This window comes from Metabacillus bambusae (genome assembly GCF_017497975.1).
In the GTDB taxonomy this organism is placed as follows: domain Bacteria; phylum Bacillota; class Bacilli; order Bacillales; family Bacillaceae; genus Metabacillus; species Metabacillus bambusae.
In genome coordinates, this window is the sequence record NZ_JAGDEL010000005.1 from 1 (window position 1) to 57,671 (window position 57,671).

The window sequence follows — 57,671 nt, forward strand, 5'->3', positions numbered from 1 at the left end:
CCCAGTGTGGCCGATCACCCTCTCAGGTCGGCTACGCATCGTTGCCTTGGTGAGCCGTTACCTCACCAACTAGCTAATGCGCCGCGGGTCCATCCGTAAGTGATAGCTAGACGCCATCTTTCAATTTCGAACCATGCGGTTCAAAATATTATCCGGTATTAGCTCCGGTTTCCCGGAGTTATCCCAATCTTACAGGCAGGTTACCCACGTGTTACTCACCCGTCCGCCGCTAATCTCTGGGAGCAAGCTCCCATTGATTCGCTCGACTTGCATGTATTAGGCACGCCGCCAGCGTTCGTCCTGAGCCAGGATCAAACTCTCCAATAAAGTGTTTGATATAGCTCATAAAAATTTGTACTTATATAGTACGTTTTTGTTAATTAGATTAACGTTGACGTTTCTGTTTTGTTTAGTTTTCAAAGAACTATTTTTTGAAGACAGAATAACAATATATCATTTTGTTCTTTTTCTGTCAATAACTTTTCTGAAATACTTAAATTTGAATTAGTAACGAAGAATTACTTTTTCAACAGTGTTTAAAATGTCCACCAATGCGAGACTTTTCAATTCCCTCAGTGGGGAATTACTATATTACTATCCTTTTTAAAAGAAGTCAATAACTATTGATAAATAATTTAAGAACACCATAATCAACGTTAAAAACCCTCATACTATCAATTTATTACTAGTTCTTATTCTTATACTCTTCCACCTAACATTCCTGATATAGAATGATAGCTACGACCTATTTCAGTACGCTTCTATATAATAACAAAATCGCTAATGCGACTAAATCACGTCCCAAGTGTTGATTAATCACTTTGGATATTTCTCGCTAACTGCATAGTGCCCTCACAAAAAGGACATACAATCTCTACTTCTTCACTCTCTTTCAGATCAAAACTGAATTCTTCAACTACAAAGTCAGGTATCTCATCTTCTTTTCCACAATCTATACACTTAATAGTTAGAGTTTTGATTTAGAACAAACGGATCCTCTTCTTCTAGCCATTTCAATAAATCTTTACTCATTTCATCTGCTCATTACCTATCTTCCTCTAACCCTTAATGCATTTCGTATCCTCCATATAATGATACAGGAACCCGTAATCCGCATGCCAGATTTCTACCAATTCCATCTGACGAAGGCAATGAGGACACAAAAATGGATCTTTATCAAATGCTTCAATTATACTTTGTCGATATGTTTTCTTCTTCTTTTTTGTTTCTAATAACCAAGAAATTTGTTTGTTCTCTTAAAGGCATGAAGAGACAAAACATCCTTAGCTCTTCGGTAAGATCTTCTACTATACAAACCAAAGCGACCAACCACCCGAAAATGCTTGGGGGAAATGTGTTGTATGAAGTTAAAGAGAAATTTGTATACAAAGAGGACTTCATCCACCCTCTTTCCTGTTTGATGATCTTTATACCAGAGTCGTACGATTTTGCCGTCATATTCTTCTATACGATATTCAGCTACCGCAGGTCTAGCAAGATATCTACCAATATATTTTGCAGCACCTTTAGATCCTTCATTTTCTGTTCGGCATTCACATAGAAGCCTTTAGGCTAACGATAATACAAATCATTTATTCAGTTTAAAACAGCTTGATTATTTGAAAACTACTTTTTTTGTTAGATCGAGTAACACTTTTTGCCAAGACTTTCATAGAAATTCATAAGGAATAAATACACTTGGTACCCATTCATTCTTATTACCTATTGCACCTTTTAATTTAAACTCTTTAAATATCGAATTAATTTTCTAACTACAAAATGTGCGTCAGGTCCTACGCCCCTCAATGTGGCAGAAGCAAATGAACGCTGACCTTCCAATCCGACATAGTAAATACCAGGAATAGTGGTGCTTATTCCTGCAACCTGTAAAGGCTTCCCTTCAGAGTCTAGTGCTCCAATCTTTTTTAGGTAGGAAAGGTTTGGGCGATAACCGGTTGCAAAGATAACTGTATCCACTGGTTCATTCGTTCCGTCCGGCCAAATAACACCATCAGAGTAAAAAGATGTAAACATCTTTTGTTGATCAGGTTTTCCAGCTTCCAATCTCGCTTTGTAATCACCTAAGTCTGCAACGGCACTCGGAATGGGAACCTCTTTCCCGAATCGCCAGAATGGAAAGGTGTCTAAACAGATAACCCTAAACCAATAATGTAAATCAATACCCAAAACTTTTTGATTTACAAATTGAACAGGCTGAAGCACAGCTAATGAAGTATGACTAATCTCTGCAAGCTCAATCGCAATTTGAACAGCAGAATTACCACGTCCTACAACCACTACTCTTTTACCCATGTAACGATCAGGGTTTTGATATGCTGATGAATGAAGTACTTCCCCCTGAAAAAGGTCATTCTCCTTAATTTCTGGCATATAAGGATTGTGAAAGTGACCCGTAGCATTGATGATCGTTCGTGTTTGATAAGTGTCACCCGTCTGAGTATGAATCGTAAAACCCATATCATGTTTCATAACATCTGTAACTCGTTGATTTGTCTGGATAGGAAATTGAAACTTTTTAGCGTAATTCTTTAAATAACGAATCACTTCATTTTTCAAAGGGTAGTGATTTTTCTTTCCAGTCATCTTCATGCCTGGAAGCGAAGATAAACCGGCTGGGGAAAAGAGCTTTAAACTATCGTAATAAGAAGGCCAGGAACCGGTTGCTTGATTATTGGCTTCCAAGATCAAAAATTTTAATCCTTTCTTCTTCAAATGATAACCTGAAGCAAGACCAGCCTGCCCTCCACCAATTACAATAGTATCCCAAACTATCGTCATATTAACACTCCTTTTTATTTGCATTTTGCAAGTATTTAATAGGGAGAAGATTATCCCATCGGAGCCGTGCAACATTTGCTGGATTTAGCCATAGCATCATTTAATAAATTGATGGAACGAATAACCGTCTCTTTTTCGAAGTCGTTCATATGTGAGAAGACTTCGTTTAAATAAGAATTCATTTGTTGATCAATCATAGTCGCTACAAATTTCCCTTCTGTAGTAAGCGAAAGAATATAAACCCGTCGATCATCAGGATCTGGTGTTTTTTTCACCATGTTCATTTTAATAAGCGATTGAATCTGACGACTAAAGGTTGTAATATCAGTTCCTAACGTTTCAGCAATTTGCTGTATCGATGGTTTATGTTGACGATCTATTTCATAAAGGATATGACTTTGAATAAGGGAAATATCGTACCCTCCTGAAGTACAGCAGCTTTTATTCAAAAAACCAAATCTTCTGGTCATAGTCTGAAATAGTTCGCGAAGATTTTCATCTTTCATATACGTTCACCTCTTAATTTAGTTTTACAACAATTATTTGCAAAATGCAAATATTATATTCTATAAATTCCAAAATGATTTACATACACAAATCTATGAGATGTTAGAAATCTTACGAATAGGGACCACTTTGATGTAGTCCCTTTTTCTTCAAAATTTTATAAACTAGTAATTAAGAATATATGTATTTATTAAAGTTTATTCTATCCACTTCTTCATATCCCTTCCCCTGTCCTTTTGGTTTTATTATAACCCCAACCATATATTCTATATTGCCGAGACCTATTCCCTTTGGAAAACTGTGTCCAAAAACAACTCTATTTTCACCTAAAGATGTCGGAATTTCTAATACCCTTTTTAGGTCATTTAATATTTGGTTTTTTTCATTATCCGTTATTGTAGGGTATTCGCTTAAATTCACTACTCTTGCCAATGAACGTTCTATACGTACCGGTTTATTACTAAAGGCTAATTTTGCTGTATTCAAGGCCCTACAATAGGGACTGGAGATAATAAAGGGTTCCAAAGGAATACTTTCCTTCCTGAAAACCTCTCCAATAAGTATAGCTTGCCTTCTACCAGTTTCATTTAAATTTCTTTGCGTCTCACACCTATCAAAGTCGACAAAGGGTTGATCTCGCCCCACTGTTGCTTCTCCGTGTCTAAAATATACAATATAACCACCATTTTTTAGTGATTGAATTGACATAGTTTTTATTACCTCCTTAACCAATAAGGGAGTCCTCACTTGCCAATTTATTGAATTAAGATTACATTGGTAGTGGCTATGCAGGTAAATTCTCTCTCCATTGTTACCTTATATTTACTTATGATTCAAATGCTAGTTCCTGCTTTTGCTTTCTATGGTATACGACCCTCGACAATAACACACTACATTCATATAAAAACAGCAGTGGTATGACGACGATCACATCTGAAACAAAATCAGGTGGTGTTATTAAAACAGCTGTAACGATTAGTCCAAAATAAGAATATCTGCGCATTTTCTGCAAGCGGTATGGATCTAATATCCCCAGACTAGTTAAAAACATAATAATAACTGGTAATTCGAATAAAAATCCGAATGGCAATATTATATGCATCATAAATCGGAAATATTTTTCCGCAGTAAAAAAGGACATAAACATATCACCAGCTAATGATAGCAAAAAGTCAAAAACGATTGGAAAAATAATAAAGTATCCAAAGCTAATTCCAACAATGAATAGAATAAATAAAGCTGGAATATAAGCTAGTGTTACCTTTCTTTCACGCTTTGATAATGCAGGCTTTACAAAAAGCCATATCTGGTGGGCAGCTATCGGGATTGTCCCTGCAATAGCAATAACGGCTGCCAGCATTAAATAAACCCAGATGATGTCACTTGGACCTAATATAGCAAGCTTAATTGTTGAATCTTGAATAACCCAATCGTAAATCTCTTTAACATAAATAAAGGAAATGACTAAAAGAAGGGTGAAGCTGCCCAGAATAATGATTAGACGTTTTCTCAGCTCACCTAAATGGTCAATAAGATTCATATCCCTGTTCTCCATTAGGAAACACCTCCATGAAAAAAAGATGCAAGTAAGATTTTCTACCTACATCTCATAAATCATTTTTATTAAACTGCTTTTGGTTTGTTCTCTTTTGTACTAGATTGGTCTTCTTCCAGCTTATTTTTTTTCTCTTCAGTTTCCTCATCTGCAACTAATTCACGTGTTGATTTCTTAAATTCCTTTAATGTTGTACCAAAAGCTCGACCAATTTCCGGAAGTTTTTTAGGCCCAAAAATAATTAATGCGATTACGAGAATAAGAATTAATCCAGGAATTCCAATATTTTGTAACAAATTATTTCCTCCTTTTATATTGCTTCTTGAGTTACGTGCTTTCTTTTGGATTCAAAATTATATAATTTAAAATCAGCATTTTGAGTACAGACATGACATTTAAAGTGTCCAGATAGCACGTTTTCCTTAGAGATCGGTTGTATATGCGGAAGAAATATCATTTTCAAAGCTTTGTTAACATGTTGTTTACACACAACGATCATGAAAACTCTCCTCCTGAGTTATAAAACAGGACTGTCTAAAAAAAGGAATCTCTCCCACTAAAATCGGTTGAGAGTCCTTTTTTTGAGACAGTTTCCTTTTTTCGTAACGGAATTAAATGTTTCTATTAAAATTTGACTATATTACTTAAATGGCCCACCTTGAACTGCTACTAAACAAGAACGTCCGAAGCTTTGCCCAGGGTAAGGGTTCCAAGTATCTGGATGTTGAACATCTAGGAATAATGTACGTTCATCTGGTGTTAACCAAGGACCTGTAACTTCACAACCTTTAGGGCCTGATGCAAATTGGAATGGTTCTCCATAATTTTTACCATCTGTAGGGATCATGAACACACCACAGTTTTTATATTCTGCATATACGTTATCTTCAGTAGCACCAAAGTCTTCCACTACCCATAGATTTCCTTTGCTATCAAAGTGTAGATTATCTGGACAAGTGATACCACTTTGCTGACCACCGGCAACAAATACTTCAAATGTGAATTTTTCGCTAGCATGGTCATCCTCAGCAGGCATAAAACGAATAATTTGACCATGGAAATTTCCGTGATTAGAGTTATTTGTTAATGCTAAGAATACACTTCCGTCATGCGGATGAATTTCAACATCTTCAGGACGGTCTAATGGTGTCGCACCTACAACGCGACCTGCTTGACGAGCATTAGTTAACACCTCTGCTTGGCTTCCAAATTCATTTTGAAGTTTTTCATTTTTTGCATAATCTAGCGCAATCCATGTTTGATTAGAAAGATTTGCAACATATAATGTTCCCTTTTCTAAAATATCAAAATTTGCTTCACGGTTACTTGGATTAAATTTCTTTTCACTTACAAACTTATAGAAAAATTCTCCTCGTGAATCATCACCCATATACACAACAACTCGTCCGTCTTTTGTTTGTCCCATTGCTGTATTTTCATGGGCAAAACGTCCAAGAGCAGTATGCTTGCGTACAGGTGCATCCGGATTAAATGGGTCTACTTCCATTACCCAGCCATAGTGCTCGTCTGTAAAGTTTGGCCACCCATAATCATCACCATATTCCGTATTTTCTTCACAAGAAAGGGCAGTATTCCAAAGCGTACGTCCTCCACTGCAGTTTCCAAGTGATCCTTCAACTGTTTTAGCTCCCTTAACCGCACTGCTTCCAGCTGCAGGACCAGTTAATTGAATAGGGGTTGTCCCATCGACACGGCGATTATATTGATCAGATTTCACTAATTTCCATACATCTTTTTCTTTCTTTACATGAATCACAGATCCACCAACTGCTTCTTTTTGTAATTTTAGTAGCTCAGGGTACTGTGCAAGATTTTCTTTTTTATATGTAGTCTTATTTATACCTAACATATCCATATAGTTTCCTGGTTCAGGGAATTCATGGTTAACCCAAATTAACCCTTCTTCTGAATTATTTCCACCTTCTAAACTATCAATTGGAAAATATACTGTTAAGTCAGCAGCATCCCCAAATATTTCCCCTTTAGAGTTGATAACATCTCCATAAGAAGCGATAATGTTATAGTTATAACCATTTGGAAGGACTAATTCATTTTCCCATGTACGTCCAATTGGTTTAAAAGGTGCAGTAAAAGGTTTTCCCTTGCCGTTAGGTTGTCCATCCATTAAATGATTTGCTGTTGCAGCACTAGCCTTAGGTGCTAAAACTCCTATACCTGAAGATGCCGCAACCAATGCAGCTGTTCCACTACCCATATACGTTAAAAATTTACGACGATCCATCTTCAAAACCGCTCCTTTTTATTCATCATTTTGTTTAGTGACTCTAAAGATTATTTTATTTTTAAAATATTAAGCTAGTATTGAAAAAATTTATTGACTTTGTAAACCGAGAAAATTAGGAAAATTGACATACAAATTACGACAGTAAACTACAATTCCTTCATTTCCTAGAGAAAAAAGTCGAATAGGAATCAAAATTTGTCATAAAATTTGAAAAGTCAATAAACCTCAAATAGGTAAATGCCACTAATTGTCGAAAAATAAATTCTTTTAATTCTTTACAGTGAATTAATATTCCTTAATCGTTTTTACACTTTATTAATCTACGCTTTACAATCTGACACTGCCAAAAAAATAAGAGACCAAAATTTGATCTGCACCCCAAATGTTAGACACAACTAACATTTGGAGGTGTAGTTTTTTTATGACAAAGTATTCACTTGAAACAAAAATTTCATCAGTAGAGCACTACATGAAGGGTATGGAACATTTTAAACAAGAATTAGAGGATTATATTTACTATTACAATCACAAACGAATTAAGGAAAAATTAAAAGGCATGAGTCCGGTTCAATACCGAACTCATGCCCAGGAAGCTGCTTAATATTCATGTCTAACTTTTTGGGTTCAGATCAAATTTAGGTCTCTTTAGAATCTAACTCTGTGGATTGAATTCTTCCATAATATATTAGAAACTCATTGTAGATGTTCTTTAGCAATCTCATATCATCTATGTATAATGAAAGTCTCTCCAAATAAGTTGTATCGAACTTTTTAATAATTCCTCCACTTTCAAAGTATTTTAATAATTGATCATATGAGTTTGAACTATTTAAAATAGGTACTATAGGAATAATTAAATCAAAAAACTTTGATCTATCTTTAGAATTAAACAAATCATCTCTTAAAAGGTAAAAAATAATGCTTTAATTACATCTAGAATTCTTAACCTCAAAAAAACTATTAATTTATCAAATTAAAAAAAGGTACCTAAAGATAATATAAATATCTTTTTGGTACCTCAACATTATATATTAAACTGAACCCTTTCTATCCATTATACCGCTTCTATCTCCCACTTCTTCTCATCCAATACAAAAAGAATCCCTAACTCATGATGCTCACCATCATACAATGCACGCTGAACAAAGCGAATTTCACCATTAAAGCCGATGACTTCCAGTTTACAAAATGCACGATTTATCTGAAGAAATTGGTAAAACTCCTCAACTGTTTTCACAGCTTGGCCATTCACCTTGGTCACCATTTCTCCAACCTGCAAATTCATTTTCTCAGCTGGTGATTGTGGAAGAATTCCTAATACCATTAAGCCTTGATCTCTTTTTGAAAAGTAAAATGCTGCTGATTTGTCGTTTACTCTTTGACGAATCGTAATAAATTCACGACCAGCCATTGCAATAAATAAGGCGATAAAGGCAGCAACTGTAAACCAAATACTTACGACAGAAATTAATAAAGTCAGTACACCTAGCCAAATCACGCGGAGTCCCGTAACCTTAATGCTTTCTTGTGGAAGTGACCCTTGGACACGTTGATTAAAGCCAATGAAGAATGGAATGAACATAAGTAAAAATGGCTCTCCGTTAATCGTTAAGATAGGCCACCACGGTAGTGTTGAGGTCAGCGTGCCACCTGGTACAAGAAATAACAAGGGCAGCATCCATGTGCGGTTTGCGACATGTGTACCAATTGGTAAGCCCCTTGTACTCGTTTTCAAGAAGGGTGACGTGTTTTTATGTGCAGTACGGTAAATTAATACACCTTCCGCGATAACCATTAAGCCTGCAACTATACTTAGTGACGCATAGCTTGTGTCAGATAATCCTACAAAAAATTGTTCAAAACCACCAGCATCTACATTAGTTATAATCGCAGTTGCAAAGAGCGTAATCCCAATTGAAAAAGCAGCTGAAAGCCAACGTAACTGAAATGTAAACCCTAATAGAGCTGTGACAATCGTTAGTAACACAATTGTTCCAAATGGTAAGCTTAACCCGATCCCAAAGAGGACGAGTGATGCGATACAGCCAACGAGTAATCCCTTTGTATAAGTAAATTTCATTTCATTGTAAATGTCCTCGACACGTACATGAAAGGATTTCCTTTCGCGTTTTATACGAAAGTAGCCGTATGTTAGTGTCAACAGGAGGAACAAATAGAAGAGTGGATGAATAAAGAAACGTCCAACTGCCCAAAGTAACTCAAGTAACCAATTTTCTATCAAAACAGAATCCCACCTTACTGTTTCTACCCGTACGTATCTAGTAGGTTACTCATATTTTACCATCTAAGGAGAGGATTGAGTATGCTTATTTTAAGTTATTCCACAGACTAGTATTAGACAGTGAAAAATCATTCAACGAATTACCTACTTCAATATGTAAAATCTCCTCTATCATTTGCATTGACTTCTTTATATCTGTCAAACTAAGAGACAAGCGCTTATGATTATCCAATAAATACGTAAAATATTTCTGTACACTTGCTTTGTCCACCTGGTCAATCTCTTTAATAGCCGTATAATTTGCTAAATACATACAAAACAAACGAATCCATTTACTAGAACTAGCATATGAATGCGCTGCCGAATTCTTTTCACTTAACTCCGATATTAATTGTTGATAAACCTGTTCCTTCAGGTAACTGGACTTTTTCATATTGAACCCCCCGGTTTTCTCTCTTATATTAATTAATTTACTTGGAGTTACTTATAGCCGATCTATACCTAAGATCTTATCTTTATTTATACTACTTCGGAACTGCTGGTATTTTTACGTCCTTATGTGATGAATTAAAATGGGGACAGTCCCTCATCGCTTTAAAGCGACGGGGGACTGTCCCCAAACATTCATTCAAACAACGCCTTGATTCCTGTTTTCAACTGGAGGTCATTTGCTTCTCTTCCTTTTAGTTCAACTATTTTTTGATTTAGTGTATCTGCAGTTTGGAGATCAATTTTTCCGTTTATTGGTAGTTCATTCGCTTCTTGAAAGGCTTTTACTGCTGTTTCTGTTTCCTTGCTATAGTAGCCGTCTTCTCTTCCCGGTTTTATGCCTAATCCTTTTAAAATGAGTTGTGCTGTTTTTACCTGGTCATTATTCATATCTGGTTCTAAGCTTTTTTCTAGCTGGATCGGGCTTAGTTGGAATATATCTGGTTGCTCTACCTTAATGGTCGGCTCAACACCTTTTTTGTGGATCCAGTTCCCTTCTGGTGTTAACCATTTATAGAGGGTTAGTTTTATGTTACTGCCATCACCCATTGGTACTGCCTGTTGTACAGTTCCTTTACCAAATGAGGTGACACCGACTATCTCATAGCCTGACGCTTCTTTTAAAGCCCCAGCAAGGATTTCAGAGGCTGATGCGCTTCCTTTATCGATTAACACGCTGACAGGGTATTCCTTTTTCTTAGTAAGAGATGAAAAGTAACGCTTTTTATCTCCGTTGCGCTCTTCAATTTGGATATAAGGCTTATCCTTTGTTACAAATTGTTTTAGAACTTCTTCCACGCTTTGCAGGTAACCACCAGGATTTCCACGTACATCTAATACAAGCCCTTCAATATTATTTTTTTCTAGCTTTGATAGCGTCTTTTGAAAGTCTTCTGCTGTATTTTCAGAAAAAGAGGTAATTTGGATGTATCCTACCTTTTTCCCTTTATATTCCTTTGTTGAACCAATGACGGTTTCAAGTGGAATTTCATCACGAACGACATCAAATGTAATCTTTTCCCTTGAATTTGGTCGTATAACTTCAATCGCTACCTTTGTTCCTTTTTCACCACGGATTTTTAGCACCGTTTCATGAAGATCTAATCCTTCAACATCTTCTCCATCTATGCTAACAATCTGGTCATTTGGTTGAAGTCCAGCCTTTTCGGCAGGAGATCCTTTGAAAGGAGCAACAATCGTCACTTTACCACTTTTCATACCAACCTCTGCACCAATTCCTTCAAAGGAAGAATCAAGTGACTGCGAGAATTGCTTTGCCGTTTCCTTATCCATGTACACCGAGTATGGATCATCTAATGTGGAGAGCATGCCTTGGATAGCCCCTTCTAACAGCTCCTCCTCATCTACTTCCTCCACATAACGAGTAGAAATCAACTCAAGTGCTTGCTTAAATTTATCAAACCCCTCAATTTCTGAGGCCTCTTCCTCTGCATTAAACACATTACCAATTGTCGGGACTGCCTCAACTTCTTTTGGAGCTTCATGAGCTGATAACTCCATTCCTATATACATGCCACCTGCCCCTACTACTAATGCTAATGCGATCAACAATGCTGTTATTCTCTGATTCATCCTATACCTCCTATTTCCAATGTAGCCAGGTTTATGTAAAACAGCTGATAATTAGACTTTTTTTAGTATATGTCAAGCTTGTACAAATCATGTAAGACAATCTGAAAAGTCACTGGAAGTTGCTCTAGACACAAAAAACCTCTAAAACATGACGTATTAGAGGTTTTTGAAAGGGTATAATTATGGTAGATAGTTTCTAGGATTTACAGAACTTGATGCTCCGTTCCATGGCCCTTTATGAATTTCAAAATGCAAATGCGGGCCAGTTGATTGCCCAGTAGAACCCAAAGTACCTACTTGTTGACCTTTAGATACGGATTGACCTGCACTTACATGGCGAGCTTCCATATGTGCATAAAGAGTTGTATAGACTTGTCCATTAATGTTGTGTGAAATGTAGACTACATTTCCATAGCTACTAGAATAATGTGAACGGATAACTGTCCCACTAGCTGATGCAACAATTGGAGTACCTGTACTATTAGCAATATCTATACCTGAATGTAATTTTTGAGCTCCTGTAATCGGATGGATCCGATATCCATATTCAGAAGAATGTCTTCCTGATGCTGGCCACATAAAGTTACCACTAGAAACAGCTGGTATATCTGTTGAAACTGTTGAAGTAGTTGAGCCTGAAGACGAGCTTGAGCTTGAAGTAGCAGCTGCTGCTTTCCTCTTAGCTTCTTCTGCGGCTGCTCGAGCTGCTGCTTCCGCTGCCTCTTTTTGTCGTTGTTGTTCTTGTAAGATTGCCTTTTCTTGTTGAGCTAAAAATTCTGCTTCATTTTCTAATTCATGATACTCATGAACTGCTTCACCGTGCTGCAGCTCTACCTTTTTCATAAGCTCTTGCTTTTGTTTGACTTGAGCACTTAATTGCTCCTTCAAACCTTCTAATTCAGTTAGTGATTGTTCTAACGATTGAAGCTGGCTATTTAGATCTGCCTCTGCTTGCTCTAAAAGTTGTTTATCCTCTTCATGTGCTTTAAGAATCTCACGGTCTGCTTCGACAATTGTTGTAACGGCACTAACACGTCCGACAAAATCACCAAAGCTTTGAGCACCAAGTAGCACATCTAAATAGCTAACCATACCGCCACTCTCTTGAAGGGCACGCGCACGTTCTTCTAATAATTTATTACGCTCTGCGATTCTTGCTTTTACTACTTCAATTTCTGCTTTTAACTCTTCAATCTTTTTCTTCGTTTCCTCAATACTAGCTTCTTTTTCTCTTATTTCTCCGTTCGTTTCAGCAACCTGCATATCAATTTTTTCAATATCCGCATTAAGCTGTTCTTGCTCTTTTTCTAGATTAGTGATTTCACTTTCTTTTTCATCAAGACTATTTGATACGTCTGATTGCTTACTATCAATTTCCTTCTTTTTCTCATCTAACGTTTCAGCGAGGGCAAGGTTGTTATATGGCAGAAATAACCCGCTTGTCCCAATGATCGCAGCCAAGCTGAACGTTACTATTTTTCTTTTCATCATGTTTTTCTCTTTCCTCCCCTACGTTATGTATCAAAAACTAGTAAACTAGCAGTCAAAAAAACTGCTAGTTTACACTTTTAAGAATTTACGTACTGACATTAAGCTTCCCCAAACACCGATTAAAGCACCGATTAATAATAGGATTGCTGATACTTGGAATACGAATGGACTAAATGGCAAGAACTCAACAAACGAGCCCTGAAGCTTTGGTAAAGCCCATGTATATAACGATTTGTAAACTGTTATGATAAGTACAATAGGAACAACCGCACCGAGTACTCCTAAAAATAAACCCTCTAGGAAAAATGGCCAGCGAATAAATCCATTTGTAGCACCAACAAGTCTCATAATTTCGATTTCATGTCTACGAGCGAAAATCGTAATTTTAATAGTATTAGATATTAAGAACATCGCTGTAAAAATCAGACCTATAATAAGACCTAAACCAATATTTCGAGAAAGTGATATGACATCAAAAAGCTTTTCAACTTCATCTTGACCATATTTCACTTTTGATGCATTTTCAAATTTTGCAATTTTATCTGCAATTAGCTTTGTATCTTGTGGTTCCTTTGCTTTTACAACAAACACATCGTTTAATGGATTATTTTGCTCGAAAAGTTCAAAGGATTCCCCTTCTTCACCTAAACTCTCAACTAAGTTATCTAACTCTTTTTCCTTAGGAGAGTAAACAATAGATTCTACCTCTTTAATCTTTTCGATCTCACTCTTAAGCTTTGCTTGTGCATCCTCTTTAGCAGTTACATCGATAAGAACTCGAACTTCAACATCATTTTCAAGATTATCAGCAACATTGTTTAAGTTCATCATAATGACTAAGAATGTACCAACTAAAATTAATGTCACGGTTACTGCACTGACTGATGCAAACGTCATCCATGCATTTCTTGCTAAACTCTTTAAACTTTCACGGAAATGACGACCAAGAGTATTAATCATATAAACCGTACTCCCCTCTTGCTTCGTCACGCACAATCTTTCCATCTTCGACTGCGATGACACGCTTTTTCAACGTATTTACGATTTCCTTGTTATGTGTTGCCATAACAATCGTTGTACCACGATTATTGATTTCTTCAAATAGGTGCATGATTTCCCATGACGTATCAGGATCAAGGTTACCTGTAGGTTCATCTGCGATCATTACTGCAGGATTGTTAACGATTGAACGCGCAATAGAAACACGTTGCTGTTCCCCACCTGACAATTCATTAGGGAAAAATCGTGCTTTATGTTTAAGCTGAACTAAATCTAGTACGTCTAGTACTCTCTTTTTTATACTTTTTTGGCTTTCACCAATCACTTCTAATGCAAATGCTACATTTTCAAACACGGTTAGCTTTGGTAATAGTTTAAAATCCTGGAATACAACACCAATACTACGTCTTAGCATCGGAACTTTATTTTCCTTAAGCTTTGATAAATCGACACCATTAATTATGATTTTTCCGCTTGAAGGCTTTTCCTCACGGTACATCATTTTAATAAATGTTGACTTCCCAGCTCCACTAGGTCCAACGACATAAACAAACTCACCTTGGTTAATCATTATATCAAGCCCGTTAATGGCTAAAACACCATTTGGATATGTTTTATATACTTCTGACATTTCTATCATAAAAAAACCACCTAATAGTTGTTTTTATTTGGAAATATGTCGTTCATTGTCGTATATTGTCGACTAAACAGACATAATAATTCCTTGTCTTCAAAACTACAAGTTTCATTATACCATCAATTTTCGTCAAAAATAGACTAAATTTATATTACAATTTTATTTCATCCATATTAAACCAAAAACACCTTGATATAATAAGCTTTTTGAAGGCTCTATGGGATAATGTGACAAAAGATTTATAAAAAGAAAGCGTTTTATAGTTAAAATTTTAGAACTTTCTGACTAATAATGCAAGAAAAAATAAAAAAAGGATGACCTTTGTCGGAGTCAACCTTTCATTTTATTACAATATATTTCATTTAGAGTGATTTTATTTTTTCTCAGCCAACCATGTTGCGACAACTTCAGCATCTGCATCTTGTAATACTCCTGGCATGCCTCCACGTCCGTTGATAAGAATCTCTTTAATTTCTTCTTTTTCATATTTCGCTCCGACTTCTTGTAAGTTTGGACCATTTTTGCCTTCTAAATTTTCACCGTGGCAGCCAATACAGCTTTGTTGAACGATTGTTTCTGCATCACCGCTAGCTTCTGTTGTACCCTTCGCTTCTTCCTTAGGCTCTTCTCCACCACCACAAGCACCAAGAATAACCGATGTTCCAAGTAATAATGTAAGTAGCTTTGTTTTCATTGTGATTTCCTCCTTCATTATGTATAGTACCGTTTAATAATTTCTAGGTTATTATAACCTAACTAGGCACGTTTGAAACCTTCTCCAAGAACCTCTGAAGCATCTGTAACAGTAACAAATGCATATGGATCAATACTTTTAACGAGTTGTTTCAATTTTGTGAATTCCGATTGATCAACAACACACATTAAAACAGGTCGTTCATTGTTCGTAAACCCACCATGTGCTGCTAACCGGGTCACACCTCGATCAATTTCATGGAGGATTGCATCCTGAATCTCCTTTTGCTGATTGGTTATTATCATTGCCATTTTCGAACGCCCCCAGCCAATTTGAACGATATCAATCGTTTTACTTGTCACATACAAGCCGATTAACGCATAAAGCCCTCGTTCAATATCGAACACAAACGCTGCAGCTAGCACGATAAATCCATCAAGTAATGCTACACAAGTACCAAGCGTAAGCCCTGTATATTTATGAATGATTTGTGCGGCAAGGTCTGTCCCTCCAGTTGATGCTTTCCCTCTAAAAACAATACCTAATCCAAGTCCGATGGCAATTCCACCAAATAATGAACCAAGCAACGGATCCATTGTGGCCGGCTCCCAGTTTCTCGTAAGATAGACAACTAGTGGTACAAAAATGGTTCCAACTAATGTTTTAATCCCAAATTGTTTCCCTAATAAAATGACACCTGCGATAAATAGCGGAATATTGAATGCCCACTGCACATAAGCAGGCTCGAATCCGAATGTCGCATCAAGGATCGTACTAATACCACTTACCCCACCCGACGCAACTCGGTTTGGTAGTAAAAATAAATTAAAGCCGATCGCAACAAATGATGAACCAATCAATATGTATATGTATTCAATCACTTTCTCTAGCCTAGGATTGTATGAATGATTTCTTTTGCGAAAATTCACAGGAAATGTACCTCCTTTTTAGCGTTTTATGGTTAGACATAGATGCCCTAAATGAGTATAGCACTCGTTATTTTGTCTGTGAATGACAGCTAAATAACGTGGTAACGAGGTAAAGAGAGGGTAACTTTGATTATTGTTTGCTACTTTGGTGAAAAAATTACGAAGTGGGGTTTGAGATAGGAAAAACTTCATAGAAATGAGATGAAATATAGCAGTTTTAGAGGAGTTAACTAGTGATTCTTGCAAGTTTGGAGACTATTTTTGCAAATTTTATTATTAATTTTGCAACTTCGGATGATTTTTTTGCAACTTTCACTTATAATTTTGCAACTTCTACTATTAATTTTGCAATTGATGCTTTTAGCCAGTTATATTAAAAAAAGCAACCCGATTGCGTTCACAATCCGAGTTGCTTCATCATTTTTATGATAATTTCGAACGTAAGAATGCATCAATAAACGGATCTAATTCTCCATCCATGACCGCATGTACGTTGCCGATTTCTGTATTTGTGCGGTGATCCTTCACCATTGAATATGGGTGGAATACGTAGGAACGAATTTGGCTGCCCCAGCCGATGTCCTTTTGCTCACCACGGATTTCCGCAAGCTCTGCTTCTTGCTCTTCAATTCGTTTTTGGTATAGCTTAGCTTGAAGCATTTTCATAGCACGCTCGCGGTTTTTAATTTGAGAACGTTCTGTTTGACATGTCACAACGATATTCGTTGGCAAATGTGTGATACGAACAGCTGAGTCAGTTGTATTAATATGCTGTCCACCAGCTCCACTCGCACGGTACGTATCAACTTTTAAATCCTCTGTCCGAATTTCGATATCGATTTCTTCATTAAATTCAGGCATAATCTCACAAGAAACGAATGAAGTATGGCGACGACCTGATGAGTCGAAAGGTGAAATACGTACTAAGCGATGAACACCTTTTTCTGCTTTTAAGTAGCCATATGCATTATGTCCTTTGATAAGGAGGGTAACACTTTTTATTCCAGCTTCATCACCTGGTAAATAATCAAGTGTCTCTACCTTGAAGCCTTTTTTCTCAGCCCAACGTGTGTACATACGTAATAGCATTGAACCCCAGTCTTGAGACTCCGTTCCACCAGCACCTGGGTGTAGCTCAAGGATCGCATTATTTTTGTCATGCTGCTCACTTAGCAACAGCTGTAGTTCGAAGTCATTCAACTTACCTACTAAATCCTTAATTTCAGAAACAAGCTCTTCCTGTAAATCTGCATCTTCTTCTTCTTTCACAAGTTCATAGGTTAATTGAAGATTTTCATAAGACTCATTTAACTCATGAAACTGGTCAACCATTTCTTTTAATGCGTTTGTTTCATTTATGACAGTTTGCGCAGCGTTTTGGTTATCCCAAAAATCAGGTGCAGTCATTTGACCTTCTAGCTGCTGAATACGAGCTTCCTTTATATCGAGGTCAAAGAGACCCCCTAAAGTCCGCTAAACGTTTAGCTGTTTTTTCAAGCTCTTGTCGAATTTCTACCAATTCCATTGCAGTCACCTCGGGTTTAATTTGTGTTGTCAGGATAAATCCGCAAACAAGAGAGAGGTGTAATGTCACCTCTCTCAGTTTAAGTAATTTCTATATTATATACCTTTTTCTCTATTGAAAGCTATTTATTGTCCACAGCAGTTTTTGTATTTTTTACCACTGCCACAAATACATGGCTCATTTCGACCAATTTCAACGACTTTACGAGACGGTTTTTTCTTTGGAGGTGCATCGCCTTCTTTTGGATGTACGGCTGTTTGGCCCTTCGCTACCTCTTGGCGCTCAAGATTGTTGCGAATTTGGGCTTTCATGATATATTTCGCAACATCCTCTTCAATGGAAGCAATCATGTTTTCAAACATTGCAAAGCCTTCCATTTGGTATTCACGCAATGGATCATTTTGACCGTATGCACGTAAATGAATACCCTGACGAAGCTGATCCATCGCATCGATGTGATCCATCCATTTTGAATCAACAGCTCGAAGAAGAATAACTTTTTCGAACTCACGCATTTGCTCATCGCCGAAGTCTTCTTCTTTCAGGTTGTAGAGCGCGATTGCCTTTTTGCTAATAAGCTCTGTCATTTCTTCAGGATCTTTTCCACGAAGATCAGATATTCCAAGCTCACCCTCTTGAAGAATGTTGGCATTCATATAATCAATAATACCTTCTAAGTTCCATTCTTCCTCAACCTCATCTTGTGGTGTATACGTACCTACAGTGCGCTCAATCGTTGACAGAAGCATTTTTTCAACAATCTCACGAAGGTTATCAGAATCAAGAACTTCAAAGCGTTGTTTATAAATAACCTCACGTTGCTGACGTAAAACATCATCATATTGTAGAAGCTGTTTACGTGCATCAAAGTTATTTCCTTCAACACGTTTTTGCGCAGATTCAACAGCACGAGAGACAATTTTACTTTGAATTGGTTGCGTATCGTCCATACCTAGACGATCCATCATATTCATCATATTTTCTGAGCCAAAGCGGCGCATTAATTCATCTTCCATAGAAAGATAGAATTGCGTTGCACCCGGATCACCTTGACGTCCTGAACGTCCACGAAGCTGGTTATCAATACGGCGGGATTCATGACGCTCTGTCCCGATAACCGCTAAACCACCTAGCTCGCGAACACCATCACCAAGCTTGATATCTGTACCACGACCAGCCATATTTGTTGCAATCGTAACCGCTCCACGCTGACCAGCATTTTCAATAATTTCTGCTTCCTTCTCATGGTTTTTTGCATTTAACACATGATGGGGAACCCCTTTTTTCTTAAGAAGCTGAGAAATTAATTCAGATGTTTCAACAGCAACGGTACCAACTAAAATTGGCTGACCAAGATCATGACGTTGTGATACATCCTCTACAACCGCACGGAATTTCCCTTCCATTGAACGGTAAACTAAATCAGCTTTATCATCACGTGCAATTGGCTTGTTCGTTGGAATTGCGACAACCTGCATATTATAAATATTGCGGAACTCTTCTTCTTCCGTTTTCGCTGTACCAGTCATACCAGAAAGCTTTTTATACATACGGAAGTAGTTTTGGAATGTGATTGTTGCAAGTGTCATGCTTTCATTTTGAATCTCTAGACCTTCTTTAGCTTCAATTGCCTGGTGAAGCCCATCACTATAGCGGCGTCCCTTCATTAGACGACCAGTGAACGAGTCAACAATAACAACCTGTTCTTCTTCAACCACATAGTCAACATCGCGTTGCATCACAAATTGTGCTTTTAACGCTTGGTTGATGTGATGATTTAACGCAACATGGTTGATGTCGAAAAGATTTTCAATTCCAAACGCTTTTTCAGCTTTCGTCATACCGTCCTCTGTAAGCTGAACAGCCTTTGTTTTCACATCATATGTAAAATCTTCTTCCTGCTTTAATTGACGAACAAAACCATTGGCTTGGATATAAAGCTTTGTCGATTTCGCAGCTTGTCCTGAGATAATTAACGGTGTTCTCGCTTCATCGACTAAGATCGAGTCAACCTCATCAATTACAGCAAAATTAAGTGGACGCTGTACCATTTGCTCACGGTAAAGAACCATATTGTCTCGCAAATAATCAAAGCCAAGTTCATTATTTGTTGAATATGTAACATCTGCAGCATATGCTTCACGCTTTTCATCTTTGTTAAGTGAATTTAAGTTAAGACCAACTGTTAGACCAAGGAATTCAAATAATTGACCCATTTCATGTGCATCACGACTAGCTAAATATTCATTGACTGTGACAACATGTACACCTTCACCTGATAGCGCATTTAAATAAACAGGCATTGTTGAAGTTAAGGTTTTCCCTTCACCTGTTTTCATTTCTGATATATTCCCTTCATGTAAGGAAATACCACCCATTAACTGTACCTTGTATGGATGTAAACCTAACACACGCTTCGCCGCTTCACGAACAACAGCAAAAGCCTCTATTAAAAGATCGTCGAGTGATTCACCCTTCGCAACACGACCCTTAAATTCTTCTGTTTTTGCTTTAAGATCATCATCTGATAAACCGCTCATTTTACTGCTTAACGCATCAATCTGATCAGCCATCTTTTCATAACGATTTAACGCACGTTTGTTAAAATCAAACACCTTATTTAAAATTCCAAGCATTCATAACGCTCCTCTGTGTTTAGAGTGAAATTATCATTTTTGTTATTGTTTTTGTTAAACTATCCTTTATTTTAGCACTATTTGAGATGGGGTACAACCGGGTGCCTTTTGCGGTATACTATCGTTATAACTTTCGTATTTCGTCTTCTGGTAGATCTGTTAACTTTGCAATCATCTCAACTGGTAACCCTTCAATTAACATTCTCCTCGCGACTTTCCGCTTTCCTTCTTCTTTTCCTTCGTCCCTTTCCAACTTCATTAATTCGCCAAAAGTTAACGGTAGATTTTTTCGATCTAGATACATCGTTTCCATCTCCTTTGAGAGAATGATTTCATTTCTTAGTTTTTGAGTTAGTTCTTTAGGTAATTGTAGTAAATAGTCAATGAAGTAGATTAATGTAGAAATATAAATGCGTTGTTCCTCTTGGGGGTTATTATTTTTTTGTAAGACTAACTTGATTAATTTCCGTTTAAAGCGGTAACGTTTCTCGTCATCAGTTTTTGCCTCATTTGCAAATTTACCTGCTAATACAGCAAGAGCAAATGGATTACTTGATAATAGTAGCTGATTTTCATCTTGGTCAGAAAATTTATATATATTATATTTATATATCAACTCAGTCCCATGATACGAACGATGATATTTATTGGGGCGAAAACTTTTAGTACCATCCGTTAATAATGCAATTGCACAAATATCCTGATTGTATTTATCAAAAATTCGATAGCAGTATTGGAACATTCTCTTCGAAAACCCTGGATCATAGTCTCCCTGTACTTCAATATGAATAAGAATCCACTTTTCTTCTCCATTCTTTAGAAATACTTTCACAATTTGATCGGCTACATTTTTACCTTTCTTTTCTTGAATTATTTCTTAAAAAAGTTCTTGTTGTAAAAATTCAGGTTCCTTTAAAAAGTCAATTTCCTCGTATAAATCAGCTGCAAAGTATAGGATAAACTCTTCAAACAACTCATAAATCAATTTTTTCCAAAGTCCATCATAATCAATACCATTATATTCTCGAGGCTTCTCTAACACCCTATAGATCATCATTATTTTATCACATCCTTATTTACTATTATACCAGGATGGAACATTTGTTCTATAAAAACATTCTATAGGGTGCTAACTACATACGCTTATGACTGGGGACTGTCCCCTGATACAAACGCCTCTACTTCATCTAAGGTAGGCATACCTGCTTGCGCACCTAGCTTTGTTACAGACAATGCTGCAACCGCATTGGCAAATTGGCAGGATTCTTTTAAAGCTGCACCATTGCTTAAAGAGAAAGCTAACGCTCCATTGAAGGAGTCTCCTGCACCAGTAGAATCAACAGCATTGACTTTATAGCCCTGGATGAGAGTTTCTCCATATTGATAAAGCATGACACCTTTTGAGCCTTTTGTTACGATGCATTTTTCTTTAACTAATTTTAATTCTTCGTCAGACATGTTGCTTGCTGATAAAAGCATTTCTTGTTCGTGTTCGTTTGGTGTTATGTAATCTACTTGTAGGATTAGTTCCTTTGGTAGTTTTTGAATCGGAGCAGGATTTAAGATCACTTGCACATTATGTCTTTTTGCTAGTTGAACGGCTTCCATTACACTTTGCAATGGGATTTCCAGCTGTAAAAGCACGATATCACTTTCAGCGATGAGGTGTTCATGCTGTTTAACGACTTCAGGTGTGACAAAATGATTGGCACCAGATACGATGATTATGCTGTTATCTCCATTGGAAAGTGTTATAGAGGCAATACCTGTTGAAGTTTCGGGAATGGTTTTGACATTTTCCACCGAAACTCCTTGAGCGGTTAAATGATTTTTCAATTCATTCCCAAATGCGTCGTCCCCTACGCAGCCAATCATGGTGACCCCTGCTCCTAATCTCGCTGCTGCTACAGCCTGGTTAGCACCTTTTCCACCTGGAATTGTGAAAAAGGATTCCCCTAAAACGGTTTCTCCGACTTTTGGAATTGTATTTGTTTTCGTAACAAGATCCATATTTATACTTCCTATTACAGTAATTTTAGGTTTACTCATCTTTTTCTCCCCTATAAATGAAATAACAGCGCCCTAATTGGGCGCTGTCCTTGTTTTATACATGAGGCTCAATTAAGCCATATTTACCATCTTTACGTTTATAGACAACATTTGTTTTATTTGTTTTAGAATCCGTAAATACAAAAAAACTGTGGCCTAGCATGTCCATTTGTAGGATCGCTTCCTCGCTGTCCATCGGCTTTAAGTTAAAGCGCTTTGTACGAACAACTTCTTCTTGATCTTCCTCTTCTAAAGGAGCGTTATCCTCAGGTTGTAGATTGCTAAACACAAACTTTGGAGCACCTTGCTCACGAAGCTTGCGATTGACTTTTGTTTTATGTTTACGAATTTGACGTTCTAATTTATTTACCACAAGATCAATGGCTGCGTACATGTCTTGATTATGCTCCTCAGCACGAAGCACAAGATCTGTCATTGGAATCGTTACTTCTATTTTTGACTCTTGGTCATTATAGAATTTTAAGTTTACATTCACATTTGCGTTAACTGACTCTTCAAAGTATCGCTCAAGCTTACCAATTTTCTTTTCTGCATATTCTCTTAGTGCTGGAGTTATTTCAATGTTTTCCCCTCTGACGTTATATCTCATGATTGAACTCCTCCTTTATGATAAAGCTATGTATACTTAATTCTATATTCCCCTGCTCGTCTCCTGCCTAAACGTAAAAATTTCGTGAAGAAATTGTGAAAATTGTTGAAGATTGTTTTATTTTTGTAAATACAGGATTAAGTGTAATAGTATATGCGCTTACATTGGGGGATATGAATTGATCAATTAAGATACAAAAAAAACTCACTAAATTACTTTAGTAAGTTCAAAACGTTTTGGGGTTGTTGATTGGCTTGGAGCTTGGATTAATATTGATTGTGTGGCTTAAAGGAGAATGAAACTTTTCGTATGGCAACAGTACACGAGGAATTAGAGGCTGAGGTGTATTATGATTGATTCCTATGTAATTTTAATGCATTGAGTATTTCTTTCAACATTGTTTCCTGTTCCATAACCACACCTCCTTCGCTATCATTCAAAATCAATATAACTAAATTTGCATACAATATGATTTTATTGATCAGGGCATTCTTTTTGTAGTTATACATTTACATTTTGGGAGAACTTTTCATAAGAATCCGGCAAAAATGGAAATAAGAATCGTATGTACAACCTTAATCAAAGTTTGAGGAGGAAAGGTTGAAAAATTTAACTCTAGGATAACTTTTCCTAGAGTTTCTTGTTTCCTATCATTATATATATTGATGGAGTCTAACAATCTTTAGGAAGTGACAAACTTTAGAGCAGATTTTTTATATCACTTCATTCCAGACACTTCTTAGCTCATTCAAAAACTGCTCTACTTCTTCCAAAATCAAAACATCACAATTCATATTCGCTTCGATCAATCTGCGGTTAATATAATCAATTAGCATCATAAATTTCTTCCCGCCATCTATTGAATTGTTAATCAATGGAATGATTTCAACTACAATCTGTTGAGCTATTTGAATTTGCCTATTTTGCTCTGCAATGTCAATAGCATGCATTGCTTGTATTCCTTTTTTGACTACCTTGATCGTCTCATCTAAAAGCCATAAAAGGAGTTTTCCCGTTGGCAATGTTAATAAGCTGTTTTGTTTATATAATTTGCTTACCATTTTTATATCCATTAACGTGACTCCTCTTAAATATATATTGATAATATCGTCACTTTTTTGGAAAAGTTCACTTTCCTCCTTGAAAAAAACAGAAAATATGACGATATTACTAAGGTAAAAGAAGATTTTTAGTGAAATGAGGTGAAAATTTGAGAATTCACAATCAATCAGCTATTGCCTTTTCTGTAAACCGCTACCAGCGTAATGAAACAAAGATGGAAAAGACAATCGATAAGTTGGCAACCGGTTTAAATATCCGCCGCGCAAGTGACAATGCAGCTGGACTTGCTGTATCCGAAACAATGCGTGCACAAATAAGAGGCCTTTCACAAGCTCAGCGTAATATGCAGGATGGTCTTTCCGTTTTGTCAGCGGCCAATGAAGGATTAAATAATGTGAATGGACTTTTACAAAGAGCACGTGAGTTAGCAGTTATGAATGCGAGTGACACATTAACAGATTCCGACCGTCAAGCTAGTCAAATGGAACTCGAACAGTTAATGGAAGGAATCAACGACACAGCTAACAAACTAGAATTTAATACGAAAAAAATTCTCGGAGACAATGCACCTTTAGTATTGATGGTTGGTGCCAATCCTGGACAGAAAATCACTTTAGATTTAATGGATACAAGTACATCAGCATTAGAACTGGATGATGTAAACCTGCTCACAACTGATACATCCTCCGATTTAATCACTAAGCTTGATGACGCCATTATGGAGACAACTGGAAATTTGACTAAGGTTGGCTCTTATTACGAATCCATTGAACATCATATGAATAATTCTCTTTTGAAAGAGACTAATCTTACTTCTTCCATTTCAAAATTGACTGACACGGATATGGCAAAAGAAATGATGCAGTTCGTTAGTCTGGAAATACGCCAAAAAAGTGATCTGTTACTAGTATCTAACGTAAATCAAAATGCTGCTGATATTCTAACTATTATTACTACTTAACACGTATATATAAGAGCCTTTCCTAATGCAGGAGAGGCTCTTTTGTATACAATATTTAATAAACGAGGGGATAGGACACACGAAAGGAGGATTAATCACTCTTCATAGTAATTAATCCTCCTTTCCAGTAAAAAACATTTGTTGAGTATAGTGGGTATGCATACATAAAAATAATGACCTTAATCTATTTCATGAACCCTTCCCCACCGACCATTTCTCGCTTGAGGAAGGGGATTCTTGTCTTATTAAAGAAACTAAGATTATTCAGTTAGTTGCATATGCAGCTATTTCCGCTTATCGTAATACATCCCATCGATGGTTGTATTTTGGTATGGATTTATATATTTATTCGTAGAAGTTCTTGTTTTTTTCAATTGTGCGATATCGACTTGAACTCTTTTCTTTATTTCTACAAAACTTGCTGAAAGTTGTTCATTCCAGAGAATAATTTGTTGCCCAAGCTTTTTCTCATTTTGAGTAAAAGGTGGTTTCATCTCTTTTATAAGAAGATCACGTTGTTCAAGTAGCTCTGTGATGTTATTAATAACATTCTCACGATCTTCCTTTTCAATCTCGTTAGTAGAAATGTCCACAAGTTCCTTTGTCATATCATAGACTTGTTTCACAGCATTCACTATGCTTGCCCACCTTGACCATATTGTTGCTTACGAGCATTTTGAATAACTTGTTTCCATGTATCGCGAAACTCAGTTACATGACCCTCTACTTCTTTTAAAATTTCTTTATCATTTTTTGTATTTGCTTCAATAAGTCGGTGGTTCAAATACTCGTACATAATAATCATATTTTTGGAAATATCAAGATCCATATTTAATGTAATCATCAATTCCGTGATAATTTTTTGTGCTTTAATTAAATTTGTATTTTTTTCTTCAATATTAGACTGCTCTAACGCTTTAGTGGCTTGTCTAATAAATTTTAGGCATCCATTATAAAGCATCAATGTTAATTCACCTGGGGAAGCTGTACTGACTGAGTTTTGTTGATAGGCTTGATAAGGATTATTCATTGCCATTTTATTTCCACCTCTATTATTTATGTTTTTTACATTGAGAATTGCTGCATTAGATAGGAGGACTGTTCATTTGATTTTTGAATCGCCTTTTCCATTGCTGTAAATTGTCTCCAGTAACGGTCTTCAATTTGTGTTAATCGGTCTTCAAATCGTTCAATTTGCTCTTCAACAGAATTTATGTTTTTCCCTATTGAAAATTGATTATTTACTTGTAGTGAGTTACCTGCTTTCTCTTCAATATTAGTAATTGTATTTTCAATTGTTGTACGAAGTCTCTTCGCAAGTCCTTTTGTCTCATCAGTTCCACCATCTGCATTAAACAATTGGTAAATCGCTGAAGGATTCTCTTGGATTTTTTCTCGAAGCGTATCTTCATCAATCGTAAGTTTACCCTTTTCTAAGTAGTCAGAAGTAGTTGTTATGCCAATATCTGATAACTGCTTAAACCCAGTAATATTTGTTGAGTTGTTAACAGGTGTATACAGGTTAATCCTCATACTATTCAAACCGTTTGAAAGAATAGAATCATTTTTTAATAATCCACTTTTTGCTTTTTCCTCCCAAAGTTCAATAGCTTTTTCTTCCATCTCTTTTTTTTGTTCATCAGACAATGGTTGATAGTCACGGTAGCGTGTCTCTGACACCTTATCATTAATTGTTTTAATCACTTCATTGTATTTATCGACAAATTTAACAATTTTATCCATGATACCATCCACATCTGTTGAAGATGAGATCGTAACTGAACCTGAATCAGTTGTAACACCTTTTGCCGTATATTCAATACCATTAATCGTAAATGTATTTGAGGTCTTCTCCATTTGATAACCATTTACTTTTACAACTGCATTTGCACCTGCATTATGACCATCTAGAGTATTGTTAGTAAAAGTAAATCCTAAGTTTTCCATGAACGTTTTTGTATTTGCCTGTGAGGTTGCATCACTAGTATCTAATTCAATTTTTGCTCCGGAACCTGTATTTTTACTCGTAAAAACGATTGTCTCAGTGTAAGAAGTGCCATTATAGATTTTTTCCTTCATCGCGGTAACACCAAGGCTTGATGAATTAATTTTAGAAATGACATTATCAATTGTATCTGTAGCGGTAATTGCTATTTTTACATCACGTGGAGTTGTTGATCCAGGATCTGTTACTTTAAATTTAAGTTCAGTACTTTGCGCAGTATAACTAACCGTACCACTAGTCTTCCAGGTTTGTGCACTAGCCAATGAAACGACATCGATCGTTGATGTTATATTCGTTTGAGCGTTAATAGCTTTTGCAGATACCAAGGCTTCATTTGAACTAGTTACTGTTTTACTCAGGAATGTTGATTCTCTTCCAATGCTATCTTTGTTCGTGAAAAGCATATCATCTAACTCGGATAAAAGCTTATTCATATCACGGTAATTATCACGTTGCCATTCAAGCGTCTGTTTCTTTTGTGTTAATTTATCTAATGGAATTCGTTCAGCTTTCATTAAGTCAGTTACTAACGAATCAATATCCATACCACTTGCTAATCCACCTATACGCATGGTTGCCATTGTTATGCCCCCTAAACCTTTTCATCTATAATAAAGCCAAGAAATTCTGCCATCGCTGAATAAATATCAAGTAATTTTTTTGACGGAATTTCACGAACTACTTCATCTGTTTCGTTATCTACAATCGTTACATAATACTCATTCAACTTTTCATGAAATTCAAATTTAACGTGTGTATATGACGCCTGAAGAAAGTCATTCATACTATTAACAATATTCTCGACTTCTTCTATTTTTGGTTTTTCTTCACTTTTTACCTGTATTTGTTCTTGATTTGTAGGAATTATCTCTTTATTTCCAGACGTTTTCGTAGATTCTATGTTGTGAGAAGCTAAAGGTGATGAAATTGGTTCAACAAACATTATTTACACACTCCTCTACCATTCACTTGTTCTATTGATTATATCGGCAATATTCTTTTTAATTTAATAGTTTATATTAGTAATAATTGGATTAAATATTAAAAAAGAAATTTTTTATATATAGAAAACTCTAATCACGACGATATGGAAGATATGTCAATGATTAGAGTTATAGTATGTTTTAAGCCTACTGAAGGAGTTGAAGAACACCTTGTGGTTTTTGATTTGCTTGAGCTAGCATGGATTGAGAAGCTTGGGAGAGGATGTTATTCTTTGTCATAGACATCATCTCTTTGGCCATGTCTGTGTCTCGAATACGTGATTCAGCCTCTGATAGATTCACATTATAACTAATGACATTACTTAAGGAATGTTCTAATCGATTTTGGAAGGCCCCATATTTTGTTCTTTCTGAAATCACTTTTTCAATCGCGTTATCAATGATCGAAATTGCAGTAACTGCACCACTGCGGGTTTCTAGGTTTACATTATCAATTCCTAACTTTTCTGTTCGAACATCTGATAGTTGAATAGATAAATTAGTTGATGAATTTGGCCCTGTATGTACGTTCATGTAGAATGGCCCTTCTTCATTCATTGGAGCCTGTCTTGGTGTAACAGTTGACGGTAGAGTTAAGCCATAAAATGTATTAACAGTTCGAGAACCTCCTGCTCCTATTGTATCTGCATTCCATAAAAGAGCATAGCCACTATCACCGATTGATGAGTTCGAATCAGACCATCCAACATTACTTACTGAACTATATGCCCCAATCCGAAATTCGTCTGGAGCTTCGATAATATCTGAACCTGTAATAACACCTGTTGCTTGAATATCAGCTCCTGTATCATTAAAAACATTAAATGTACTTGGAACATTTCCACCTGTATATGCTTCATCTTGAGTGATCGTAGCTCCATTTACGATGAAAGGTGCACTATCATCCCCTCCAAGCAATACATCCATATGGAAATAAAAACCTATATTATGATTTGAAGAATCACTATTTGTTGCTTTATAAGTAATTTCATATTTATCTTCTACTATTTTAATGTTTTGAACGACATTTACTCCAGTGCCACCTACATTTGAATATGTTGTATTATATTCTGTTGCACTTACCTGAGTGGTTGAACCTGAAATGCCTCCATTCCATAATCGGTGCTGTGTCCCATCAATTAAAACGGAAGGGCTTGAAGTACTACCTGACCCATAAATTAATGGTTGGTTATTATCATCAGAGGTTTCAGGAAAACCTTCATTCGCTCTAAAACTCGCTCTACCACTTGAATCAACAGATAAGGACAAAACATTTTCATAACTAGGAGTCGTCGTAGTTGTTGTTGATCCAGCATATGGATGTGGATTTGTACCATTTAATAATTTCATCGCGTTATATTCGATATTATTTGCTATATGATTAATACTTTCTTTAAGCTGCTCAATTTCCTTTTGAATTGCTTTTCGATCCGCATCAGTCAATGTATCATTAGCAGCTTGAATAGCTAGTTCTCTCATTCTTTGTAAAATCGGGTTGTTAATCTGTGCAACACCACCCTCTGCAACTTGAACTAAAGAAATGCCATCCTGTATATTTCGTTCCGCCTGTTCTAAACCTCTAATTTGCCCTCTCATCTTCTCAGAAATGGCTAATCCTGCTGAATCATCGGCAGCAATATTAATTCGCAGACCAGATGAGAGTTTTTCTGAAGCTTTTGCTGTTTGAGCATTGTTTGTTTTTAATTTATTTAATGAATTTAGTGATGATATATTATGTCTTATAATCATTGGTTTCCCCCCAAAAGAACCCTTTATATATGTAATATCTTCATTTCACCACACTTAAAAAGTGAAAAATATGTAGTCTAAATTTACTTTTAACATAACCATCTAGTTCTAAAGCACTATTATTATCGGTAAAAAATGATAAGTCTTTAATATTTATCATTTATATATAAATTTTTATAAACACCACAATACTAAATTGTGAAGAATAAACTGGAATTAAGTATTGACTACTCCTACTTGATCTATAGAAATAAAATAGACACTAGGATTATACCTAGTGTCTTAGAAAGTGTTTCTTACTCTTAGCCCAATAGTTGTAAAACACCTTGTGGCTGTTGATTAGCCTGGGCTAACATAGCTTGCGTTGCTTTGGAAAGAATTGAGTTTTTCGTTTGATTCATCATTTCTTGCGCCATATCCACATCTCTTATTCGAGATTCAGAAGCGGTTATATTTTCTTGGCTGTTTAAACTAACAGATAAAGCATGCTCTAACCGATTCGTCATTGCTCCAAAACGTGAACGGATACCTGAAACTGTTGTTATTGCATTATCAAAAGAAGTAATGCCACTTTGAGCATCCGCTGAGACATCTACATTGTTAAGTCCCAAACTTGCACTATCCGTTTTAGCCAAAGCAACATCCATTGTTTGACTTGAATTTGCACCGATATGAAAACTCAGTGGTGCATCGTTTTCGGTTGTACTTGGAAAGATCTCTATCCAATTTTGCATCGGATCATCTGATGTTCCAGGAGCAACTAACGTATCTTCCACCACATTATCAGCGTTTTTACCTGTTATAATCGAACCAACATCAATGGCCGAAACATCCCCACCTGCAGCCGTATAGGCTGTATCATAATCTGTATATATACTTTTTACAAACGCATGACCATTCGTTTTAAAGTCATTAATGAAATCAGTTAGGCTTCCCCAGCTAGTTGAAGGATTCGTAGAAGAAAGCGAATTGAAGATATCATCAACCGATTTATCTCTTGCTCCACCATTATAAAGAGCACCTAAAAAATCTTTATAATCAGTTAGACTGCCACCACTTTCAGCACTTATATTAGCGTCTAAGTAACGAACAGCAGCATAGGCAGCAGCATAATTCAAACTTTCTCCGCCCCATGATTGCCCATTTCCAACTGCATTTAGAACATCATCAATAGCCTCATCTACAGTATCTCCGCCACTAATTAAATTCCTAACCTCTCCAAATAAGCGATCTGCTCCACCTTTTAAATACTCAGCTGATCCTTCATTGAACCACTTAGGCACAGCAAGATCCCCAAAACTGCCATCATTATTAAGATCTTGATCCATATTTAGCGTTCGATCAAATACTGCATGGACCATTTCATGGGCAATGGTTCGATCCAAATAATTAAACGGATCATCATTTCCATTAGGAGCTACAAAGGATGTAAAATCTGACATATCCACATGAAGTTCAATATTAGTGCCTTCATTAGTCATCGGGTTGATACTCGCACTTACATATGCTAATGTTCCACTTGCTCCATCAATACTATCATCAAGGAAAATCGTAATCGACTGGTTATCCCCTGTAAGACCGAAATAATCCCTAATCATTGCCTCAGAGTTTTGTAGCATACCAGGCAATGCAGCCAGCATTTGCTCCTTTACAGAGTTTGAGGTAGAAGAACGATTTAAGAGTTTTATTTTATTAAACTCAGTATTTTTCGATATACTATCAATCTCTGTCTTTATCTGCTCGACTTCTTTTTGTATTGCCGCCTTATCTTCCTGTGTTAAAGTGTCATTAGCAGCTTGAACAGACAATTCTCTTCCTCTTTGTAGAAGACTATGTGTCTCATTTAATGCACCCTCTGCTGTCTGAAGCAAAGAAATACCATCCTGTATATTACGAGAAGTTTTCTCTAAACCTCTGATTTGCCCCCTCATTTTTTCAGAGATTGCTAGACCAGCTGCATCGTCTGCTGCTTGGTTGATACGTAAGCCGGAGGATAGTTTCTCCATTGATTCAGAAGTGTTTTTTCCTGTTTGGGTAAGGATTCTGTGCGTATTTAGCGCTGAGATATTATGGGTTATTTTCATGGGTTTTCTTCCTTATAATTTTTAATTAACTGATATGTTTTTATTGAACGTATCTAACAAAATGCTTTGATTTTTATATCGTCAGTTTTTTTTCATTTTTTAGCTAAGTCCACAATATTTTCCTCTAACTTGCTTGAAAGTGTCCTTAAGACAAACTTATTAATCTGATACTTGATTATGATTACTTTTCAATCCTCTGAAAAAAGATTCTCACTTATACAAAAAGGTACCTCTTTTACCAGCTTGAAAATAGAGCTGAGAAGAGACAGAGTCCTAATTGTACGTCGTATTTGTATAATATTAAGAAAAACATTCTCCAGAATTAATAAGCAAGTAATTACACAGCTATCATATGTAAAATACAAATAAACATCGTTTTATTTCACATTTTGCACAAAACAACCGGCCATTCAATCATCTTATAATTTCCTGAATGGCCGGTTGATTTATAATTATTTTGGTCTTTTATTAACTAGAAAAATAGAGTTACATTAAAAAACATTTATTATCTTCTATAAAGTAAATATATTTAGCCGATAATACAAATGAAACAGAAGATTATTTGGTCGTTAAAATGGAGAGGATATTAAATATATGCTAAATTTTACAAGTGATATAAAGAATGAAACTATTTTCATAACTGGCGGAGCAGGTTTTATCGGATCAACATTAGCTGGATTACTAGTTGCTAATAATAAAGTGATTATATATGATAACTTTGCTAGAAATTCTATAAAGGACAAGCCATTTTTTAATCATCCAAATCTTACTCTTATCCAAGGAGATATATTAGACTTAGCTTTTTTAAAGGATTGTATAAGCACAGCTACTTACATCATTCATTGTGCTGGAATCGCTGGAATCGATACAGTTGTAAAAAGTCCAATAACTACTATGCAAGTTAACATGGTTGGTTCTGCAAATTTATTAGAAGCAGCTAGCGGATTACCAAATTGTAAGAGAGTAATTTGTTTCAGTACTAGCGAAGTATTTGGACAAATAGCCTTTCAATCTAATGAAACAAGTCCTGCAGTTTTAGGGGCTGTTGGAGAAGCAAGATGGACATATGCTGTGAGTAAGTTGGCTGAAGAACATTTGGCTTATGCATATTTTAAAGAGAGAGGACTACCAACTGTGACCGTTCGCCCTTTTAATGTTTATGGACCAGGTCAAGTTGGAGAAGGTGCTTTAAAAGCATTTATTACTAAAGCACTGAAAAATGAAGATATAACCATCCATGGCGATGGAACACAAATAAGGGCATGGTGTTATGTAGATGATATGGTTGAAGGAATTATTCATTGTATGACATCCCCGAACGCTGTAGGAGAATCATTCAATATTGGAAACTCTAGAACTGTCACAACCATTTATGGTTTAGCCAACACTGTTATACGAGTATTAAATTCAAGCTCAGATATTCGATTTGTTCCAAAAACATCAGCAGATATTGAATTACGTATACCAAGCACACAAAAATCTAAAGAGATAATAGGCTTTGAAGCTAAAGTTGACTTAGAGGAAGGAATTCTAAAAACTGCTAATTTTTACAAGGAGAGATTGTAATGATAAGACTTTCTCAACCGATTATTAGTGATGAAGAAATTAATGAGGTTACAAAAGTATTAAAAAGCGGTATGTTAGTTCAAGGTAAATATGTAGAGCAATTTGAGAAGTCTCTCAAACAATATATTGGAGCAGATTACACCCTAGCTGTATCCAGTGGCACTGCTGCCCTACACTTAGCATTAGCGGCGTTAGATATTAAGCAGGGGGATGCCGTCTTTATCCCTGCATTTACATTCCCTGCAACCGCAAACGTTGTAGAAATACAGCGCGCTCGCCCTGTATTAGTAGATGTTGAAATGGACACTTATAATATTTGCCCTGATAAGCTAGAAGAGAGCATTAAAAATTGGACGGGGGCTGAAAAACCAAGGGCTATTATCGTTGTACATGAATTTGGGGCACCATGTAATATGAAGAGAATTATGGGAATAGCCCAAAAATACAATCTATATGTAATTGAAGATGCAGCATGCGCTTTAGGAACAAAATTTCAAGAAAAACATGTAGGGACATTCGGAGACATCGGCTGTTTTTCATGGCATCCACGTAAAGCAATTACCACTGGAGAAGGTGGTGCCCTAGTCACCAAAGATGAAAAATTATATACACGATTAAAAATGTTAAGAAACCACGGAATCCATAGAGATGAGAGTGGTAATATTGATTTTCTTTTACCAGGATTTAATTACCGATTAACTGATTTTCAAGCAATTTTAGGGGATATGCAATTAAAAAAATTTGATCAATGGCTAAAAAAACGCGAAGAATTGATAAATGTATATATTGAAGAATTAGAAGATAATCACAAAATCTCTCTACCATTTAATATAGAGGGGCATGCTTGGCAAACCTTTATGGTTGTTCTTCCAATAGATATCCATCGAAAGCAGATCATGGAATGGATGTTTGAAAAGAAAATTGAAACTAACCTAGGTGCACAAGCTATCCATATGCTCCAATATTATAAGGAAAAGTACAATTTCGATGCTAATACATACCCAATAGCTAAAAGGCTTTATTATAACGGGTTAGCTCTTCCATTGCATCCAGCTTTACTAAAAGAGGAAGTTCATTTTATTTGTAACACATTCAAGAAAATATTAAAAGGATAAGTGGTTTCACAATTCCGCATTAAAAATATCTCTTTTTAATAAAGATAAATGGAAATACACTTTTACTTTTGTGAAATAATGGGACCCATCAAATGGAAAAAGACTCATTCTATATGTTATTTTAGAATGAGTCTTTTTCCATTTCACTAGCTATAAGGTGCAAACGAAAGGAATCACTTAAATAAAAAGGATCAATATATTTATACTCAATCCCTAATTTACTAAAAAATACAAAAAGCAGGTTATTTATCAATTATTCACCTGAATAACTTTTGCAGGAACACCTATTGCAAAGGAATTTGCTTTAATATCCTTAGTAACTACTGATCCAATGCCAATTTTTACATTTTGCCCGATATTCACTCCATTCACTATCTTAGTACCTGGACCTATCCAACAGTTGTCTCCGATTACAACACTCCCACAAATAATAACCCCAGATGATATGAAACAATTTTCACCAATCTTTACATTATGCCCGATATTAACTTGATTACCGATTTTGGTTCCACTTCCAATGAAGGTTTCAGTTAACATTCCTTTTGCAATAGTTGTATTTGAACCGATAGAAACATCATGTTCAATTACTACTCCACCTAAATGTGGGAATGTAACAAATTCCCCCTCCTGATTTTCGCTAAATCCAAGACCATCCACACCAATTACTGTATTACTTTGAACTAATATGTTTTCACCGAGCTTAGTTCTTTTATATAGATGAACACCATTATGAATACTAGTTTTTCTACCAATGTAGACATCTTCTTCAATAATAGAAAAGGATCCTATATTTACATCTCCCCCTATTATTGCATTAGCACTTATATCTGTTTTAACACTAATCTTCTTTTCTCCCTTGCTTGGAAAAAGTAGATTTAAACATTCTATAAAATAAAGCATAGGATCATCAGCTAATAATAATGTTTTATTTTTCCCTACCTGATCTGTAATTTCTAAGTTCTTGTCCACAATTATTATGTCCGAAGGAGTAGTTTCAAGAATGTTATTCGCTTTTTCTACTTTTGCATTACAAAAACATAAGATACTACGATCTGTAGTATCTAATGATGAAACACCTTTTATAATTCTCTCCTTATCACCTACCAAGTTAACATCATACCTAATTTTATCTACTAATTCACGGACAGTAATTGGTTGTAATATTTTGTATATGGACATAATATTAATCCTTAACCAACTTTATTTTCTAACCAATTAACAATTAAATTTAAAGTATTTAGTGAATCTATTTCTTCATCAGGAATTTCTACGTTATATTTCTCCTCTAAAGCGAGAAAGATACTAGCAAAATCTAAAGAATCTACACCTAGTTCTTTTAATTCTAAATCATGTTGATCTTCCTGTAATTTAATATCGCTACAAGTTTCCTCAATAATTTTTACTATTTCTAATTTTAGTTCCTTCATTTTGACCAACCTTTCACTAATTATTATTTTTTCTTTCTATAATACAAGTAGCCCATGAAAGACCTACGCCAAAACCGCTAAGTATTATTTTCTCATAATTATCTTTTTTGATGTAATTCTCTAATAATAAGGGAATTGAAGATGATACTGTATTTCCTTGATTCTTCAAATTGATTGGAGCTTTTTCATCTGAGAGATTCAACCTCTTTTTTATAGTGTCTACTATATATTTGCTTCCTTGATGAAATAAAAACAAATCAATTTCTTCTGGTTCACATTGAATTGAACTTAATAATTCTTTAACCTGATTAGGTACTGCTTTTGCACTAAAATTAAATACTGCTCTTCCATTCATTTCAAGATAACCATTATTATTATTTAGTACACTTCCATCCGCACCTGATGTACCAAAAGTAAATTTTCGGGGGAACCAAAGTTCTTTCCCATCACAATCATTTAATAAGGTAACTGTTGCAATATCTCCAAATAATAAGGCAGTATTTTTATCTGAGGGGTTAATAACTTTAGAATAAGGATCACAAGTAAACAGTAATCCATTTCTTAGACCATTAGATTCCATAAATGATTTAATTATTGAAATACCATAAACATAACCAGAACATCCTAATGAAATATCAAAAGAAGCACATCTTGTAGATGCACCTAACTTCCCATGAACGATAGCTGAGGTATGTGGTATACCATTTCCATCAGGATTCTGCGTACAAACGATTATGCAATCTATCTCATCTAAGTTCACATTAATTTTCTCTTGCAAATTATGATAAGCTTTAATACACATATCTGAAGTATCTTCATCTAATTCTTTTTGTAATACTTTCTCAATCCCTAATTTATTTTCAATAAAATCATCATTAATTTGAAATTCATTTACTCTTTCAAAATTAGATAGGTATTTATTGGGGAGATAACTCGCAATTTCTCTAATTCCAATCATACTTAATTTCCTCCACTTAAATGTGAAAAATAAATATATCCTATTTGTTCACGCCCAATTTTTATAACAGATTTAGTTAGACGATTTTGAAAATTATGTTGCAATTCTATATCAATATCGATATCACCTGATATTAATAACCGCTTCAATTCAATTTTAGTAAAGATCCATTTTCCATTTAAATTAGGATATAGATAATTGTGCAAGTGCTTTGTTAGGGAAACAATTATCTCCATAGGTCTATAACCTAAATTCTCTTTTAGAGATACTTTTTTCTCGGTATATTCAGAATGCTTTTGTATAATATCTTCATTATATGAATTGCGCATTTTAATTGGGGACTTTCCCTCTAGTAACCAACCAGTAATAGTGCCCTCTTTAGTAGTAAAATGTATCTCTCCAAAGTATTCACTCGTTTTATTTATGGTGGATTTTGTATTATTTATAATTAAATTACATTGAGTAGCTACAAAGCGATGAAGATCCATCCGGAAATTTAATACTTCCCTATTACCAAACTTAAATTCCAGATGATTAGCAATTTCATTATATATATCTGCACTTTGTACGTAATTCCGTTCACCTTTAAAAATTAGTTCTAATGGGATGACATACATTTAAAAACCTCCAAAAGTGTTTCACCTTTGCCATTTTTGTGTATGATATTACCCTTACTCTTAATTGCTGAATTTCAATTCCAATTGTAGCTTGTTTAATACCAAGTGATAGTTAATCATATTTAACCAATTCAGAAAATAAGTAACTGAGGTATTTCATCTAGCACAACAACAGCCTATTTATTGATTATTGATATAGATATTTTGTAAAACCTCTGCTATTTTATTCATATCATGATATTCTTCTACATAATTTCTTCCTTCAAACCCCAATTCTTCTCTCATATCCTTGTCTTTAAGCACAGCTTCTATCTTTTTTTCAATATTTTCAGGGTTAGCAGATATAATAGGTAACTCCTTAGGATATTTATCCTTCATAAATTCACTTATCCAAGTAATAACAGGCTTTCCTAAAGCCATAGCCTCAACAGCAAATAAACCATAAGCACCTATTAGAATTTGATCAACAATTAAATCTGCCTTTCGATAAATATTCTTCGCCTCTTCGTGTGACATATTTTGAACAAGAATAAAATCAAAGTCATACTTAATTTTAAGATTTTCTATTGCTTTTAATATATATTTAGTCCCTTTATGTTCAGGCGAAGTTGGTGCATGTACTATTAAGGGTTTAGACTTTTTAGTAGTAGAAATTGACGGAGCATATGAATCTATATCAATTGCAGCCCTTGAAATATGGACATTTTCATAGAAATCCTTAACATACTCATATAAACCTACACCAACTATACAGTGTTTAATATACTTTGACAGAAAATCCAACTTTCTTTTTATAGAATCCTCATCAGTATTTTTCACAACGACATATTTACTTATCTTTTCTGCAATAGAATTCTGCATCACATCGGATCCCCAGTGTTGCATATATACCCTTTTACCCGAATCCTTCAAAATTCTCAAATCTGAATGATCACTGATTAATGTGGTACCGAAGTGAAAGTGAAATATATCAAACTTTTCTATTGCCTTTAAACCAATTTCAGTAGTCAAGTTGCTTATTTCATCTGCATTTTTTATTTTAGAAATATTAACTCTGTAATTATTACTGTAATTTAAATAACTTGGGTAATAATTTAGTGATCTTGCATTTATACCAATATTTTGTAATCCCTTTGTTAGGCTGTTCATTTGATTGGCTATCTCTATTGACCCATGGAGTACTCTCAACTCTTTATTGGCCAATTCCGAAGATATTTGGTTAATATCAGTGATAATTATATCTTTACTTAAACCAACGTTTATTTGATTAATTTTATTATTGAGAAACTCAGCCATGAAAGGATAGACCTCTAATGCCTCTTTATAATACCTTATAGAAGTACGAATATTTCCCTTATCATTAGCCTCATTTGCTAAATACATTAATATAAAAAACCTGTCTTCATTATTTCCTAAAGTTATATAAATTAACCTAAGATGGTCTACATGGTATAGATACCTAATATAATTAATTCCTCGATTAACATATAACTCATATAAATCGTGAACATCTTTATCCAATTCTCGTTTACTTTTTTTAGAATCTTCAATAGTAGTTAGTAAAAGAACGTTAGCAATAGCAATATAAATTCTATTACTTTGAAAGTCATTAAACTTATAATCGTTACGTAAACTACCTAAAAAGTATTCTTCTTTCTCTTCTTTATCAATTAATACTTTTACAATCTTTTTGATCGTTACGCTATCAAGCTTTTTGAAAAATTTATTCAGATACTTGCTTTCCATTAAATATGTTACAAATTCAATAATCACTTCATCCGTAAATCTAACAATATCGTAATTGTTAATAAACTGTAGAAGTAACTTGTTACGTTTTTCTGTATTCCGAATTTCATTTAATAATCCATAGTCATCTTCGATACTAGAAAAAATATGTTTAAAGTGCTCCGATTGCCCTTCATCGAAGTCTTTTTTCAACATCTCTAAATAATTAATGAAAGGATAACGTTGCGACTCATCTATATTTTTATATAAGTTAAGAAGTTCATTTTCGCTTTTCTCTAAAATAAATACTTTTGTTAACAATTTAGCTTTTAATGCTATGTTTTCGACTTCATTCAGTAAAGGTTTGTACTGATTTAAATCATAAATGATATTAATTTCCTTATAAACTAGTGAAATAATTCGATCCAACGTTTTTTCAAGTGTAACTTTATCAAGGGTATACATTTCTATGGCTGTAAAGTTCGACAAGTCTAGTTTATTTTTATAATATTGACCATGGAGTTCAACGTATTTAGTTAACGTATCAAGACCTTCTTTATACTCTTCTAATTCAATATAGGCATGACCCATATAATAATAAAGATCAAGGTAATTATCATTGTACGACAACCCTTCTTTACATACGTCAATTACCTGTTCAAATTTTTTAGTATGGAGTGCCATCCTGGCATATTCACCAAATACGTAATATCTATAAGTAATTAATCTATTATCTTGTTTTTTCATAGATTTATATGCTTTTTTAATTTCTTCAATTGCAGTAGCGGAATCACCATGCATCATATATGAGCGCGCTAACTGGAATCGGTAATAAACATGCTCTGGATCATTTTTGAGTTCTGTTTTGAGCATATTTGCTGTGCGCTGAAATTTCTTTTCCATTAATTCTTTATCTTCATTAATATATCCATAATGCATAAGCCATATATTATCGACTGTTAATACAGGATGTTGATAGATGGGTTGATTATGAATTGTACCTTTATATTGAAACGTTCCATCATTCTTAAATAATCTCTCTTGAACATGGTAAACGTATTTATTCAATTTGACTGATAATAAATTCTTTTCTCTAATTCTAATTGTTTTAAAATTATTTATTTTAGAACTCTCAAGTAAGTCGATAAGTTCATTTGGTGTATTAAGTTCCTCGTCTGCATCAATTATAAAAATCCATTCTCCTGTTGCATAGGAGATGGAAATATTCCTCATATCAGAAAAATTCCCATTCCATTCATGAAAGTAGACATTTTCTGTATACTCTTTAGCTATTTCCATCGTTTTGTCTGTTGAACCAGTATCAACAATAATTAGTTCTGAAAAATCTTTTGATATTAAAAGTTTTAAACTTTCTAAACATCTACGCAAATTCTTTTCTTCGTCTTTAACAATCATACAAATACTTAATTTTTTAGTCATTTGTAATACACTCATCCCAATAAGTAAATAAAGGTTTTAGTTCAAATTGTAAAAGATCCGAAACAAATAAATAATCTTTTTCTTCTACTTTGTCTAATAGCATTTCTGCCTTTTCATTAAATAAATCAAGATCAATATCCATTAAATTTTTTTCAGTTAATACCATAACTGTTTCTGTTAAGACAGAAAGATCTTCTAGCCAATATTTTAAACGCTCAGCATCTGCACCTTCTTCTAAGTCATCACAAATTGGGCTGATGCGAGAGATTAAATTGTGAAGCAAATCTTTTAATGATAATTTCAACTCTAATAATTGTGTACTCATAGATTCCCCTTCTTTAAAAAAGACCGACTAAATAGGATTAGCCGGTCTTTTTATTCATTTAACTAGATTCTCAATTATTGAAGTAATTGAAGAACACCTTGTGGTTGTTGGTTAGCTTGAGCAAGCATTGCTTGAGCAGCTTGAGATAGAATTCCATTTTTAGTAGATTCCATCATTTCTTTCGCCATGTCAACGTCACGTACACGAGACTCAGCAGCTGTTAAGTTTTCCGCAGAAGTACCTAAGTTGTTAATAGTGTGATCTAAACGGTTTTGGAATGCACCAAGTTTAGAACGTTGTGAAGATACATCTTCAATAGCTTTATTGATAGCTGATATTGATGCTTCAGCAGCTTGTGAACTACTTACATTAATACCATCAACATTTAATGCAGAAGCACTCATATCTTCAATTGCAACTTTCATTGTTTGTGAAGAGTTTGCACCAATTTGGTAAGTTAAAGACTCATCAGTTAAATCAGCAACAGCTGCACGAGTTGTAAATGTAGCTTCTTCACCGATTGAACCTGTACTTAAAGTACCGAAAGTAATAGAAGCATCACCAATTGAAATGGCACCACCAGAAGAAACAGTTGCAGTATTAGATACCCCTGTATCATCAGTATAACTTACTGTGTATACCCCACTTGCTGTAGCTGAAGTAATTTCTAAATTGTAAGTGCTATTATTACCAATAGTAGCAGCTCCACTGATAGATGCGAATACACCACTATCAGAAACTTCATTAAACGTTGCAGATTGATCTTCAGCAACTACACCACTTAAATCACCATTCAACAATTTCTTAGTATTAAACTCAGTTGTATTAGCAATACGATCAATCTCTTCAACTAACTGATCCATTTCTTTTTGAAGCTCTGCACGGTCAGTGTTAGTGTTTGTGTCGTTTGAAGATTGAACCGCTAGTTCACGCATACGTTGAAGGATTGAGTGTGTTTCGTTTAATGCACCTTCAGCAGTTTGGATTAAAGAAATACCGTCTTGAGCATTTTTAGAACCCATTTCTAAACCGCGGATTTGTCCACGCATTTTTTCAGAGATTGCTAATCCAGCAGCATCGTCACCAGCACGGTTGATACGAAGTCCTGAAGATAGTTTCTCCATTGATTTAGATTGTGCTGCAGAAGCACTAGTTAATTGACGGTGTGTGTTTAACGCCGCGATATTGTGATTAATTCTCATTTTTGTTTTCCTCCTTGAATTTAAGTTCATTCACATCCTTGTGAATGAAAGGTTTTTAGAAAGGAACACTCATTGTCGGCCGCCATAGTGTGTTCCTCCCTTACACTAATATTATCGACTAGATTAAGAGATGTTTAATAGTTTTTATAGAAATATTTTAATATTTCTCTGGGAATTTTATGTAGGAATTTAAATGAGGTGGTTTTGTCTTAAATCGCTTTTAGAGTAGAAGTATGTACAGTATCTAATTTCAAAAAAATAATGACCTTAAGCTGGTTTTACTTAAGGTCTAAAATTAGTATTTTTCATTTGATCAAGTATGTTTTTATTGATGGAAGCAGCTTCATTATTTGATTCTTGTATCGTTAAGTAGATTTCTTTCCGGTGGATTTCAATATCCTTTGGGGCATTGATCCCTAGTTTAATTTGATCACCTTGCACCGATAATACGGTCACTTCAATTTGATCACCAATTTGAATCGTTTCACCAATTTTTCTTGTTAAGACAAGCATACTTCCACCCCCTACTTCTGAATCGTTTCTTGAATGATTTTATGTCTTGGTGTGTACGTTGTATTATTTAAAATGATTTGTTTTGCTATATTTTTATGTTGATTCACAATAATAGGAGCTTGTAGGTTTGCAGTTGATTCAGCAAATGGGTCTTTGACTGTTAGGATCGTTATGATTTGAATATCTTCTTCGGAAGTTATCTTAAGTACTTCTTTGTCATTGTCCTGTAATTCAAACTCATAGTCTTGAAAGAATAAAAATGGGTTTACAACGACAAATCCTAGTTCAGGCGTTTTCTGTGATTGCATGATCATAAAAGGGGATTCTTTGTCTAAAGGTAAAAGGATAAATTTCTTTTCATCTGAAAACCCTGGGATTCCAGTCTCAAAATGAATAAAATCATCTTCCTTCACCGTAAGTCCACCATGATATTTCGTTTGTATTTCCATAAGTCACCATCCTTTCCACTATTATGCCTTAATATTAATCATTTCAACATCTATATTCAGTTCATTTCTTCTCTGTAGATAAATATCGACATTCCCTTTTTTATAATCAAATATTGGTTTATTTACGCCAACATCAATAGTTGGTTTATTTTGCTTTATATCTATCTCTAACTTGGATGGCTTATAATTTATTTTCACACTACCAGGAGAAGGGATAAAAGCTAGGCCAAATTCTTTCATCGGCTTTTCGCTGTTAAGCTTAGCTTGACTTGCAATAGGATTACCTGGATTTTCAATTTTCATTAATGCTTCGCCTTGTTGTGCTCGTCGTGCAAGTCCTTCAAGCCACACTTTCTTACCATTTTGTGCAAATTCCTCAGTTCTTCTTGCAATGGATTTTAAATCCATATCAGCTCTAGCTTCTGATTGGTCAATTGTTAATTTAGATGGTGTAGTCTTCATCTGAATACTTGCTTTAGGTTGTTCGATCGAAAGGTTTGCCATAGGCTGCTGAATATTATTGACTGCATTATTTGTTTGTATACCAATTTGTGCCATAGTACTATCAAGTCTAATTTGTGGAATCTTCATTCATTATCACTCCTAGTAAAAAAGCTATCTTACTAGAGAAGATAGCTCATCTTAAAAAGTCTATTAAAGTCGGCTGAATGATTTTTGAACCAACTGCAAGTGATGCACGGTGAATACTTTCTTGAATTGTGAGGTCAGTGATAACTCGTTCAATATCAACATCCTCATTTTCAGATAAGATTCTATTCGCTATGACTTCTTGGTCTCCTAAACGCGACTCAACTAGTTCAAGTCGATTATAGCGTGCACCTAACTCTGATCGTTCAGCTGTTAGATCACCAAAGTGGTCGTCCAGCTTTGCGAGGAGATCGTCACCTAATCGAAGTCCATCACTATCAGCATCTTCATGAAGAGAACCATCAATTAAAGCTTCTTCAATATCTTTTAACGTATTCATGATGTCTTTACCGAATACATTATTTGCATCAATATTAACTTGAAGCTGTACTCCTTTTGAAACTTCCACCCCGAATTTAGATTTATTCATTGAATAATCATAATTACCGTCTGCATCTAACGAAACTGGATCTTGTATAGGTGCTGAATGTGTTTCTGTACCATTGAAAATATATTTCCCTGCTACTTGAGTATTGGCAACACCCATTAAATCTTCTTTTAATTCAGCAATTTCTACTCCAATTGATTTTAAATCTTCCGGACTATTTGATTCATTATTTCCTTGTACTAGTAATTCCCTAACCCGTTGGACAATTTGCGTTGCATGCTCAATCCCTGCTTCAGAATTCTCCATCCATGTATATGCCTCATTTAAATTTCTTTGGTACTGTTCAACCTCTGTTAAATTGGTTCGATAAAACATTCCTTTAATCGCAACAACTGGATCATCGGAAGGGCGGCTTATTTTCTTACCTGTCGCTAATTGGTCTTGATACTTTCCTAATTTTGAATAGCTATTACTTAAATTTTTTAAAGAATTACTCGCCAACATACTTTGTGTAACACGCATGTTTAGTCACCTACCAATCTTAACTTATATACCCATCCCATTAATAATTGTATCTAAGAGCTCGTCTTGTAATGAAATCATTTTAGCAGAAGCGTTGTATGCATGTTGAAATGAAATCATATTTGTCATCTCTTCATCTAATGATACCGCACTGACTGATTGTCTTCTCTGATCAACAGAATCACGTAATATCGTACTGTTCGTTGTTAGTCTTTCAGCTTCTTGTGCATTAACTGCCATTCCACCGATAACACCTTCATAAAAGTTTTGCAATGTTGTTTGTTCTCCACCGATGTCATCCATGGTCTTATTCTTTATTTCAGCCAACTTTAACGCATTCGTTCCATCACCAATCGGTGGTAAGACCTCACCGTCTTTGAATCCTGTAGCTATATTATCTGTCGAATCTTCAATTTCATCGGAAATTCTGATTAGACTTGCTGCATCTTTTGAATCAGTTCCTACAGAAAAGAAATCTATTTCACTATTTTGATCTAATGGATTGTTATTAGCATCATAATCGTTAAGTGTCCAACCAGCACTATGAACAGCATTAAATTCTGTTGCAAATTTATATGCCATTGTATCCAGATTTTCAATCATTTCAGGATACAAACCACCGCCATAATCAGACCCATCGACAAAACCATATGAATCAACTAAACTACTAATCTTTCCTTTACTATTAAAACCCATGATATCAATGGTTATTTCTGAATCACCCGAACCCATTTTGATCGCTTCTACTAATCCATCAATTTGTTGACCATCTTCATTCGTAAGTTGTTCATAGCTAACACTTAGTTCATTTACCTTTTTTTGCTCTGCATCTACTAATGTACCAATACTATTGCCATTATCATCTATAATTTCAACAGTCACTGTACCTTCTGCTATTTTTAATGCGTTACCTCCAGATGGATTGTTCGACACCTTTATATTTGCTAGTGATGATAATTTATCAAGGAGACGATCTCTTTCATCATATAAATCATTTGGCAAATACCCATTCGGCTCGATTTGCGAAATTTGGTTATTAATATTATTCAACTGATTAGCAATTGAATTAATTTCTTCAACAGAAACTTCTAGTTCATTTTTCAAATCACTTTGTACCGATTTAAGTGATGTTGATAAATAGTTGAATGTTTCCGCTACAGCATTTCCACGTTCACGAACTACTGCTCGGGCACCAGAATTCGTTGGATCTAACGCTAAGTCCTGCAATGATTGCCAGAACTGATCTAACGATGCTGCCAACCCAGAATCCGAAGGCTCATTCATAATCTCTTCCATCTTCTCAAGGGCATCTGCTCTAGACTCCCAATATCCAAGTTTGTTATTTTCTGAACGATATTGGGTATCAAGGAAACTTTCACGTATACGTTGAACATTTCCCGCTTCTACACCAGTACCCATTTGACCTGGGATTTGTGGGCGGTTTAGTCCGAGAGCTGGATAAGCTTCCGTACTTTGAAAATTTACTCTTTGTCGTGTATATCCTGGTGTATTAGCATTTGCAATGTTGTTACCAGTGGTATGAAGTGCACTTTGCTGTGCGAACATTCCGCGTCTTGCTATTTCTAATCCCATAAATGTTGAGCGCATTTGGTTCCCTCCTTACTTTATGCTTTCGAATCAAAGAAAGATCGACGTTGCTTTTCTTTCGTTTGATCGGCTGGTTTATTATAGTTGAAATCTTTTTCTTGTGGCATGATCATGTCAAGCGTAATGGAAGTAAGCTGTAAAGCCTGTTTTGTTAGGTCTTTGTTAAGCTGATTGGTTGCTTTTAGGCTGGCCATCACAGCTGTAAATTCCTTTGAGATCACTATTAGCTTTTCTTCCTCTGTCCCTACAGCTTTTTCAATACATGCAGATAAAGTTAATTCTTCTTCACGATTTAAAAATTCAACTGTAAGAGTTATTCTTTCCTCTTCTACTTGTCTGATCGCTTGAACAAACATTTGCTCCTTTTTGAGCAATTCCCTTAATTCTTCTATATTCTCACTTTTCAAGCTTTCCGTTTTCTGGAGGGCTATTTTATGGAGATTTTGATGAAGTTGTAAAAGTTTCTCTAGATTTTGAATCAATTTCTCTGCTGACATTTATATAACCCTCCATTGATAGCTTGTAAGTCATTTTATTTTTTGTAAAAGTTAAGTAATCCCGTCGCAATCGCCTTCGGATCAATCGTATAATTGCCGCTCTCTAGTTGTGTTTTTATCGCTTGAACCTTTTCCTGTCTCGCCTTCGTAACCTCATTTGATTGTTGAAGATCAATTGCTTTTGAGGAAATCTCTACTTTATCTTCCTTTGTTTGAGGTTTTTGTGCTGCTGCAGCACTTTTTTCTAAACTGCGTTTATATGGATTTACACCCATAGAACCAAGATTATTTATTTTCAAGAGGATCCCTCGCTTTCGTGCGTTATATATATTATTTATCGGATGGTTTTCACCAAGTTTTAGTGATTCATTATTTTTTAGTACTTTGGGAGTAGTAGGTGTAGCTCGACGTTTTTGGTTTGTTTCGCTCACTAATCTTTTCTACCTGCTCCATTTGATCCAGTTGCTTATGAATATCCTGTTTACAGCCTTCACAAATCTTATCTTCTTTAATTGTTTTTCCACATTTTGCACATGGGTATCCGAGATTAGGAAAACTTGAAAGCTGAATTCTTCCATTACGTATGAATTTTAACACCAATTCTTCCTCAACCCCCGTCGCTTCTACAACTTCATGGAGCATTGCTTTGCGATTTTCACGCTTGCGCAAAAATTGGTAGACTGTTTCATATGCTGTTTCTTCCTTTTTAAAGCAGGCATCACATACTGAGCGAAACTGTGTTTGTACAAATAAGGCATTACATTTTGGGCAGTTTGATAGTTCTCCCATTGTCATTCTCCTATCCGAATATGATCTATTATTTATATCGGCAGGTGAATCGATATTTTTAACTTCTAATTAATGTTAATGAGGAAACACTAGCAGCCCCGTTTTGAATAAGTAGCTTTGCAGCATGCCTGAGTGTGCTGCCTGTTGTATAAATATCATCTATTAATAAAAAACTTCTATTATTTATTTTACTCGAATCTGTCAAAGAAAACACATTTGAGGCTGTTAATCGTTCGAGTCGTGATTTTTTTGATTGTTTTTCATGGTGGGTTCGTTGGAGAACTTCTAGTTGGGGAATTGGGATGAAATCAGCAAGCAGTTTTGCTTGATTAAAACCACGTTCATATAATCGTTCTTTGCTTAAGGGGATCGGGACTGCATAGTCAATATTAAGAGAGGAAATTTGGTTTTTATAAATGCCAAGAAAGTCTTTTTGAAATACGTTTACCAATGCAGCATCTCCACGGAATTTAAAGGTAGCGAGAACCTCCTTTACTGCGTCATTATATTCAAATACTGAGATATTTTTATGGAGAATGTTTTTCCACATAGGATCATCCTCCCACCTTTGGCAATCAATACATAGCGCTTTAGTTTCTTGTGGCCGACAACAGCTTGGACAGGTTGCCCCTGTAATCTTTTTTAACGCTTGATAGCACTCATCACATGCTGCATTTTCAGGAGGCAACAGCAAGCTTGTCCATGAAGCCTGGGCAGCAATCTCTTCATTACAAATAAGACATATGATCTTAGATCTTCTCCTTTTGTTGTTGTATTTGGCATAATGGATTATCAGAAACAATCTTCGCACATTCAGCTAGCTTTACTAAAAGGGAAGTCATTTCTTGTTTATCGATAAATTCCGCCTTTATATACATGACTTTCTCTGCTTTCGTGACATAACGTGGGTGGGTTTTATTTAATGTGAGGGCTAGGATGTCGTCTAAGCATTCATTGCAGGTACAGTTTAGTTGTAACCGATTTTTATATTCATCTAATAAATCCTTCATAATCCTTTCCATAGCGTTAATGACCATGCGATCGATCTCCTTGCTCATGCAATAATACTATAATTATGACATAGAATGGATTTATTGAAAATACAGTTACTAATTTTTGGTAAAATCGTCACTCCTTGCTGCTTCCTCATTCATATGCAGGATATGTCTTTTGGCATCCAGCATCGCTTGTGTTTTACCAAAGTGAAACAGAATGATGTCTCCAGTTGGATATGATGCACTTCTTCCAACCCTGCCTGATATTTGTACAAGTGCACTTTCGGTAAAAATATCATCCTCACTACCGAGTACTGCTACATCACTGTTTGCGATCGTCACGCCTCGTTCTAATATAGTAGAAGTTACAATGATTGGCACATCTCCGTTACGAAAGCTCTTTACCTTTTCCTTTCTCTTTGGGTCTTCTGCAGATACTCCGACAATTCGCTCATCATAATGCCTACACAGCTGTACAACTTGGTCGATGATTGAAACAGATGGCACAAATAAAAACGCCTGCTTGTTACGTTGAAGCTGTTTGGTCATCCACTTGATAATCACATTAGGTAATCTTCCTTTTTTTAATTGCTTCTTCCAATTACCACACCAAGAAAATTGTGGGACAGGTAAAGGATGTCCATGATATCTAGCGGGTATTTTTACAGCGTTTCTTTTCTTTTGTTCTACATCTTTTTTCCATTTCTTAGAGGGAGTGGCTGTTAGATAGATGAGAGAACTAGTGGCTTTGCGGGATTTCTCTACCGCATATTGTAAGGACCTATCAACAGAGAAAGGAAACGCGTCTACCTCGTCGACAATGATAGTATCAAAGGCTTCTTTAAATCGTAATAATTGATGTGTTGTTGAAAGATATAGGGATGCGGAATTGTGGTTTTCTTCACTACCACCGTATAGAGCAATGACGGAGGCTGTTGGGAATACTTTCTTAAGTCGTGGGGTTAATTCTAGGACAACATCTGTGCGCGGGGTGGCGATGCAGATTTTCTTACCAATCGATAGTGCATATTCAATACCTTTAAATAATACCTCTGTTTTTCCAGCACCACATACAGCCCATACAAGAAGCTCTTGATCAAGCTTGATTGCATTTACTACCTGCTCTGATGCATGAGCCTGTCCCTTTGACAGGACTCCATTCCATTCTAGAGATGCTGATGATCTTTCTACTGGTGAAGAGCCTACCCAACTATATAAAGGAGTGCATTCGCTCACTCGACCCATCATAATGCAATTTCTGCAATAATGACATTGTTGTTCTCCACAACGAGCACATGAAAAGTGCGCAAAAAATGAAGGATTATTGTTGCCACAACGATTGCAGGTTAAGTGATCCTTTTCGTGGGAAATACCATGATTCATCTTAATAAAGCCATGCTGATAATGAGTGTGAAGTCGTTCAATTGTGAAGGAAATTTCCGAATGAAGTAATTCCTTCCCCAATAGGTATTGCTGTAGCTCTAGAGAGAAACTAAATTCTTCATTAATAGAGTTTTGTGGAATGGATTTGCACTTAGAAATCGGCAATCCTTCTTGGTGGGAAAAGACTGGAGATAGAATATTGTTTTGAACAGTAAATCTCATTTGTCACCTCATTCACCTTTTAAAATTTTCCGATATCGTTTTTCTACACTAATGGCAGTTCGAGATAATTGTGTTGCGATATGCTTAAATCTCATCCCACTATTACGCAATTCTAAAAGTTTGCGATCTTCTAGGGTTGTCCAATGACGATATGTTCTTTTCTTGTCTTCCTTGTTGTTCTTTGTGTCTTGACTGGAGGTAAAACTCATAGCAATCAAACCTTCCTCTGCATAGTTCATCAGTATTATGAAGGATATATTTCAACGTGTCCATAATTTTACTAAAACAAAGGAAAAAAGTACTAGAACTTCCGTACTTTTCCCTTATATATTTTTTATGAACACTATAGAAAACAATACTTATTTCCTATACCATCCTAGACCAATCGCACCCTCTCCTAGATGGGTACCAGTAACCGGTCCAAAATAGCTAATCAAGCATTCAACATTTGGATACTTCATTTCAAGCTCCTGCTTCATTTTCTCTACTTCATCAGGCTGATTCGCATGAATCGCCACTGCTCTGATTGGGATATTTTTTTCAGCATCTTCGTTAAAAAGCTCATACATTCGGTTTAATGCTTTCTTCCGGGTACGGATTTTTTCAAAAGGAACAATGACTTTATCTTCAAAATGGAGAATCGGTTTAACTTGTAGTAAGCTGCCGATTAATGCTTGAGCTCCACTTAATCGTCCCCCACGCTGCAAGTTCGTTAAATCGTCAACCATAAAATAGGCACGCATTGACTGCTTCATTTCTTCTAAGCGTGTTAAAATCTCTTCAGGAGTTTTTCCAGCTAGAGCCATTTCCGATGCTTCAAGCGCGTAAAAGCCTTGTACCATACAGCTCACTTCTGAATCAAATGGGTAAACCTTTATGTTATCAACCATATTTGCTGCGGTTGCAGCTCCGTTATATGTACCACTAACACCGCTTGAAAGGTGGATTGAGATGACTGCATCATATTCTTCAGCTAGTTTTTCAAATAATTCTACAAACATTCCTACTGGAGGCTGTGATGTTGTAGGGAGCTCCTGCTTCTCTCTAACCTTTGCGAAAAATTGTTCAGCAGTAATTTCGACCTCTTCCTGATAGGTTTCCATCCCAAAATTGACGCTTAATGGAATCATATGGATCTTATACTTTTCACGGATTTCCTTTGTGATATATGCGGTACTATCTGTTAAAATAGCCGTTTTCATAATTTTAATTCCTTCCTTATTACAATACTTATAGTTTACTTATATTTTAACGGATCATGTATGTAATTACACTACCTTTAGCATTGAGGTCAAAAGCAATCTAAAGTGGAACACGAACTTATGTCGGTTGTTAAAGTTTTATTGTCGAGTTCGTTTATTTTATTGTCCGGTTTTTTTAATATATTGTCCGAAATGCTAATTATATCAACCGAAAACAAAAAGATATCGACCATTCGACAAATACCGGCTTACTTTTCAATGTCCATACTCCATTTAAATTGGTAAATCTCCAAAAAAAGAGCCAGGCTCCTAAAAAGAGCCTGACCCTCTAATTACATTTACTTCACTTCAACCCAACCATTTTTAATCGCAACAACAACAGCTTGTGTACGATCATTTACACTCATTTTTTGCAAAATGTTACTTACATGGTTTTTAACTGTTTTTTCACTAATAAATAATGCTTCACCGATTCCACGGTTACTTTTACCGTCTGCAAGCATTTGTAAGACTTCACACTCGCGTCGAGTAAGAATATGTAATGGACGACGGATTTCTGGCTGTAAGTGCTGAGTTGGTGAAGCTTGTCCACTTGATGTTGCAAGTCGTCTGAACTCATTAACTAAATTATGAGTTACTTTTGGATGTAAGTAAGAGCCACCATCTGCGACAACCTTTACTGCTTCAATCAGTGTATCTGCATCCATCTCTTTTAATAAATAGCCTCTTGCACCTGTCTTTAACGCGTGTGTTACATAATTTTCATCATCATGTATTGATAAAATAATGACCTTTGTCTCAGCGTTCGCTTCAATTAATTGTTTTGTTGCTTCGACACCATTTACTTTTGGCATGTTGATATCCATGATCACGACATCAGGCTTGTGTGCCTCAACGATTGCTAAAGCCTCTTCTCCGTCATCACCTTCTGCTACAACCTCAAAACTTGGTTCGAAGTCTAAAATGCGTTTTACACCTTCACGAAATAACTGATGATCATCAATAATTACAATTTTCGTCTTCATGCTTACGCCTCCCCACTAGTTTATTCTAGTCTATTAGCCATCTATACCGTCAATAAGCCTTTAGACCGTATTTATCTAATTACCTTTGTTAACCAACTTGATATGGTACTTGAATCATGATAAAAGTCCCTACACCAATCTTAGAATCAATTGTCATTTTCCCTTCTAACAAGTCAACTCTTTCCTTCATACCGATAAGTCCAAACGATTTCTTGTCTTTATTTCCTTTAAATTCCTCTAATTCAAACCCTTTACCATTATCTTTAATAACCATCGTAAAGGTTTCCTCTGCTGCTTCGACCTTAACAAAAATCTCTGTTGCCTCCGCATGTTTCAAGGCGTTTGTAACTGCCTCTTGGGCAAGACGGAAAAGGGCAACCTCAAATCGAGAAGTAAGTCTTTTTGCTTCAAGGCAGCCAAGACTTTCAAAGTGAATCTTCGTTTTTCCATTATATTCTTCGATTGTATTCATATATTTTCTGAGGGTCGGGATAAGTCCTAAGTCATCTAATGCCATTGGTCTTAAGTCATAGATGATCCGACGAACCTCATATAAAGCATTACGAACGTTTTGACGCAAGTTACGAATTTCCTTAAAACCCTCTTCTGCACCACGTTCACGATAAATTCGTTCAATTAGCTCAGAACGCATCATTACGTTAGCAAGCATTTGTGCCGGACCATCGTGTATCTCTCTTGATACCCGCTTTCGCTCCTCCTCTTGGGCTTCGATAATCCGTAACCCAAAGTCTTGTTTTTGCTGAGCATCCTCTAATAGTAATCCAACCTGACGGATATCGCGATTTAAATAATTTAAAACAACTGTAATTTGACTAACGAGTGACTGAGAACGCTCAATAATTTCCTGAAGACCAAGTAAACGACGCTCGAGGTCATCACGACGATCACGCAGCTGTTTCTCATGCTGCTGAATCATTGTGAGCTCTACTTGAAGCTTGTGAGCCTTTTCATAAGCCTCCCGAATTTCATCCTCGGAAAACTCCTTAAAATGCTTGCTCACTTGTGAAAGTCGATTACGTGCAAATCGCGCATGGACTTCAAGTTTATCTCCTTCCTCAATCACCTTACTCACTTGAATCTTTATATCCTTTAGCTCCACTACTAATGCTTCATATTGTTGACGAGACTCCTCTCCAATTTGAAAAATCTCATCCTTGCTTCCATCCACTGTATGGATCATTTTATCTAAAACTTCATCGAGTAATTTGCTATCTATCTTATTGGAGTTCACATTATTCCCTCCGTTTTTTATGTATACTAAACCTGAACAACAACACCATTTTACAACTTTCAACATAACTCTTTTTAGTTTGTCACATTATTAACGATTGAAGTAAAAAAAATGTCGTTTTATAATAAAAGAATGTGCTATTCTATTTTTGCTTGCTTGTCAGGAGGTGTACAAGCATGCTTTCACATTATTATACCGTAAAAGGCTATGGAGAGCATGAAATAATTATCCAAAAATCACGTTTTATTTGTTATATAGAGCGAGTCACCAATGAAGAAGACGCTCAAAGCTTTATTCAGCAAATAAAAAAGAAACACTATGACGCCAATCACAATTGCTCTGCATATATCATTGGGGAAAATGATCATATCCAAAAAGCAAATGATGATGGGGAACCTAGTGGAACCGCCGGAGTTCCAATGCTAGAAGTGCTAAAAAAGAAACAATTAAAAGACACTGTTGTCGTTGTAACCCGTTACTTCGGTGGGATTAAGCTTGGAACCGGTGGATTAATACGCGCTTACGGAAAGTCTGTTTCTGAAGGGTTAAACGCGATCGGAATCGTCGAACGAAAGCTAATGCGTGTGATGCATACAAAAATTGACTATACATGGTTGGGAAAAGTGGAAAATGAATTACGTTCTTCCACATTTTTATTGAAAGAAATTCATTATTTAAATGATGTTGAAGTGGAAGCATATGTAGAAGAAGATAAAAAGGGTACCTTTATTGACTGGATGACAGAGCTGACAAATGGGAAAGGTGATATTTCTGAAGGAGATGTTGTCTACCTAGAAGAGCAAGTACAAATTTAACTTTGAGGAGAAACATATGAATAGAAAAGAAATGAGAAGGAAAAAGCGTAGAAGGCCCATACTAAGAAGACTTTTATTCCTTGTACTACTAATATTTATAGTAGTTTTAGGTTATATAGGCTATGTATTATTTCAAACCTATGTAGCTGCGAATGAATCATATGATGATTTGGGTAGAGAAAAATCAAAGCTTCGCGAAGAAGTTGTAAGCATCTCTAACGATCCAGTATCAGTCCTTTTATTAGGAGTTGAAGATTATGCAAGTGATGGAAGTGGAGGGCGTTCTGACACCATTATGGTTGCCACACTTAATCCAGAAGATAAGACAATGAAGCTTTTAAGTATTCCTCGAGATACTCGAGTTGAAATTCCCGGAGAAGGTTCTGACAAAATCAATCACTCATTCTCAAAAGGTGGAAAAGAATTAACAATTGATACAGTAGAAGACTTCTTAGACATTCCTATTGATTACTATGCAACAATAAATTTCAATGCATTTAAAGAAGTGATTGATGAATTAGATGGAGTTGTTGTTGACGTACCATTTGATTTTTGGGAGAAAAGTGAACGTGGCGTTAAAATTTACTTCGAAGAAGGTAGAATGAATTTAAACGGTGTAGAGGCGCTAGCTTATGCAAGAATGAGGAAAAGAGACCCGCGTGGCGATTTCGGACGAAATGAACGCCAGCAACAAATCATTACTGCTGTTATTGATAAAGTCATGTCCCCTAATAGCTTGTTAAAGTTAGATGATTTAGCAAAGCATGTTGGAGATAATGTAGAAACAAATATGGCAGTCATGGAAGCGTTAGGAATACAACAGAAATATTCAAATTTTAGTTCAAGTAGCATCGATAGGCTAACGATTGAAGGAACAGACGAATACGAAAATGATATTTATTACTTTGATCCAAATGAGGATTCGGTCGCAGAAATCCAAAAGGAACTGAAAACACACTTAGACATCAATACAGGAACTGAAGATAGTTACTCCAACCTTTCACAATAACTAAATCCTGCTAGTAGAAACAATTGATAAAAAGGTTACCTCTTATCAAAAAAGAGGTCTCTTTTTTTGTCTTTAAACTAATAACTTTCCCATTTATCATTAAAACTTGCTTATATCTCTAACTATTCTGCATTTCATCCCTTAATCAACGCCAATGTCTTTATTCTCCTAAAAACAGGAGTCCAAACATCTACTTTTCAAACAAAAAAACTATACAAAAACCCGACATGCATCAATTCATGTCGGGTTTTAAATGACTTATTTTATAGTTGTTTGCCAAATACTTTCCGATAAAACTTTACTAAAGGCTTATACTTTTCGTTAACTATACCAATAACTTCAGCAACTAGATGTAGGAAAATAAGCAATCCAAAAATGATAATGATCGTTCCCCATAAAGTGGCAGAAGATAACAATATCGCAGATATACTAAACAAAATCCCTAATCCATATATTAACAAAACTGTATTACGGTGTGAAAAGCCTAAAGCAAGCAGTCGATGATGTAAATGACCTTTATCCGGTGCAGATATTGGTTGCTTATTTAATACACGCCTTATTATTGCATAAGTTGTATCAAATACAGGTACTCCTAAGATTATAATTGGGATTAAAAAGCTAAAAAGTGTAACACTCTTATATAAGCCCAATAATGATAATATCGAAATACAGTACCCTAAAAACAATGCCCCGGTATCACCCATAAATATTTTAGCCGGATTAAAATTATAAAACAAAAATCCAATTGTACTACCTAGTACAATTAAACATAACGTTAAGATTAGCGCCTTGTCAGCCATACCAGCCATAACTGCTAATGTTGCAATAGCAATGGAAGATATTCCTGCTGCTAGACCATCTAGACCATCAATTAAATTTATGGCATTTGTAATACCAACGATCCAAAAGATAGTTAGTGGGAAAGATAACCAGCCAAGTTCAAATTTTTCAACCACAAACGGTATTGTAATATAGTCAATGGTTAGACCAGTTGCTACAATCATAAGTGCAATCACTATTTGGCTTAAGAATTTGACTTTAGCAGATAATTCATACATATCGTCTAAAATACCTAAGATAATGATTAAAACTGCACCTAAAGATATACCTGTGATTTTCACACTATACAATCCAGAAGCCAAATAACCAGCAAAGACACCCGCGAAAATTGCTAAACCACCCATTCTTGGCATTACTTTTTCATGTACTTTTCTATAATTTGGTTTATCAGTTGCGCCTATCTTAATAGCCAATTTTATAACAAGTGGAGTTATTAATAATACGGTGGCCAGTGAAACAAAAAATGCTACAATTAGTTTAATATCCATATCTGCTCACCTTTTTAATAATAAGTCTTTATTATTTTGTTCTAATCTGTTTTATCTAAACAAGTTAAAGTTCACCAATTTTTTCAGGTACCTACATTTTAACAGACGGATAGGTAATATTAAATAATAAACCTAAGATAAATTTGTGTAAATATTATTACATTTTTAAATTAAGATCTTTTTTTAATACCGTTATATGCATAGTTGATAAAACACCAAGCAGAATAAAAGAAGCCTAATTTTTCAATTTCTCTGTATACTTGCCAATTTCTTTTTGCAGCTTTTACTTTGTTACTAGAAATTGAATCAGCAACATATCTATATTGCGCAAGTGTTTCATTTATTCCATATGCCTTATGCCCTTTTCTTAATATAGACAACCAGAATGCAAAATCCTGTCTTGTTCTAATCTCAGGCATTTTCATTTTCCCTAGTTTTTCGATGTTTATCATAACCGTTAAACATCCGATGATTGTATTTTTCAATAACCCATGATAATCAATACTTTCAGGAACACTAACAGGTTTATTTAAGTTATTCCCTTCTTCATCAATTACATCGTATTTTGTGAAAGAAAAAAGAATGTCTTTTTCTTCCATAAATTTAATTTGTTTTTCAAGCTTCTCTGGAAGCCAGAGATCATCACTATCTAGAAAGGCAATATATTTACCCATTGCCGCGTCAATGGCTGTATTTCTTGCTACAGCTGCTCCACTATTCGTTTCTAAGTATATGACTTTTATCCTAGAGTCTTCTTCAGATAATTTGCGTAAAATAGATCTTGTG

General features: G+C 35.4%; 59 protein-coding genes, 1 rRNA gene and 1 pseudogene (1 of these 61 running past the window's edge). 7 read left to right on the top strand and 54 right to left on the bottom strand.

The annotated features are described in order from the left end of the window. The 8 genes from I7822_RS08495 to I7822_RS08530 all read right to left on the bottom strand — a co-directional run. Positions 1-327, bottom strand: a 16S ribosomal RNA gene (locus I7822_RS08495); the annotation flags it as partial. Positions 328-1,228: 901 nt separating this feature from the next. After that, positions 1,229-1,510, bottom strand: a complete 282-nt coding sequence (locus tag I7822_RS30635) for a transposase (protein ID WP_207977513.1) — start codon at positions 1,508-1,510, stop codon at positions 1,229-1,231. Positions 1,511-1,734: 224 nt separating this feature from the next. Beyond that, positions 1,735-2,799 (bottom strand): flavin-containing monooxygenase, encoded by a 1,065-nt coding sequence (locus tag I7822_RS08505; protein WP_207976973.1) that lies wholly within the window; start codon positions 2,797-2,799, stop codon positions 1,735-1,737. Positions 2,800-2,849: 50 nt separating this feature from the next. After that, positions 2,850-3,305: a MarR family winged helix-turn-helix transcriptional regulator gene (locus I7822_RS08510; protein WP_207976975.1), complete on the bottom strand. Its 456-nt coding sequence runs from the start codon at positions 3,303-3,305 to the stop codon at positions 2,850-2,852. A gap of 172 nt (positions 3,306-3,477) precedes the next feature. Next, positions 3,478-4,014: a histidine phosphatase family protein gene (locus I7822_RS08515; protein ID WP_207976977.1), complete on the bottom strand. Its 537-nt coding sequence runs from the start codon at positions 4,012-4,014 to the stop codon at positions 3,478-3,480. A gap of 118 nt (positions 4,015-4,132) precedes the next feature. Beyond that, positions 4,133-4,861, bottom strand: a complete 729-nt coding sequence (tatC, locus tag I7822_RS08520) for a twin-arginine translocase subunit TatC (RefSeq protein WP_207976979.1) — start codon at positions 4,859-4,861, stop codon at positions 4,133-4,135. A 68-nt stretch (positions 4,862-4,929) separates the two neighbouring features. Then, the gene (locus tag I7822_RS08525; protein WP_207976981.1) at positions 4,930-5,157 is read right to left on the bottom strand and encodes a twin-arginine translocase TatA/TatE family subunit; all 228 of its coding nucleotides are present in this window, start codon (positions 5,155-5,157) and stop codon (positions 4,930-4,932) included. Positions 5,158-5,501: 344 nt separating this feature from the next. Continuing rightward, the gene (locus I7822_RS08530; RefSeq protein WP_207976983.1) at positions 5,502-7,124 is read right to left on the bottom strand and encodes a PhoX family protein; all 1,623 of its coding nucleotides are present in this window, start codon (positions 7,122-7,124) and stop codon (positions 5,502-5,504) included. A 385-nt stretch (positions 7,125-7,509) separates the two neighbouring features. Here I7822_RS08530 and I7822_RS08535 point away from each other — a divergent pair, with 385 nt between their 5' ends. Beyond that, positions 7,510-7,728 (top strand): IS3 family transposase, encoded by a 219-nt coding sequence (locus I7822_RS08535; protein ID WP_372442126.1) that lies wholly within the window; start codon positions 7,510-7,512, stop codon positions 7,726-7,728. Between the two features lie 49 nt (positions 7,729-7,777). On the opposite strand, the pseudogene I7822_RS30640 reads toward I7822_RS08535, so the two are convergent. The 9 genes and pseudogenes from I7822_RS30640 to I7822_RS08575 form a co-directional block, all read right to left on the bottom strand. Beyond that, positions 7,778-8,041, bottom strand: a pseudogene (locus I7822_RS30640) (YobI family P-loop NTPase); the annotation flags it as partial. Between the two features lie 140 nt (positions 8,042-8,181). Then, a complete protein-coding gene (locus I7822_RS08540; protein ID WP_207976984.1) occupies positions 8,182-9,369 on the bottom strand; it encodes a PDZ domain-containing protein in 1,188 nt (395 codons plus the stop codon). A gap of 85 nt (positions 9,370-9,454) precedes the next feature. Beyond that, positions 9,455-9,802, bottom strand: coding sequence for a swarming motility protein SwrAA (locus tag I7822_RS08545; protein WP_207976986.1), 348 nt, complete (start codon positions 9,800-9,802; stop codon positions 9,455-9,457). A 191-nt stretch (positions 9,803-9,993) separates the two neighbouring features. Then, the gene (locus tag I7822_RS08550) at positions 9,994-11,451 is read right to left on the bottom strand and encodes a S41 family peptidase (protein ID WP_207976988.1); all 1,458 of its coding nucleotides are present in this window, start codon (positions 11,449-11,451) and stop codon (positions 9,994-9,996) included. 180 nt (positions 11,452-11,631) lie between these two features. Further along, on the bottom strand, positions 11,632-12,942 hold the full coding sequence (locus I7822_RS08555; protein ID WP_307847706.1) for a murein hydrolase activator EnvC family protein: 1,311 nt from the start codon (positions 12,940-12,942) through the stop codon (positions 11,632-11,634). A gap of 69 nt (positions 12,943-13,011) precedes the next feature. After that, the gene (gene ftsX / locus I7822_RS08560; protein WP_207976989.1) at positions 13,012-13,902 is read right to left on the bottom strand and encodes a permease-like cell division protein FtsX; all 891 of its coding nucleotides are present in this window, start codon (positions 13,900-13,902) and stop codon (positions 13,012-13,014) included. Further along, entirely contained in the window at positions 13,895-14,581 is a 687-nt protein-coding gene (ftsE, locus tag I7822_RS08565; RefSeq protein WP_207976991.1) for a cell division ATP-binding protein FtsE, read from the bottom strand. The genes ftsX and ftsE overlap by 8 nt, the downstream gene beginning before the upstream one ends. A 370-nt stretch (positions 14,582-14,951) precedes the next feature. Then, on the bottom strand, positions 14,952-15,272 hold the full coding sequence (cccB, locus tag I7822_RS08570) for a cytochrome c551 (protein ID WP_207976993.1): 321 nt from the start codon (positions 15,270-15,272) through the stop codon (positions 14,952-14,954). A gap of 62 nt (positions 15,273-15,334) precedes the next feature. Further along, on the bottom strand, positions 15,335-16,201 hold the full coding sequence (locus I7822_RS08575) for a YitT family protein (protein ID WP_207976995.1): 867 nt from the start codon (positions 16,199-16,201) through the stop codon (positions 15,335-15,337). Positions 16,202-16,434: 233 nt separating this feature from the next. Here I7822_RS08575 and I7822_RS08580 point away from each other — a divergent pair, with 233 nt between their 5' ends. Further along, positions 16,435-16,578 (top strand): hypothetical protein, encoded by a 144-nt coding sequence (locus I7822_RS08580; RefSeq protein WP_207976997.1) that lies wholly within the window; start codon positions 16,435-16,437, stop codon positions 16,576-16,578. 46 nt (positions 16,579-16,624) lie between these two features. On the opposite strand, the gene prfB is transcribed toward I7822_RS08580, so the two are convergent. From prfB to I7822_RS08610, 7 genes are all read right to left on the bottom strand, one after another. Then, positions 16,625-17,726, bottom strand: a protein-coding gene (prfB, locus tag I7822_RS08585) for a peptide chain release factor 2 (protein WP_207976999.1) whose coding sequence is annotated in 2 segments (ribosomal slippage) — positions 16,625-17,653 and positions 17,655-17,726 — 1,101 coding nt in all. Because the reading frame shifts where the segments join, the coding sequence is not laid out codon by codon here. A gap of 125 nt (positions 17,727-17,851) precedes the next feature. Further along, the gene (gene secA / locus I7822_RS08590; protein WP_207977001.1) at positions 17,852-20,362 is read right to left on the bottom strand and encodes a preprotein translocase subunit SecA; all 2,511 of its coding nucleotides are present in this window, start codon (positions 20,360-20,362) and stop codon (positions 17,852-17,854) included. A 124-nt stretch (positions 20,363-20,486) separates the two neighbouring features. Next, the gene (locus I7822_RS08595; RefSeq protein WP_243459368.1) at positions 20,487-21,194 is read right to left on the bottom strand and encodes an Rpn/YhgA-type helix-turn-helix domain-containing protein; all 708 of its coding nucleotides are present in this window, start codon (positions 21,192-21,194) and stop codon (positions 20,487-20,489) included. A 45-nt stretch (positions 21,195-21,239) separates the two neighbouring features. Then, positions 21,240-21,419, bottom strand: a complete 180-nt coding sequence (locus I7822_RS29850; protein ID WP_243459369.1) for a hypothetical protein — start codon at positions 21,417-21,419, stop codon at positions 21,240-21,242. Between the two features lie 86 nt (positions 21,420-21,505). After that, positions 21,506-22,411, bottom strand: coding sequence for a ribokinase (gene rbsK, locus I7822_RS08600; RefSeq protein WP_207977003.1), 906 nt, complete (start codon positions 22,409-22,411; stop codon positions 21,506-21,508). Positions 22,412-22,466: 55 nt separating this feature from the next. After that, positions 22,467-23,021 (bottom strand): ribosome hibernation-promoting factor, HPF/YfiA family, encoded by a 555-nt coding sequence (hpf, locus tag I7822_RS08605; RefSeq protein ID WP_207977004.1) that lies wholly within the window; start codon positions 23,019-23,021, stop codon positions 22,467-22,469. A gap of 713 nt (positions 23,022-23,734) precedes the next feature. Beyond that, on the bottom strand, positions 23,735-24,094 hold the full coding sequence (locus I7822_RS08610; RefSeq protein WP_207977006.1) for a flagellar export chaperone FliS: 360 nt from the start codon (positions 24,092-24,094) through the stop codon (positions 23,735-23,737). Between the two features lie 137 nt (positions 24,095-24,231). Here I7822_RS08610 and I7822_RS08615 point away from each other — a divergent pair, with 137 nt between their 5' ends. Next, positions 24,232-25,044: a flagellin gene (locus I7822_RS08615; RefSeq protein WP_207977007.1), complete on the top strand. Its 813-nt coding sequence runs from the start codon at positions 24,232-24,234 to the stop codon at positions 25,042-25,044. A gap of 284 nt (positions 25,045-25,328) precedes the next feature. On the opposite strand, the gene fliT is transcribed toward I7822_RS08615, so the two are convergent. The 6 genes from fliT to I7822_RS08645 form a co-directional block, all read right to left on the bottom strand. Beyond that, positions 25,329-25,679 (bottom strand): flagellar protein FliT, encoded by a 351-nt coding sequence (gene fliT, locus I7822_RS08620; RefSeq protein ID WP_207977009.1) that lies wholly within the window; start codon positions 25,677-25,679, stop codon positions 25,329-25,331. Then, on the bottom strand, positions 25,679-26,080 hold the full coding sequence (gene fliS / locus I7822_RS08625; RefSeq protein WP_207977011.1) for a flagellar export chaperone FliS: 402 nt from the start codon (positions 26,078-26,080) through the stop codon (positions 25,679-25,681). Before fliS ends, fliT begins: the two co-directional genes overlap by 1 nt. Positions 26,081-26,109: 29 nt before the next feature. Continuing rightward, positions 26,110-27,630: a flagellar hook-associated protein 2 gene (locus I7822_RS08630; RefSeq protein WP_207977013.1), complete on the bottom strand. Its 1,521-nt coding sequence runs from the start codon at positions 27,628-27,630 to the stop codon at positions 26,110-26,112. 11 nt (positions 27,631-27,641) lie between these two features. Continuing rightward, positions 27,642-27,992 (bottom strand): flagellar protein FlaG, encoded by a 351-nt coding sequence (gene flaG, locus I7822_RS08635; protein ID WP_207977015.1) that lies wholly within the window; start codon positions 27,990-27,992, stop codon positions 27,642-27,644. Between the two features lie 187 nt (positions 27,993-28,179). Continuing rightward, positions 28,180-29,781 (bottom strand): flagellin N-terminal helical domain-containing protein, encoded by a 1,602-nt coding sequence (locus tag I7822_RS08640; RefSeq protein WP_207977017.1) that lies wholly within the window; start codon positions 29,779-29,781, stop codon positions 28,180-28,182. 302 nt (positions 29,782-30,083) lie between these two features. Then, the gene (locus tag I7822_RS08645) at positions 30,084-31,865 is read right to left on the bottom strand and encodes a flagellinolysin (protein WP_207977019.1); all 1,782 of its coding nucleotides are present in this window, start codon (positions 31,863-31,865) and stop codon (positions 30,084-30,086) included. Between the two features lie 594 nt (positions 31,866-32,459). Here I7822_RS08645 and I7822_RS08650 point away from each other — a divergent pair. Together I7822_RS08650 and I7822_RS08655 are read left to right on the top strand one after the other, a co-directional pair. Further along, on the top strand, positions 32,460-33,431 hold the full coding sequence (locus I7822_RS08650) for an NAD-dependent epimerase/dehydratase family protein (RefSeq protein ID WP_207977020.1): 972 nt from the start codon (positions 32,460-32,462) through the stop codon (positions 33,429-33,431). Further along, complete coding sequence (locus tag I7822_RS08655; RefSeq protein ID WP_207977022.1) at positions 33,431-34,546, top strand: DegT/DnrJ/EryC1/StrS family aminotransferase; 1,116 nt, start codon at positions 33,431-33,433, stop codon at positions 34,544-34,546. The genes I7822_RS08650 and I7822_RS08655 overlap by 1 nt, the downstream gene beginning before the upstream one ends. A gap of 249 nt (positions 34,547-34,795) precedes the next feature. Here I7822_RS08655 and I7822_RS08660 read toward each other — a convergent pair whose 3' ends face one another. The 22 genes from I7822_RS08660 to degS form a co-directional block, all read right to left on the bottom strand. Next, positions 34,796-35,725 carry a UDP-3-O-(3-hydroxymyristoyl)glucosamine N-acyltransferase gene (locus I7822_RS08660; protein WP_207977024.1) on the bottom strand — a complete coding sequence of 310 codons (930 nt, stop codon included), beginning with the start codon at positions 35,723-35,725 and terminating at the stop codon, positions 34,796-34,798. Between the two features lie 11 nt (positions 35,726-35,736). Further along, positions 35,737-35,973 carry an acyl carrier protein gene (locus tag I7822_RS08665; protein ID WP_207977027.1) on the bottom strand — a complete coding sequence of 79 codons (237 nt, stop codon included), beginning with the start codon at positions 35,971-35,973 and terminating at the stop codon, positions 35,737-35,739. Between the two features lie 16 nt (positions 35,974-35,989). Next, entirely contained in the window at positions 35,990-36,931 is a 942-nt protein-coding gene (locus tag I7822_RS08670; RefSeq protein WP_207977029.1) for a ketoacyl-ACP synthase III, read from the bottom strand. Positions 36,932-36,933: 2 nt separating this feature from the next. Further along, on the bottom strand, positions 36,934-37,548 hold the full coding sequence (locus tag I7822_RS08675; RefSeq protein ID WP_207977031.1) for a hypothetical protein: 615 nt from the start codon (positions 37,546-37,548) through the stop codon (positions 36,934-36,936). 180 nt (positions 37,549-37,728) lie between these two features. Then, positions 37,729-40,713, bottom strand: coding sequence for a glycosyltransferase (locus I7822_RS08680; RefSeq protein WP_207977033.1), 2,985 nt, complete (start codon positions 40,711-40,713; stop codon positions 37,729-37,731). Then, the gene (locus tag I7822_RS08685) at positions 40,706-41,038 is read right to left on the bottom strand and encodes a DUF8042 domain-containing protein (RefSeq protein WP_207977036.1); all 333 of its coding nucleotides are present in this window, start codon (positions 41,036-41,038) and stop codon (positions 40,706-40,708) included. Before I7822_RS08685 ends, I7822_RS08680 begins: the two co-directional genes overlap by 8 nt. Before the next feature lie 74 nt (positions 41,039-41,112). Beyond that, positions 41,113-42,240 carry a flagellin N-terminal helical domain-containing protein gene (locus I7822_RS08690; RefSeq protein WP_207977038.1) on the bottom strand — a complete coding sequence of 376 codons (1,128 nt, stop codon included), beginning with the start codon at positions 42,238-42,240 and terminating at the stop codon, positions 41,113-41,115. 282 nt (positions 42,241-42,522) lie between these two features. After that, positions 42,523-42,753, bottom strand: a complete 231-nt coding sequence (gene csrA, locus I7822_RS08695) for a carbon storage regulator CsrA (protein ID WP_207977039.1) — start codon at positions 42,751-42,753, stop codon at positions 42,523-42,525. Positions 42,754-42,764: 11 nt separating this feature from the next. Next, positions 42,765-43,202, bottom strand: a complete 438-nt coding sequence (gene fliW, locus I7822_RS08700) for a flagellar assembly protein FliW (protein ID WP_207977041.1) — start codon at positions 43,200-43,202, stop codon at positions 42,765-42,767. Between the two features lie 21 nt (positions 43,203-43,223). Then, positions 43,224-43,793: a DUF6470 family protein gene (locus I7822_RS08705; RefSeq protein WP_207977043.1), complete on the bottom strand. Its 570-nt coding sequence runs from the start codon at positions 43,791-43,793 to the stop codon at positions 43,224-43,226. Between the two features lie 46 nt (positions 43,794-43,839). Beyond that, on the bottom strand, positions 43,840-44,760 hold the full coding sequence (gene flgL / locus I7822_RS08710) for a flagellar hook-associated protein FlgL (protein ID WP_207977045.1): 921 nt from the start codon (positions 44,758-44,760) through the stop codon (positions 43,840-43,842). 24 nt (positions 44,761-44,784) lie between these two features. Beyond that, on the bottom strand, positions 44,785-46,368 hold the full coding sequence (gene flgK, locus I7822_RS08715; RefSeq protein ID WP_207977048.1) for a flagellar hook-associated protein FlgK: 1,584 nt from the start codon (positions 46,366-46,368) through the stop codon (positions 44,785-44,787). Positions 46,369-46,385: 17 nt separating this feature from the next. Next, positions 46,386-46,865 carry a flagellar protein FlgN gene (locus tag I7822_RS08720; protein ID WP_207977050.1) on the bottom strand — a complete coding sequence of 160 codons (480 nt, stop codon included), beginning with the start codon at positions 46,863-46,865 and terminating at the stop codon, positions 46,386-46,388. A gap of 35 nt (positions 46,866-46,900) precedes the next feature. Next, positions 46,901-47,164, bottom strand: coding sequence for a flagellar biosynthesis anti-sigma factor FlgM (flgM, locus tag I7822_RS08725; protein WP_207977052.1), 264 nt, complete (start codon positions 47,162-47,164; stop codon positions 46,901-46,903). Between the two features lie 70 nt (positions 47,165-47,234). Further along, positions 47,235-47,654: a TIGR03826 family flagellar region protein gene (locus tag I7822_RS08730; RefSeq protein WP_207977054.1), complete on the bottom strand. Its 420-nt coding sequence runs from the start codon at positions 47,652-47,654 to the stop codon at positions 47,235-47,237. A 58-nt stretch (positions 47,655-47,712) separates the two neighbouring features. Beyond that, positions 47,713-48,204, bottom strand: a complete 492-nt coding sequence (locus I7822_RS08735; protein WP_243459370.1) for a ComF family protein — start codon at positions 48,202-48,204, stop codon at positions 47,713-47,715. A gap of 199 nt (positions 48,205-48,403) precedes the next feature. Then, on the bottom strand, positions 48,404-48,691 hold the full coding sequence (comFB, locus tag I7822_RS08740) for a late competence protein ComFB (RefSeq protein ID WP_207977056.1): 288 nt from the start codon (positions 48,689-48,691) through the stop codon (positions 48,404-48,406). Between the two features lie 72 nt (positions 48,692-48,763). Continuing rightward, positions 48,764-50,254, bottom strand: a complete 1,491-nt coding sequence (locus tag I7822_RS08745; protein ID WP_207977058.1) for an ATP-dependent helicase ComFA — start codon at positions 50,252-50,254, stop codon at positions 48,764-48,766. A gap of 8 nt (positions 50,255-50,262) precedes the next feature. Continuing rightward, positions 50,263-50,463 carry a hypothetical protein gene (locus I7822_RS08750; RefSeq protein ID WP_207977060.1) on the bottom strand — a complete coding sequence of 67 codons (201 nt, stop codon included), beginning with the start codon at positions 50,461-50,463 and terminating at the stop codon, positions 50,263-50,265. A 150-nt stretch (positions 50,464-50,613) separates the two neighbouring features. Further along, positions 50,614-51,456 (bottom strand): DegV family protein, encoded by an 843-nt coding sequence (locus I7822_RS08755; protein ID WP_207977062.1) that lies wholly within the window; start codon positions 51,454-51,456, stop codon positions 50,614-50,616. Positions 51,457-51,794: 338 nt separating this feature from the next. Then, on the bottom strand, positions 51,795-52,481 hold the full coding sequence (gene degU / locus I7822_RS08760) for a two-component system response regulator DegU (RefSeq protein ID WP_207977064.1): 687 nt from the start codon (positions 52,479-52,481) through the stop codon (positions 51,795-51,797). Between the two features lie 88 nt (positions 52,482-52,569). Continuing rightward, complete coding sequence (gene degS, locus I7822_RS08765; protein WP_207977066.1) at positions 52,570-53,733, bottom strand: two-component sensor histidine kinase DegS; 1,164 nt, start codon at positions 53,731-53,733, stop codon at positions 52,570-52,572. Between the two features lie 176 nt (positions 53,734-53,909). On the opposite strand from degS, the gene I7822_RS08770 reads away from it, so the two are divergent. Both I7822_RS08770 and I7822_RS08775 read left to right on the top strand, forming a co-directional pair. Next, on the top strand, positions 53,910-54,548 hold the full coding sequence (locus tag I7822_RS08770) for a YigZ family protein (RefSeq protein WP_207977068.1): 639 nt from the start codon (positions 53,910-53,912) through the stop codon (positions 54,546-54,548). 16 nt (positions 54,549-54,564) lie between these two features. Then, a complete protein-coding gene (locus I7822_RS08775) occupies positions 54,565-55,557 on the top strand; it encodes an LCP family protein (RefSeq protein WP_207977070.1) in 993 nt (330 codons plus the stop codon). Between the two features lie 263 nt (positions 55,558-55,820). On the opposite strand, the gene I7822_RS08780 is transcribed toward I7822_RS08775, so the two are convergent. Together I7822_RS08780 and tuaG are read right to left on the bottom strand one after the other, a co-directional pair. Continuing rightward, positions 55,821-56,885 (bottom strand): glycosyltransferase family 4 protein, encoded by a 1,065-nt coding sequence (locus tag I7822_RS08780; protein WP_207977072.1) that lies wholly within the window; start codon positions 56,883-56,885, stop codon positions 55,821-55,823. A 170-nt stretch (positions 56,886-57,055) separates the two neighbouring features. Beyond that, positions 57,056-57,671, bottom strand: the 3' portion of a protein-coding gene (gene tuaG, locus I7822_RS08785) for a teichuronic acid biosynthesis protein TuaG (RefSeq protein ID WP_307847708.1). The gene runs 152 nt beyond the window's last position; 616 of the gene's 768 nt are visible here — the last part of the coding sequence; its start codon lies off the right edge, out of view — the gene reads right to left on this strand; it ends in the stop codon at positions 57,056-57,058.

Bases quoted from the DNA above. Each gene is read 5' to 3' on its own strand.
- I7822_RS08505 (WP_207976973.1), bottom strand. From the start codon at position 2,799: ATGACGATAGTTTGGGATACTATTGTAATTGGTGGAGGGCAGGCTGGT.
- I7822_RS08510 (WP_207976975.1), bottom strand. From the start codon at position 3,305: ATGAAAGATGAAAATCTTCGCGAACTATTTCAGACTATGACCAGAAGA.
- I7822_RS08515 (WP_207976977.1), bottom strand. From the start codon at position 4,014: ATGTCAATTCAATCACTAAAAAATGGTGGTTATATTGTATATTTTAGA.
- tatC (WP_207976979.1), bottom strand. From the start codon at position 4,861: ATGGAGAACAGGGATATGAATCTTATTGACCATTTAGGTGAGCTGAGA.
- I7822_RS08530 (WP_207976983.1), bottom strand. From the start codon at position 7,124: ATGGATCGTCGTAAATTTTTAACGTATATGGGTAGTGGAACAGCTGCA.
- I7822_RS08535 (WP_372442126.1), top strand. From the start codon at position 7,510: ATGTTAGACACAACTAACATTTGGAGGTGTAGTTTTTTTATGACAAAG.
- I7822_RS08545 (WP_207976986.1), bottom strand. From the start codon at position 9,802: ATGAAAAAGTCCAGTTACCTGAAGGAACAGGTTTATCAACAATTAATA.
- I7822_RS08550 (WP_207976988.1), bottom strand. From the start codon at position 11,451: ATGAATCAGAGAATAACAGCATTGTTGATCGCATTAGCATTAGTAGTA.
- I7822_RS08555 (WP_307847706.1), bottom strand. From the start codon at position 12,942: ATGATGAAAAGAAAAATAGTAACGTTCAGCTTGGCTGCGATCATTGGG.
- ftsX (WP_207976989.1), bottom strand. From the start codon at position 13,902: ATGATTAATACTCTTGGTCGTCATTTCCGTGAAAGTTTAAAGAGTTTA.
- ftsE (WP_207976991.1), bottom strand. From the start codon at position 14,581: ATGATAGAAATGTCAGAAGTATATAAAACATATCCAAATGGTGTTTTA.
- cccB (WP_207976993.1), bottom strand. From the start codon at position 15,272: ATGAAAACAAAGCTACTTACATTATTACTTGGAACATCGGTTATTCTT.
- secA (WP_207977001.1), bottom strand. From the start codon at position 20,362: ATGCTTGGAATTTTAAATAAGGTGTTTGATTTTAACAAACGTGCGTTA.
- I7822_RS29850 (WP_243459369.1), bottom strand. From the start codon at position 21,419: ATGATGATCTATAGGGTGTTAGAGAAGCCTCGAGAATATAATGGTATT.
- rbsK (WP_207977003.1), bottom strand. From the start codon at position 22,411: ATGAGTAAACCTAAAATTACTGTAATAGGAAGTATAAATATGGATCTT.
- hpf (WP_207977004.1), bottom strand. From the start codon at position 23,021: ATGAGATATAACGTCAGAGGGGAAAACATTGAAATAACTCCAGCACTA.
- I7822_RS08610 (WP_207977006.1), bottom strand. From the start codon at position 24,094: ATGGATATAAAAATGGTAAGCAAATTATATAAACAAAACAGCTTATTA.
- fliS (WP_207977011.1), bottom strand. From the start codon at position 26,080: ATGGCAATGAATAATCCTTATCAAGCCTATCAACAAAACTCAGTCAGT.
- I7822_RS08630 (WP_207977013.1), bottom strand. From the start codon at position 27,630: ATGGCAACCATGCGTATAGGTGGATTAGCAAGTGGTATGGATATTGAT.
- flaG (WP_207977015.1), bottom strand. From the start codon at position 27,992: ATGTTTGTTGAACCAATTTCATCACCTTTAGCTTCTCACAACATAGAA.
- I7822_RS08640 (WP_207977017.1), bottom strand. From the start codon at position 29,781: ATGATTATAAGACATAATATATCATCACTAAATTCATTAAATAAATTA.
- I7822_RS08645 (WP_207977019.1), bottom strand. From the start codon at position 31,865: ATGAAAATAACCCATAATATCTCAGCGCTAAATACGCACAGAATCCTT.
- I7822_RS08650 (WP_207977020.1), top strand. From the start codon at position 32,460: ATGCTAAATTTTACAAGTGATATAAAGAATGAAACTATTTTCATAACT.
- I7822_RS08655 (WP_207977022.1), top strand. From the start codon at position 33,431: ATGATAAGACTTTCTCAACCGATTATTAGTGATGAAGAAATTAATGAG.
- I7822_RS08660 (WP_207977024.1), bottom strand. From the start codon at position 35,725: ATGTCCATATACAAAATATTACAACCAATTACTGTCCGTGAATTAGTA.
- I7822_RS08665 (WP_207977027.1), bottom strand. From the start codon at position 35,973: ATGAAGGAACTAAAATTAGAAATAGTAAAAATTATTGAGGAAACTTGT.
- I7822_RS08670 (WP_207977029.1), bottom strand. From the start codon at position 36,931: ATGATTGGAATTAGAGAAATTGCGAGTTATCTCCCCAATAAATACCTA.
- I7822_RS08675 (WP_207977031.1), bottom strand. From the start codon at position 37,548: ATGTATGTCATCCCATTAGAACTAATTTTTAAAGGTGAACGGAATTAC.
- I7822_RS08680 (WP_207977033.1), bottom strand. From the start codon at position 40,713: ATGACTAAAAAATTAAGTATTTGTATGATTGTTAAAGACGAAGAAAAG.
- I7822_RS08685 (WP_207977036.1), bottom strand. From the start codon at position 41,038: ATGAGTACACAATTATTAGAGTTGAAATTATCATTAAAAGATTTGCTT.
- I7822_RS08690 (WP_207977038.1), bottom strand. From the start codon at position 42,240: ATGAGAATTAATCACAATATCGCGGCGTTAAACACACACCGTCAATTA.
- csrA (WP_207977039.1), bottom strand. From the start codon at position 42,753: ATGCTTGTCTTAACAAGAAAAATTGGTGAAACGATTCAAATTGGTGAT.
- fliW (WP_207977041.1), bottom strand. From the start codon at position 43,202: ATGGAAATACAAACGAAATATCATGGTGGACTTACGGTGAAGGAAGAT.
- I7822_RS08705 (WP_207977043.1), bottom strand. From the start codon at position 43,793: ATGAAGATTCCACAAATTAGACTTGATAGTACTATGGCACAAATTGGT.
- flgL (WP_207977045.1), bottom strand. From the start codon at position 44,760: ATGCGTGTTACACAAAGTATGTTGGCGAGTAATTCTTTAAAAAATTTA.
- flgK (WP_207977048.1), bottom strand. From the start codon at position 46,368: ATGCGCTCAACATTTATGGGATTAGAAATAGCAAGACGCGGAATGTTC.
- I7822_RS08720 (WP_207977050.1), bottom strand. From the start codon at position 46,865: ATGTCAGCAGAGAAATTGATTCAAAATCTAGAGAAACTTTTACAACTT.
- I7822_RS08730 (WP_207977054.1), bottom strand. From the start codon at position 47,654: ATGGGAGAACTATCAAACTGCCCAAAATGTAATGCCTTATTTGTACAA.
- I7822_RS08735 (WP_243459370.1), bottom strand. From the start codon at position 48,204: ATGTGGAAAAACATTCTCCATAAAAATATCTCAGTATTTGAATATAAT.
- comFB (WP_207977056.1), bottom strand. From the start codon at position 48,691: ATGGTCATTAACGCTATGGAAAGGATTATGAAGGATTTATTAGATGAA.
- I7822_RS08745 (WP_207977058.1), bottom strand. From the start codon at position 50,254: ATGAGATTTACTGTTCAAAACAATATTCTATCTCCAGTCTTTTCCCAC.
- I7822_RS08750 (WP_207977060.1), bottom strand. From the start codon at position 50,463: ATGAGTTTTACCTCCAGTCAAGACACAAAGAACAACAAGGAAGACAAG.
- I7822_RS08755 (WP_207977062.1), bottom strand. From the start codon at position 51,456: ATGAAAACGGCTATTTTAACAGATAGTACCGCATATATCACAAAGGAA.
- degU (WP_207977064.1), bottom strand. From the start codon at position 52,481: ATGAAGACGAAAATTGTAATTATTGATGATCATCAGTTATTTCGTGAA.
- I7822_RS08770 (WP_207977068.1), top strand. From the start codon at position 53,910: ATGCTTTCACATTATTATACCGTAAAAGGCTATGGAGAGCATGAAATA.
- I7822_RS08775 (WP_207977070.1), top strand. From the start codon at position 54,565: ATGAATAGAAAAGAAATGAGAAGGAAAAAGCGTAGAAGGCCCATACTA.
- I7822_RS08780 (WP_207977072.1), bottom strand. From the start codon at position 56,885: ATGGATATTAAACTAATTGTAGCATTTTTTGTTTCACTGGCCACCGTA.